Here is a 57,671-nt window from a genome sequence, read left to right as displayed (position 1 = left end):
GCGAACGCCTTTTTCGAGCGAATCTTTAACGAAGCGGTCATGCGTAGCCCGACCTATCAGAGCTATCTAGGTATCAAGAAAGACCAAGACAAGTGGAATGATAACTCCGACGAGAACGCCCAGAAGGAATTAGCGATAACCAAAGCGGCGCTTAAGGAGCTGCGAGAGACCATCGATTACGACGCGCTCGATGAGCAGGCCAAAGTCAGCTATCGGCTGTTCGAAGAACAGTCAGAACGTCAAATTCGCCGCTTTAAATATCGCTTTCATTCCTATCCGGTGAATCAGATGTTCGGTGCCCAGTCGGGTATTCCCTCGTTCTTGATCAACATTCATCGCGTGAGTGAGGTGGCTGACGCGGAAGCGTATATTTCGCGCCTGCACGGTGTGGAGGGCAATGTGGCCCAAGTAATCGAGAGCCTTCAGATTCGAGAGAAAAAGGGCATCATGGCGCCCAAGTTTGTGTATCCCTACACCATCAATGACATCGACAATGTACTGTCTGGGCAACCCTTTGAGGCCGACGCATCCGAAGACAGCGCGCTGTACACCGACTTTAAAGGCAAGGTGAATGGGCTCGACATTGAACAGCCGCAAAAAGACGCGCTCATCGCCCAAGCGCACTCAGCGCTGTTGACCAGCTTCAAGCCCGCGTTTCTTAAGCTTCGGGCGCAACTTGTGGATATGGAAACCCGCGCGACCACGGACGACGGCGCTTGGAAATTGCCCGAGGGCGATGCGTTTTACGCTATGGCGTTACGCGACACGACGACGACCGATATGAGTGCCGAAGACATTCATGATCTGGGATTGGCGGAAGTCGCCCGTATCCATGATGAGATGCGCGCCATCATGCGCAAAGTCGGCTTCGACGGCACATTGCAAGACTTCTTCGAATTCACTCGTACTGATTCGCGGTTTTATTACGATGAAACCGCTGATGGAAAGCAGCGCTATCTCGATGAGGCGACGGCCATGATCGATACGATGAAAGGGGAACTGGATTCGATCTTTATTACCAAGCCCAAAGCGGATCTGGTGGTCAAAGCGGTGGAAGCGTTCCGTGAAAAATCGGCCGGCAAGGCGTTCTATCAGCAGCCGGCGCCCGATGGCTCCCGACCCGGCACCTATTATGCCAACTTGTACAAGATGTCGAGTATGCCCGTTTATCAAATGGAGGCGCTTGCTTACCATGAAGGTATACCCGGTCATCACATGCAGATCGCGATCGCGCAAGAGCTCGAGGGTGTGCCCAAGTTTCGCAAGTACGGTCGCTACACGGCCTACACCGAGGGCTGGGGACTCTATTCAGAGTACATTCCCAAAGAAATGGGTTTTTACCAGGATCCGTATTCCGACTTTGGCCGGCTTGCGATGGAGTTATGGCGCGCCTGCCGCCTGGTGGTGGACACCGGCATTCATGACAAAAAGTGGACACGCGAGGAGGCGATTGAGTACCTGAGCACCAATACGCCAAATCCCACCGAAGACGTGGTGAAGGCCATTGAGCGCTATATCGTTATGCCGTCTCAGGCCACCGCGTACAAAGTGGGCATGATCCGCATTCTCGAATTACGGGCCGATGCGAAAGAGCGGCTGGGTGATCGCTTCGATATCCGGGAGTTTCACGACGTGGTGCTGCGCCAAGGTCCATTGCCGCTGTCGGTGCTCGAGGAGTTTGTTGACGATTATGTCGAACGCAATCTTTAGTCGTCGCCGACACGTCGCGGTTATGTTGGCTTGACGCTTTGCGGTAAATGACGTAAAACAAAGTCATCATGAGAACGACCAATTCAACCCTTCGCAACACAACCTGGTGGTGGAAACCGCTTGCGGGCGCGTTGTAACACGCTGAATTGTAGACAACGTCAAACCCGCCCTTTTTTTCGAGAAGGGCGGGTTTTTTTATGGCAGGCCGAACGGGTGACTTCCCGCTCGAACGCTGAATAAGGGCAAAAACGAGACCACATGCATCCACTTTTCGATATTCCTGCCGATCTCGATACACCGGTTTCGGCGTTTTTGAAACTGGCGGCGTTTCGCCCGCGTTTCTTGCTCGAGAGTGTCGAACACGGCACGGTGCTCGGGCGCTACTCGTTCATTGGTTTCGGCGACGGTTTGGAGGCCAGGCTAACCGCTGACGGGCTGGTGGTGAACGGTACGCGCAAGGATCGTCCCGCGACACGCGATGCCCTACTTGATGAACTTCGCGCGCTTCTAACGCTCTCGCCCAAGCTCGAGCCGGAACTCGATGAGTTGCCTTTTTGCGGCGGTTTGGTCGGCGTGCTGGGCTACGACATTGTGCGCTACTTCGAGCGCCTGCCCGATCAGACGCGCGGTGACACCGATTTGCCTGAAGCCGCCTTTGTCGCGCCCGCCTCTTTATTGGTGTTTGACCATCTTTCTCGACGGGCGGCGCTGCTGCATGCCGGTAGTGACGCAACACGGCAGGCGCTACGCAATAACGTGATTGCGGCGCTACGTGGGCCGGCGGTGCCCAGTCAACCGGCAGACGCTGATTTTTCGGCACCCGAAGCGAGCATGTCGCAGGCGGAATTTGAATCCAAGGTGCGCTGGGCTCAGGAACAGATCGCGGCGGGCGAAGTGTTTCAGTTGGTGCTATCCGTGTGTTTTTCGGGGGCGACGAGCATTGATCCCTTTACCGCCTATCGCGCGCTGCGCCTGCTCAATCCGTCTCCCTATATGTATTTCGTCGATTTGGGCGATGCACAGGTCGTGGGCTCTTCTCCCGAGGCGCTGGTGCGATTGCAGCACGGCACCGCATCACTGCGACCCATCGCCGGAACACGACCGCGCGACGACGATCCGGAGAATGACAAAGCGCTGGAACAGTCGCTTCTCAACGACCCGAAAGAAAATGCCGAACATGTCATGCTGGTAGATCTGGCGCGTAATGACCTAGGGCGCGTGGCGATCCCTGGCAGTATCAAAGTCGAGCCGTATCGGTCAATTGAGCGATACAGCCACGTGATGCACCTTGTGAGCGGTGTGCAGGGTGAGGTGGAAGATGGGCACGATGCGTTTGACTTGTTTGCGGCGGCGTTTCCCGCCGGTACCTTGGTCGGCGCACCCAAAGTGCGAGCCATGGAGCTCATCGAGGAGGCCGAGCCGGTGCGACGCGACTTCTACGCCGGCACCGTGGGGTACTTCGATCACGATGGCAATCTTGATCAGGCCATCGCGATTCGCACTATGGTGTTTCACAATGGTCGCTATCGATTTCAAGCCGGCGCTGGCATTGTGGCCGATAGTGTCCCGCGGCTCGAATACGAAGAGGTGCTCCACAAGTCCAACATTTTGAGGCAAGCGCTTGCCATGGCTCGGGACGGATTATGAGCGCGCATATCCTCATGATCGATAACTATGATTCGTTCACGTTCAATCTCGTGCAGGGCTTTCGAAGTCTCGGCGCCACGGTGGACGTGCATCGCAACGATCAGCTCTCCCTCGACGAGGCGATTACAAAAGACAAAACGCATTTGGTGATTTCACCTGGTCCCGGCAACCCCGACACCGCGGGCATGTCGGTCGACTTGATTAAAGCGCTGGCCGGATCCGTTCCCATTCTCGGCGTCTGCTTAGGACATCAGTCTATTGTGGCGGCGTTTGGTGGTGCGATCGAACGAGCGCCGCGACAAATGCACGGCAAAACTTCGCTCATCCACCACGATCGTCAAGGCGTCTATGCACAACTTCATTCGCCGCTTGAGGTAGGGCGTTATCATTCGCTCACCGCCACTCACGCGTCGATGCCCAGCAGCTTGATCGTCACCGCTCACACCGATCAGGATGAGATTATGGGGGTGAGGCATACAACGCATCCAATCGAAGGCGTACAGTTTCACCCCGAAAGCGTGCTCACTCCGGAGGGCATGACACTTATGAACAACTTTATTCAGCAGGAGCCTCGATGAGCGAAGCCAATCATGTGCTCAAAGCCGCACTCGACAAAGTGTTGGACGCGGTCCATCTCGACGAGTCAGAAGCCGGCGACGTGATGCGCGCCCTGACTGACGATGTGCAGCCTGCCCTTGCCGCCGCGTTTTTGACGGCACTGCGTTGCAAAGGAGAACAACCGCAGGAGATTCGCGGGTTTGCCAATGCGATGCGGGCGCTGGCCATCCGTGCGCCGCTCCCGGCCAATTTGCCGGCGGTCGACATCGTCGGCACCGGTGGAGACGGCTCGGGAAGCGTCAACATTTCCACTGGCAGCGCGTTGCTGGCAGCCGCTAGCGGTCTCACGGTGGTGAAGCACGGTAACCGCTCCGTGTCGAGTAAGAGCGGGAGTGCCGATGTGCTGGAGACGCTTGGCGTCACGCTGCCTGGCACCGCTGACGACGCCGTATCGACGCTCGCCACTTATGGCTTTACCTTTTTGTTTGCGCCGTATTTTCATCCCGCGATGAAGACCGTTGCGCCCATTCGTCAGGCCATGCGCATACGAACGGTATTCAACATTCTCGGACCGCTTACCAACCCCATGCGACCGCCGTTCGGGGTGATCGGGGCGTACAGCAAGCCTATGGCGCATCTTATGGCGCATGCGTTGTCGGGTATGGATATTGAGCGGGTGTTTGTGGTGCATGGCGAACCGGGTTGGGACGAAGCCACTCCGGTAGGCCCCTTTGTGCTGTATGACGTTCGACCAGGCTCGGTGACAGAGGAAATTCGCGATCCACTCGATTACCGCATTACACGCTGCACCGCCGATGACCTTGCCGGTGGCGATGCCCAGTTCAACGCCGAGGCCTTATCCAAAGTGCTTCGTGGTCAGGACGGTGGGCCGCACCTTGATGCATTGGTTCTCGGGGCGGCATTGGCACTGGAGGTGACCGGTACCACGCAATCGTTTAGAGCCTCGATGTCGCATGCACGAGAGGCGATCAACGCCGGTCGGGGCGCCGATTTGCTGGATCGCCTTCTCGCCAGTGGCACCACCGATGTTGGAGCGGACGCCGAATGAACGACTTTCTGGCCGACATGGCGCGCGGTTCTCGCGCCCGTAGCCAAGCGGCGCAGTCGCAATGTTCGCTTGAAGACATGCGAGTGCGTTGTCAGAACTTGCCGCCGCCCACGCCACTGACGTTGGCCCAACGGGGCATGAGCGTGATCGCGGAAATTAAAGTCCGCTCTCCGGCCGAGGGTCAACTCGAAGCTGGTGCGACCATCGACTCAGTGGTGGCGCGCGCGGCGGACTATGTTATGGGTGGCGCACAGGTGCTGTCGGTGCTTACTGAGCCCGACAAGTTTGACGGCCACCTCGATTACCTGGCGGCGGTAAAGGCGCATGTCGGTCGTCAAGCCGCTGTGATGCGTAAAGATTTCTTGGTTGATGAGTACCAGCTGTATGAAGCCCGGGTTCATGGTGCGGATGGTGTCTTGCTCATCGCGCGCATACTGTCCGATGAACGACTCGAGTCCATGCTCGCGACGGCGCGCGCGCTTGGCCTGTTCGTGCTGCTCGAAGGCTTCGATGAGTCCGATTTGGTGCGAATGTCACCCTATGCCAGCGAACACGTATTGCTTGGCGTGAATTGTCGGGATCTGACCACACTGAACATCGATCCGGTCCGCTTCGAACGCTTCATCGGTCATTTTCCGCGCGGTGCGATCACGGTGGCGGAAAGCGGTATTCATTCGGTGGAGCAGGCGGTCGCGCTGCATGCGCTGGGCTACGATGCCGCCCTGATCGGCACGATGCTGATGAAGGCGGATCACGCGGGCGCGGTTATACACGCACTCGGCGAACGCACGCGAGCGGATGTCCATGAGGCAGCGAGACCGACCAAACCATGAGCGCCGATCATGTGGATTAAATTGTGCGGCCTCACAACACACGACGACGTGGCGGTTGCGGTGGCGTGTGGAGTCAGTGCGATCGGATTTGTCTTTGCGGAGTCGCCGCGCGCGGTCTTGCCACAGCGGGCGGCGGAATTGGCCGCCGTTGTGCCGGACAATATTGCGACGGTGGCAGTGATGCTGCGGCCGGGGCAAGCCGAGCTTGGCACGGTGCTCAGGGCGTTTTCACCCGACTATGTGCAGGCTGATTGGCAAGCGCTTCGTACACTCACGCTGCCCAACGGGATCGAGGCGATGCCCGTTCATCGTGAGCGAGATGGCGCGCCGCTGCCGGATGCGCCGCATCCATTTGTTTATGAGGGCATTGGCAGCGGTCAAGGCAAGGCCGTGGACTGGCCGATTGCCGCCGCCTGTGCGAACGGTCGTCACCTTATTTTGGCGGGGGGGCTTGATCCTGACAATGTGGGTGAGGCGGTGCGCGCCGTGGCGCCGTTTGGCGTCGACGTGAGCAGTGGCATTGAGCGTGAGCGCGGGGTAAAGGATCCGGCGCGAATGCGCGCGTTTGTGACGAATGTTAGACGGGCCATGCACACTCCACCATGAGCATGGCCGATAGGCAGTGACTACTTATTAATTAGCACGGTAAGACAAGTAAGGAAGAGTTAACGACTATGAGTGCTCCACAAGATATCGACACATTGAAACAGCGGATGCTGGATAACGAATTTCCCGACGCCCGTGGGCGTTACGGTCCGTTTGGCGGACGATTCGTACCCGAAACCTTGGTGCCACCGCTGGATCGCATCACCGAAGGGATGCGTGATGTGCTGCACCAGGCGGATTTCCAACACGAGTTGGACGAGCAGCTGCGTCATTGGGTAGGGCGACCAACGCCGCTGTCGTATGCCGCGCGCCTGAGTGAGTCTTGGGGCTGCGATGTGTGGTTGAAACGCGAGGACCTGGCGCACACCGGCGCGCATAAGATCAACAACGCCATGGGGCAGGCGTTGCTGGCCAAACGTCTCGGCGTGAAGCGCATTATCGCCGAAACCGGTGCTGGACAGCATGGCGTGGCCAGTGCCGCCGCCTGCGCCCGATTGGGTTTGCCGTGTCGCGTTTACATGGGTCAGGTGGATGTCGAGCGCCAGGCACCTAACGTGGACCGCATGCAGCGGCTGGGTGCGGAAGTGGTGCCCGTGACTACGGGCGACCGCACGTTACGCGCGGCGATCGACGAAGCGCTGCGTGATTGGGTATCTGCACCGCTTGAAACCTACTACCTGCTTGGCTCTGCGGTTGGCCCGCATCCATATCCGGAGCTCGTGTGTCATTTTCAATCGGTAATCGGACGTGAAGCGAAAGAGCAAATGTTACGGCAGGCTGGAAAATTACCGGATGTGGCGGTGGCCTGTGTGGGCGGTGGATCGAACGCGATTGGCTTGTTTCATCCGCTGATTCAGGATGAGAGTATTCACCTGCTGGGTGTCGAAGCGGGTGGTCGTGGTGTTGGCCTGGGTGATAATGCGGCGAGTCTGGTGTCGGGCACGCCCGGTGTGTTGCACGGTTGCTTTTCGATGCTGTTACACGACGAACATGGGCAGGTGTACGAAACGCATTCTGTGTCCGCCGGACTCGATTATCCGGCCGTAGGTCCCGAACACGCGCTATTGCAGCTCACTAAACGCGCCGAATATGTAGCAGTGGATGACGACAAAGCGCTGGAGGCGCTCAACGAGTGTTGCGCGATGGAAGGGATCTTGCCTGCGATCGAAACGGCGCATGCGTTTTATGGAGCGCGTCGTTATGCACAAGACCATCCGGGTAGCACCATTCTCATTGGTGTATCCGGGCGCGGCGACAAAGATCTACCGACGCTTCAACAAGTGAATAAGGTGAGCAACCCATGAACGGTATCGAACGCATTGCGCAGGCGATCGACGCGGCGCGTCAAGATCAGCGGCCGGCGCTGGTTGCCTTTATGACAGGTGGCTTTCCAACGCGTGAGTCGTTTCAAGATCATCTTGAAAGCCTCACGACCCATGCCGACTTGGTTGAAATTGGCGTGCCGTTTACAGACCCCATGGCGGATGGCGTGACGATTCAAAACAGCAGCAAGGTAGCGCTCGAACAAGGCGTTACGCTGGGTTGGATACTCGACGAAATCGGGCAACGCGAATGGCCCGCGCCGATCTTGCTCATGAGCTATCTCAATCCGTTGATCGCGATGGGTGATCAGCTTGCACCGCGCTGCAAGGCGGCAGGTGTTGCGGGCATTATCTGTCCCGATTTGCCGCTCGATGAGAACGATTTGCTTAAGCCTGATCTTGAGGCGAACGCGCTGGCACTCGTTAATCTTGTCACGCCGGTTACAACGCCTGAGCGACTCAAGCAGCTGTGCGACACGGCCACAGGCTTTGTCTATGCCGTGACTGTGACCGGTACGACAGGTGGGGCGAAGTCGGGCGGTCCTGGCAACGCGGCACCGGTAACGGAAACGGTGGTCGACTATCTTAAGACGATTAAACAGGTGTCGAATGTGCCGGTCTGTGCCGGCTTTGGAATACGGACCCCGGAACAGGTAACCGCACTCGGCGCGCATGCCGATGGTGTGATCGTTGGATCGGCGCTCGTTGAACAATTGGCGGAGGGCAACGACCCGGGCGTGTTTCTGCAGTATTTGAAGGGGCAGTGATGGCGGCGCTGTATCGCAATCGAAATCTCTGGATTTTGTTTCTAGGGTCGTTGATTGCGGTAAGCGGATCCTCCCAGGTTGTCACGTTAGGTGGAATCATTGGCGAGCGCTTTGCCGAGAACAAAGCGCTCGCCACCTTGCCCCTCACTGCTCACATTATTGGCATTGCTCTGTTTTCCGTGCCGTCGGCTATGGTCATGCGTCGCTTTGGACGAGCACGTGGTCTGGCGGCATCGGCACTAGTCGGCGCGTCGAGCCAGCTGCTTTTAATCTACGCCATTTTTCTCGAGCACTTTTGGTGGCTGGTGGCTGCCACCACTCTGCTTGGACTCAGCACCGCATTCGCTCGTCAGCTTCGTTTTGCCGCAGCGGAAGCGGTGACACCCGACTACGCCGGACGCGCCATCAGTTTTGTGTTGTCAGGTTCGATCGGTGGCGCGCTGCTCGGGCCGACATTAGCAAGCGGTGGCGTACGTTGGTTTGATGGCGTCGCGCATGCGGGTGGTCTTGCGACACAGGCATTGTTATTTGTGCTGTTGGCGTTTATCTATCTTTTTCTCCGTCCAACACAAACGGTCGAGACGGCGACTAGGTCTGCACCCGCTCGCTCGTTGCGTGCGTTGCTTGCACAGCCCGTTTTCGCGGTTGCCGTCATGTGCGGTGTCGTCAGCTACCTGGTAATGAGCCTGATCATGACCGCGACACCATTGAGTATGCACGTGATCGATGGTTTCACGCTTGAACAAACGGCGGGTGTTGTGCGAACTCACGTGCTGGGAATGTATGTGCCGGCACTCGTAGCGGGTTGGCTTATCGATCGCATGGGCGCAGGAAAGATCGCCTTTGTCGGCGTCTGGATTCTTGGGCTGTGCATCGTCATTGGCATGGCCGGCCATGCCTATCTGCATTATTGGTGGTCAATGTTGTTGCTCGGCGTGGGCTGGAATTTTCTTTACACCAGCGGCACAACGATGCTCACGCGCTGCTATGCGTCTTCCGAGCGTTACTCTGCACAGGCGTTCAATGAGTTCACGATTTTCAGCTTTTCGGCGTTGGCGTCGCTAATGGCCGGCGTGCTGATTAATTTTTTTGGCTGGACAGCGACGGTGGGATCAACGTTACCTGCCGTGCTGTTGGTGCTCGTCGCGCTGATGAGTGTACGCCGTCGTCAAGAACTGCAGGCATTGTCTACCGCGCCCACGTAGCGTCTATTGAAGCGCCAGAGTGTGATAAAAAAACGCCCCGATAAACGGGGCGTTTTTGGTCTTGCTCTGCGCTATTTAGCGCCGATTCGTCACCGCAATCAAGGTGCGAGTGCGCTTGGGCCAGGAGGCTGGTTGAAGAACTGCGTGATGACCGCAAAGTCACCGAAGTTGCAGCCGCCGTCACCATTGATGTCCTGATCAACATCACCGCAGGCGGTGTTAAAGAACGGCACCCAGCCACTGATATCCAAGAAATTGACAACGCCGTTGTTGTCGAAGTCTGGGTCACAGATGTTGCCGTAGCCATCACCGTTGGAGTCGCGCTGGTCAGGGTTGGCCACGAGTGTGCAGTTGTCGAGACTGTCGTCGACGCCGTCGCCATCGGTATCTACCGCCACCATGCCATTATTGAACGTGATGTTGTCGTAGAAGTTGCCTGATCCTTCGAAGTTGGTTGCCGTAGTGGCAAAGCCGATCTGGATGAGCTGACCCAGCAAGCCTGCATCGATCGTGATCTCAAGCGTGAAGGTGTTCCACGTTGGGTCGAGGCTGGTGGTGTCCAACGTAATGTTGTTGGTCAGCGCGAATCCGGCGCCTGGATCAAGTGTCTTGATGAACGCCTGAGCCGTGGAGCCGCCCGTGATGTTGCCGGCCTTCGCGTCGAACTGGAACGTGTAGGTTTCGCCGATACTGTCACCGCCGATCACAAACTCCTGGAAGACATTCGATTCAACCAGGTTGCCGGCGGTGTGCGCGCCGTTGTTGTTGTAATCATTGAAGATGGACAGCTGGTTCATCCCTTGATCGGGACCGCCCTGGTTGAAGTCAACCGCAGAAAAGCCGCCAGCGTTGTTCGGCGCGACGAACGGGCCATAACCAAACAGGAAGCCGCCCATGGGGTCGAATACGTTACCGAACACCAGCCAACCATCGTCCGACAGAGCCGCTGGGTCGGCCGGATCCATGCCTTCGAAATTCTGCGCATAGCTTGTTAGCGTGTTGTCTGCTGTGATGGAGAAAACGAGGTTGTCGTAGAAGTTACCTGAGCCAATGAAGTCGGTCGTGGTGGTGGAGAAACCGAATTGAAGCAGCTGGCCCACTAAGCTGCCGTCGATGGTCAGTTCAACTGAGTAGGTGCCCCATGTCGCGGGTAACGCGGACGTGTCGACAGCAACGAGATTGGTTTGGGCGAAACCCGCACCCGGATCGAGTGTTTTAATGAACCCGATAGCCGCAGTCGGGGCCATGATGTTGCCTTGCTTGCCGTCAAACTGGAACGTAAAGGTCTTGCCCACATCCGCGGCAGAAATGGTTTGTTCTTGAAACACGTTCGCTTCAACAAACTGACTGGCGCCATGCGCCGCATTGGCGTAGTCGTTGTAGATGGTCAGTTGGTTGACGCCCTGTTCGGGGCCGCCCTCGCCGGTCGTAATACCGGAGAAGCCGTCGCCACCATTCGGTGCACCAAACGGGCCGTAACCGAATAGGTAGGTCGTACCGTCTGTGTCAAACACGTTACCAAAGACAAGCCAGTTGTCATCGGTTAGTGCAGAGCCACTGGTTTGATCGAGTGATTCGAAATTCTGAGAATACTCAGAGAGCTGTGCGTTGGCGTTGAGCATAAACATCGCGCAACCGGTCGTGATTACGGATGCGAACAAGCGCATCGCACTCTTGTGGTCAGTAAACATCTCTTTCCCTCTATTTTGTTTTGGCAGCGTAACTGCTCGGTTTGTCGTACCTGTGTTATTGGAGCTTTTTTTGCGTGCAGCGCTGCGGCTTGAAGCCGTTTATGGTTTCTGTTTTGACAGTCGTCTGCGCGTTTAGTCTACAGACAGTACCGTTTCTGGATTTTTCAGTAAATAGAATTAAGTAAAAATCGCGTTAAACACTGCTATTTACTGTGTAAGTTGATTTCAACTAAAACTGTCGTCAAGAAGGCAGAGCAGGTCTATCTGTCATTTATATCTTACACTTCACTCTGTGAACCCGTTGTGAATCGATCAGAGCGATTTGACGTTTGAGCGCGTGGCAATGGGATTCTGAACACCGCTAAGGTCGCGCACAAAAGAAATGGGCCGGCTTAAAGCGGCGCGAAAACCTGCGCGCCGCGGGGCGCGCCGGTCATGCGGTGAGTGGTACTGCGTCGAGGCGAAGGCACAGGCTGTAACGTGCGCCAAGCGCCTACTGAACTTTCCCCTGATGATGGGAGCAGCGTGTGCTGACCGATCAGCGGTTGCCCGTGCGCATATGATCGATGCTATAGCGTCCGGGCCCAACAATGAAAACGAGAATGAGTCCGCCGATCATCGAAATCTCTTTGAAGAACACCGTGTCCGGCAAAGGATGGAAGACAAAGGCGGTCAGCAGCGTAAACACGATCAGTCCAAGGGCACCGAGCCGAGTCATAAAACCCAGCAGCACGGCAAATCCGCCCGCTACCTTCACGATATAGCCGGCCCAAGTTAGCCACGCCGGAAAGCCCTTGCTGGCCGCATAGTCGACCGGCACCGAGCCTTTTATTAATGCTATGGCACCAAGGACGTAGATGAAAACGAGTAACACGCGACCAACAAGCAGCCCGGCATCACGCATGGGTTCACTAATCGTCATAGTTAATCTCCAGATTGATGGTGAGGCGCCCGAGCCCGTCAATGGAGAACAAGTATGTCAGCGTTTCCGCTGAATAGCGACTTCAACGCCAATGGGCGTTGAGACTAGTACTCTCGAATACGTTTCTGCAGTCGTTCAATGAGATTTGCGGCGAGCTTGGGGTTGGCTTCGTTGGCGCGTTCGGCGATCAGCATGGCTTCGTGCAAATCGACATTGCGGACCGTGTACGACTTAAGCAGCATGGACTCGGCTACTTCAAGAAGGGCGAGCGTATGACCGTTATCGGCAGCCTGCTTGAGCCAGTATTGGGATTCCGCTTTCACCTTGGCATTGTATTCGGTCAGAGTCTGTCGCTCCGAAGCGTGCGCTCCCAACGCTTTTTGCCAGGCGTCGAGCGAAATCGTATGCACGGTAGCGTAGAGTTGGCTGTACATGTACTGTGCGTCTTTATCGTGCTGTTCCGCGAGCTGCTTGAGCAACACAAATGCGTCGCTGGGTCGCTCAATTGTGCCGAGATAGTGATCAAAATTTCCTGACATAAGCAGGCGCATTTTCTCCATGCGATTGCGATGCGGTAGGTCAAGGCATACCGTTGGCATGCGTTCAAAATGAGAGTCTCTCACGGCTTCTAAGCATTGGGCTTCGGTGGCGGACGCCGGATTGGTAAACGACAGAGCGAAAAGTGACAAAATCAGTAGTGAACGACTAACCATGCGATTCGATTCGATTGCGGTGATAGATCGCGGAGTATAGCGAAGCTTCCTATTCGGCGAATTGATCAATTCCACAGTTTCAACAATACAACGGATAATTCTGACATGGCGGACTTTACATTAATCATCGGTAACCGGAACTATTCCTCATGGTCACTGCGCGCCTGGCTGGTTGCGCGATTCAGTGGCTTGGCGTTTGACAGTCAACGTGTGTTGCTCGACACACCGCATTTCAAAGAAGAGATCAAGTCGCTGTCTCCCAACGGTATGGTCCCGGCGCTACGTAAGGGCGACTGGGTAATTAGCGACAGTTTAGCCATCGCCGAATATCTCAACGAGTGCGCGCCTGAAGCCAAGCTTTGGCCCGATGAACGGTCTGTGCGCGCACAGGCTCGATCGCTTAGTTGTGAGATGCATTCCGGCTTTGCGGATTTACGCAATGAAATGCCGATGAACATTCGTGCCACCGGACGCGTCGTTGAGCTTTCCGCCGGTGCGCAACGGGACGTGGAGCGGATGATCGCGGTTTGGGCTGCCTGCCTGGCTGACGATAGGACACAACGTGACGGCCCGTGGCTGTTCGGACGGTTTTCCATTTGTGATGCGATGTTTGTGCCCGTAGTGTTTCGGTTTCGCACCTACAGCGTGACACTGCCGTCCGCTTGCCAGGCGTATGCGGATCATTGCATCCAAGACCCGTTCATACGGGAGTGGATCGAGGCGGCGCTTGACGAGACAGAGATATTGGACACCGAAGAGGTCGGCGTCTAACCGATCGCGATGTGCCTGACGGCGACTTAACGTGAGGCCCGTCCGCTCGGGTGGTGGCCGGTCTTGGTAACGATCTGACCGGTTCCTAGACGCGGGGCTACTCGATGTTGTAGAGCATCTGCCCGGTACGTGGCACGACACCTGCACCGCCCGGGCCCTCAAACACGACCGGCAACGACTCAATGCGCATGCCTTTGTTGACCAGCAGTGCAAAATGAAGATGCGGCCCGCTGCTAAACCCGGTGTTACCTGAGTCGGCGATGTATTGGCCACGTCGGACGCGCTGGCCAGGCTTTACACGGATGGCGTTCCACGCCAGATGCGCATAGACCGCAATGGTGCCGTCGTCATGCACGATGCGCACGACATTCGCTTTCGGCAAGTCTCGCGCCCGGTCCGTGCCGCCCGTGTAGTTATCGTAGGCGGTTGCGTAAACCACGCCATCGCGAACGGAGTAGACCGGCGTGCCGACAGGCATCGCGAAATCCACTGCGTATTTGCTCGAAATATCACTGTGCGTGATGGCGGAGGGGTAGGCTTGAGTGACGGTATATTCGGTCCCTTTGGCGAACGGCATAGCGTAAAGATAGTCGTCCGGTGTTTTGGTTGGATCGCCAGGGATATACGCATACTCCATCTCGTAGCCGTATTTTTGCTCTATATCGAGTGGGAAAAAGTCACGCAGTTCAATCGTGCTGTCGGGTTCGAGCACAATGGTGAAGTCTTTGGTCAGTGCCGGATCGAGATTGCGTACTTTTGAGAAGTCGACAAACACTTCCATCGGGCAGTGCCATTCATTGATGGCCACTAATCGCATGCCACCGTCGATGCGTACCTGCTCCAGGGTAACTTGTGGCTCGTAGTTGCGGGTGGTCATGCGCTCGGTCTGCACATCCGCGACATCATCGGGTGCACGATCAGTGAACTGCCAGTTACCGTCTTCGTCTTTATACCGATAAAGCGTTTGGGCAGCGGCACCGGCCACAATCGCGATCGCGGCCAGAATGAGCGCTAGTCGAAGAAGGTTAGGGACCGATTGCATCACGTTCTTACCCAGCTACCGTGGTCGATATGTCGAGACGTCCTCGCGGTCGGCGCCGCGTAATCATCGGTGGATTCACCATAACGGCATCCACGTCACCGGCCAGTTTACGCCCTCTGGCAAGATCGACCGCCTATCGGGTCACACATTGATGACTCGCTAAGCTCAAAGGCGTGCTATCAGGCGCGCGAGCGCCATAGTAGAGCGCCACCGGCAATCAGCGCAGCGAGACTAACCCAATTATGCTCATAGCCGGTACCGACCAGTACGGCGGACGCGATGAGTAGGCCTGCACCGGCAACGGCGGTGGTGTGCCGCCGATCGCTGCGCTGCTGACTCGCGCGCAGGGCGTCCAGGTCGTCGGGTGCCAGCGCGACGTTGAACGAACCGTCTGAGAGCTGCTGCGTTAAGCGGGACAGCAGCTGGGGGGCGTCGTTGAGTGTCGTAACAAGATCTGGCAACGACTCTTTGAACCGCCCGGCTAACTCCTTGCCACTGGTTTTCTCCGCCATCCAGTCTTCAAGGAATGGTTTTGCGGTTTCCCAAAGATCAAGCTCGGGATAGAGCTGTCGTCCCAGGCCCTCAATATTGAGCAGCGTTTTCTGTAGCAACACGAGCTGCGGCTGCACCTCCATGTTGAACCGTCGCGCAGTACTAAATAAGCGGACAAGAAACTGCCCAAACGAAATATCTTTGAGTGGTTTGTCAAAAATCGGTTCGCAGACAGTGCGAATGGCAGACTCGAACTCGTCAACGCGTGTCCCCGCAGGTACCCAGCCCGAATCAACATGCAGCTGTGACACTTTGCGATAGTCCCGATGGAAAAACGCCAAGAGATTGGCCGCGAGGTAGCGCTGATCGCTCAGATCAAGCGTACCCACAATGCCAAAGTCGATGGACACGTATCGGGGGTCTTCCGGATCGGTGACATTGACAAAAATGTTGCCCGGGTGCATGTCGGCATGAAAGAAATTGTGCTTAAACACCTGCGTGAAGAATATTTCGACCCCCCGTGCTGCCAAGGTTTTCATATTGACGCCGGCCGCGTTAAGCGATTCAACGTCACTCACCGGCACGCCGTAGACGCGCTCCATGACCATCACATTTGGGTGGCAGTAATCCCAGTAAATATCGGGCAGTTCAAGAATATGATGATCAGCCCAATTACGCTTGAGCTGAGCGCCATTGGCCGCCTCGCGCATGAAATCGAGCTCGTCACGAATGGTTCGGCTGTAGTCCTCAACCACGTCTCGCGGCTTGAGGCGGCGGATATCGGGCCAATAGCGGTGCGCCAGTTCCGCCAGTGCGGTGAGCACATCCAAATCTTTGTCGATGATCGGTTCAATGCCAGGACGCAGAATTTTCACCACGACCTCGGTGCCATCATGAAGGCGTGCTGCATGAACCTGGGCGATGGAAGCGGATGCCAGCGGCTCCTCGTCGAACGCGCTGAACACGTTGTCGACGGATTCGCCAAACGCCGTTTCGACTGTCTCGCGCGCCAGTTCGTTGGAAAACGGGGGCACCTTGTCCTGAAGCTTGGCCAACTCCCGAGCAATGTCGGGAGGCAATAGATCAGGTCGCGTTGAGAGTGCCTGACCGAATTTGACGAATATGGGCCCGAGGTCTTGCAGCGCCAGGCGAATGCGCTGTCCAAGATCGGGGCGCATGGGCTTTTGGCTGCCGCCAAACAGCCTGCTCAGAGGGTTTTGCGGGCGCAGAGCTCGCACCACATCGTGTAGCCCGTGCCGTTTGAGGATGCGAAAAATTCGCAGCAGTCGAAAAAGATGACGAAGACGCATAATTACGACGATGCTCCTGACGCGGTGCGGTTCAATCGGGCTTCGGCGCGCTCGATATCCGCGCGCAGCCGATCCACCTCTTCGAGAAAGTCATTGAGTTCGTCTTGGGTGGGAACGTCACGGCCACCTTCCGTTAGATGTGCGCTAATGCCCTGGGTGAGTGACTCAACCGCGCGCTTGCCGACGTTCACAAGGTCTTTGATGGCGGTGCTGACTCGATAAGCAGCTTCATCGCCGACCAGTCGCGACAGTTCTTCTTCAAAGTCGGGTGATAGCGCGGCGAATAGCAGCTGAAAATCCTGGGCCACACCCACATCGCCGGTGAATTTGACGCTCCCGCCGCGGATGCCGTCCTGTGGATCAGAGCGTGCAAACGCGAGCATCGCGAAGGGTGTGCCGCTGATAATGACATCGGCGTCGTCACTGAATTCCGACGACAGCTGCACGGCGTCTTCGGCGCAGTGCACATACACATTCATACCGACGCCGGTGAGCTCAAGCGCGAGCGTTTTGCCGGCCAGTTTTGCCAGGCGCGTGCGCGCGGCGGTTGAGGCGGCGAGTTTGCGCGCAAACAGTGATTCAACCGCGCTAAATACACCGCGCAGTGGATTAATGGCCGGACGAATGTCGTCGCTCACAGTTTGTATCCTCGGTGCAAGGCGACAATGCCGCCGCTTAGGTTGTGATAACGGGTGCTGCCAAATCCGGCCTCATTTATCATCGCCAGCAGCGTCTCCTGATCCGGATGCATGCGTATCGATTCGGCTAAGTAGCGATAGCTGTCGGCGTCATTGACCAATGCCTCGCCCATCTTGGGCAGGACGTTAAACGAGTACCAGTCGTACAAGCCGCCCAGTCCAGGTACGACGATTTTCGAGAACTCGAGCACGAGCAACTGGCCGCCCGGTTTAAGCACCCGATGCATGGAGCGCAGCGCCGCGTCTTTGTCAGTGACGTTGCGTAAACCGAAGGCGATGGTGACCACGTCGAACGTATTGTCATCAAACGGCAAGTTTTCGGCATCGGCCTGCACGCACGACACATTGCCCACGATGCCATTATCAATCAGTCGACGTCGACCCTGCTCGAGCATCGCCTCGTTGATATCCGATAACACCACTCGGCCGGTGTCGCCGACCATGCGCGCCATCCGGATCGCCAAGTCACCCGTGCCGCCGGCGACATCGAGCGCATGCTGTCCTGGTTTTAAACGGGTTAAATCGAGCGTATAGCGCTTCCAGATGCGGTGCAGACCGCCCGACATCACGTCGTTCATGAGGTCGTATCGATTAGCGACCGAATCAAACACGCCGCGCACGTGTCGGGCTTTGTCGCTGCGTTTGACGCGTTCGTAACCGAAGTGAGTGGTGTCGTCGCCGTTGTTGGGTGAATCAGCGTGGTTGTCTGAAGAGGTCATGCGTTCTCCGGATCGCGGGACTGACCCGCGCGGGCCAAATCGTCGAGATAGGTTGCCCAATTTTTATCATGATTAACGCCCAGATCGTGCAATACGTCCCAGGAATAAATGCCGCTGCTGTGTCCATCACTGAACACCAAACGCACGGCGTAGCTGCCGACCGGCTCGATGCGTTGGATCGTGACGTGCTGTTTGCCCGTTTGCAGTACCTCCTGGCCTGGCGCGTGACCGCGCACTTCGGCCGACGGGGAGTAAACGCGAAGGTACTCAAACGGCAGCGCGAAACGCTCGTTCTCAAATGCGATCTCGAGCATGCGCGAGGCTTTGCGTACTTTGATTTCGGTGGGGTGATGAATCATGGCACTAGAGAATGTAACGGCTCAGGTCTTCATCCTGCACGAGTTCGCCCAGGTGGTCATCGACGTAGGTGGCGTTGATCACCACTGAGTCGCCACTTTGATCCGACGCACTAAACGATACGGTGTCCAGCAATCGCTCCATAACGGTATGCAGTCGGCGTGCGCCAATGTTCTCCGTTTTGGCATTCACCTCAAACGCCACGCGGGCAATGCGCTCAATGCCATCTTCGGTAAACGAGAGGGCCAGTCCTTCGGTCGCCATGAGTGCGCTGTATTGCTCGGTGAGTGATGCATTCGGCTCGGTGAGAATGCGGGCAAAATCCTCTGCCGAGAGCGCGCCCAGCTCCACTCGAATGGGGAATCGACCCTGCAGCTCAGGGATCAGATCCGATGGTTTCGCCAAATGAAAGGCACCGGAGGCGATAAATAAAATATGATCGGTGCGGATCATGCCAAATTTGGTCGAGACAGTGCTGCCCTCCACGAGAGGCAACAAATCCCGTTGCACGCCCTCGCGCGACACGTCGGCGCCCTGAGCGTCAGAACGACGCGCGACTTTATCGATCTCGTCGACAAACACAATGCCGTGCTGCTCTGCGTTTTCGATCGCACGCAGCTTGAGGTCTTCTTCATTGATCATCTTGGCCGCTTCTTCGTCGAGAAGCAGTTTGTGGGCGTCTTTGATTTTGAGTTTTCGTGAGCGCTTGCGATTGCCAGACATGTTCTCGAACATGCCTTGCAACTGCTGCGTCATCTCTTCCATTCCCGGCGGCGCCATAATCTCAACGCCCATGGGCGAGACGTCGACTTCAATTTCGATTTCTTTGTCGTCAAGCTTGCCTTCGCGCAGCATTTTTCGCATCTTCTGACGCGTTTCGTTGGACGCGGCGTCCTCGTCCCAACTATTCGGTTTCGGTATTAGGGCATCGAGCACGCGGTCTTCGGCAGCGTCTTCGGCGCGGTGTCGAACTTTGCTCATTTCATGCTCGCGCGTCAGTTTGACCGACACATCGACCAAATCGCGAACGATCGAGTCAACCTCGCGACCCACATAGCCGACTTCTGTAAATTTAGTGGCTTCCACTTTGATAAACGGCGCGTTAGCCAAGTTGGCCAAGCGCCGAGCGATCTCCGTCTTACCCACACCGGTGGGGCCGATCATCAGAATGTTCTTGGGCGTGATTTCATCGCGCAGTGGTTCATCAACCTGTACCCGGCGCCAGCGATTGCGAAGGGCGATGGCCACCGCCCGCTTGGCGTCTTGTTGGCCGATGATGTGCTTGTCCAATTCCTGGACAATTTCTCGTGGAGTCATTTGTGACATAGGGCTACTCGGCGTCCAGTTCTTCGATCACCAGATTGTGATTCGTGTATATGCAGATGTCGCCCGCGATCGACAGGCCTTTCGTGACGACCTCGCGCGCGGACAGATCTGTGTTATCGAGCAACGCGCGGGCGGCGGCTTGCGCAAACGGCCCACCTGAGCCGATTGCGACGAGGTTGTCTTCTGGCTCTATGACATCGCCATTGCCTGAGATGAGCAGACTCGTTGTCGCATCCGCCACACAAAGAAGGGCCTCAAGACGGCGCAGCATGCGATCGGTGCGCCAATCTTTGGCCAGTTCAATGGCGGCGCGTGTGAGGTTGCCGTATTGCTCGAGTTTGCCCTCGAAGCGCTCAAATAAGGTAAAGGCATCCGCGGTGCCGCCGGCAAACCCGGCCAGCACTTTGCCACCGTATAAGTGGCGTACTTTACGCACGTTGCCTTTCATCACCGTGTTGCCCAGCGTTGCCTGGCCGTCGCCGCCCACCACCACCTTGCCGTGACGGCGGACCGATAAAATCGTAGTTCCCCGGATTTGCTCCATGGGTGCTCCTGAATAGCCAAGTGAAAATGCGGTCGATTTGTGCCGCAAGAGGATCCCTATTGTACCTTGAGACGCGTCAAAACGGTCTCAACGACCGCTTCGCGTAATGGCCCGATTGCCGCCGCGTCCAGTCGCCGCCCCGTGCCGCGCGCTCAACTCACCTTTTTCGGTGTGGCTTTGCGGCGCGCGCGCGGGTGCGCCTTATCGTAGGTGCGGGCAAGATGTTGAAAATCAAGGTGTGTATAGATCTGAGTGGTGGAGATGTCGGCGTGGCCCAGCAGCTCCTGTACGGCGCGCAGATCGCCTCCTGACTCCAGAAGATGCGTCGCGAAAGAGTGGCGAAAAAGATGCGGGTAGACATTCATGTCCACACCCTGACGTCGTGCCCAGTATTTTATGCGTGCCTGCACCGAGCGGTGGCTGAGTCGACGACCATTGCGCCCGACGAAGACGGCCTGCTCCTGTTCGTTAGCGAGCTGCGCTCGTGCGCCAAGCCACACCTCCAGCGCCTCGATGGCCCGCCGTCCGATCGGCAATACCCGTTCTTTGCCGCCCTTGCCAACCACTCGAAGCTCACGATCACGACGATCCAGGCTATCCAGATCGAGTGAGACCAGCTCCGCAAGTCGCAGTCCCGACGAATACAAAAGCTCCATCATGGTGCGATCGCGAATCGCCAGTGGATCGTCGGCGCCGAGCTCGAGCAGCGCGTTCATCGCGTCGACATCCAAGGCGTTGGGCAGTTTGCGTCGTTTTTTGGGAGCCTGCACATCGACAGCCGGATTGATCGTAAGATCGCCTTGTCCCACCAGAAATTGGAAGAACATCCGGACGGCAGACAAATGCCGTTGAATGCTCGCTGGGGCTTTGCCCAACCGATTGAGGCGCGCCGCAAATTGACGCACATCGAGGGTCTGGGCAGACGTCAAATCGGTGAGCGCTTGGGTTGTGCAAAACTGCGCGAACGCACTGAGGTCGCGACGATACGCCGAGACGGTGTGTGCGCTGAGGCGACGCTCGTAGTGCAAGTGATCCAGGAAACGCGCGATCTGCTCGTGTTTTTCCTGTGTGCCGCTCATGGTGCGCGGTCAGATCAGCTGATGACGAAAACGCTGCAGCGCGGCGGTGACAGACTGGGCCAGGCGCACGAGAAAATCGGTGCTCATCGCAGGATGAAAATGCTGCGCATTGTGATTGCCAATCGCGAGCATGCCCAGGCTGGGTTGATGCGCCAGAGGCAGCAGCGCGGCGGAGCCTACTTCGCTGTTGTCGGGGCCAAACAAAAACTCGCGCTGGGCATCGCGGATCTGCCCGCAGCGCGGTTTGCCGCCGTCGAGGAAGGTGCCGAAGGCGCTGAGCGCCGGATCGTCCGGCGAGATACGGCGCATAAAATTATTCGACTGAAGGTCCGGGCTGGCCTCAGGCTGCATGAACAGGACGAGCGCCGCGCGCTCGGATCCGAAGTCCTCGCGTAGCGACGCCTCGACAAACTGCAGCACGTCGACAATGGTGTCAGCGTTCATCAGCGAGATCGTCAGGTGATGCGTTTTGTCCGATAGCGCCTGGTTTGTGCGCGCTACGTTGATGAGTTCGCGCAGCTTTTTGTCGAGCTTTTCGTTGCGCTCTCGCATGATGGTCGCTTGGCGTTCGACCAGCGACACGGCGGAGCCGCCCGTATCGTGCGGCAGCGCTAGATGCGCCAAAAGATCGCTGTGGCGCTCAAAAAAATCGGGCTGGGCTTTTAGGTAGTCAATGACCTGGTCGTCATCGAGCAGGTCGGAGGTGGTCACGGCAGAGGCTTTACGCGGGATGCTCATAAAGTGATCGTTCCTTCAAAAACGCGGTTGCAAGCACCGGATAGCCACGCATTTTGCCCGTCTCCGGCCCAACTTACCAATAAATCCCCTCCAGGCGCATGCACCATCACTTTGCCACTGGTTTTGCCCAAAGTGTGTGACACCGCCACCGCCGCGCACGCGCCGGTGCCGCACGCGAGCGTTTCACCGACACCTCGCTCGTACACTCTCAGCTTGATGGCCTGTTTACTAAGCACCTGCATGAAGCCGACATTGACCGACTCGGGGAACGATGGGTGAGACTGGAGCGCCTGGCCGATGCCGGCCACATCCGCGTCATCGACCTTGTCGACTGGAATAACCGCATGCGGATTGCCCATCGATACAGCACCAAATTCAACGCTCTGAGGACCCACATCGAGCACATACTCAGTGGCTTGAGCAGGCGCCAAGAACGGCAGTACGGCGGGTTCAAAGCGTGGAGTGCCCATGTTGACGCTCACCGCGCCATCCGGCAGGAGCTGCGCCACAATCACTCCGGACATCGATTCCATATAGATGGGTGTGTCGACCGGGTGCTCGAGACCCACATAGGCACCGAGCGCACGTGCACCATTGCCGCATTGCTGCACTTCTTGGCCGTCTGCGTTGAAAATACGGTAGGCGATTTGATGATCGGATTGTTCGGGTGCCGCAATCACCAGCAGTTGATCGCAGCCGATGCCAATGCGTCGATCAGCGAGGAAGCGGATGTGTTCGGTCGTTAGACTCACCGACTGATGGCGAGTGTCGATAACCACAAAGTCGTTACCGGTGCCTTCCATTTTCGTAAAGCGCAATGACATGGTGTGAGCTTAACTGACCCGCGCGGCGTCGCAACTGTTTTGGGTAAAGCAATTGACTGGACGATGCCCCAACGTTTTTGTACTGTACCGTTGAACATAATTCAGTGACGAGGGTATTTGCATGCGGCACATCATGGTTCTTAACGCCAAAGGCGGTTGCGGTAAAAGCACGCTGGCCACCAATATCGCCGGTTTTTACGCCGACGAAGGGAAAAGCGTCGCCTTGGCCGACTTCGATCCGCAGCGATCTTCTCTCGACTGGCTCGATACTCGACCCAGTCATTTGCCCACGATTGAGGGCGTGAAAGGCTTCGACGGCGGCCTAAAAGGCGTGTCGCGCGGTACCGATATTGTGGTGCTCGACGCGCCAGCGCGCAGTCACGGCAAAGAGCTCACCGCGCTTTTAAACCACGCCGAGACGGTGGTTGTTCCGGTGTTGCCATCGACCATCGACATGCAGGCCACGTCGGAGTTTCTCAAAGAGATCTACGCCAGCGGTCGGTATAAGCGCAAGCAGATTAAAGTGGGTCTGATCGGTAATCGCGTGCGCGAAAACACGCTGATCTTTGACGAACTTGATCAATATTTGAACAAACAGCGAGCGGCGTATATCGCGTCGTTACGCGAGGCACAAAACTATGTGCGCGCGTACTCACGCGGCTACAGTATCTTTGACTTACCTGAATACATCGCCTGGCCTGATTGGGAGCAATGGGATCCAGTTGTGCAGTGGCTCGATAGCAAACGCAGTCAACCCTGATCGGTTGCCGGCCAGCACAGCAGAAAAGACCGCCTTGGGCGGTCTTTTTTTTTGCGCAATGACGCCGCGGCCAGGGTCATGGTTCGGGGAGGCGATGCACTGCTATGGTGCGATCCGTGCCTTATCGTCGCGTGACCGGTGCGGATGGACGTCAACACCTCAATTGAAATCAACGGTTTGCGGATTTGCGAACGCACCATGACGCCTGCGGGCTACGCTCGGGTCCGAAATGGCGCCGGCCTGCGGTACACTTAGGACCGCGTCAGAGGATTGATGCGATACATTACGTCTCGCCGGCGGAGTGGGGGCTCAGGCCGGCGTTATATACATGGGGGATTAGGGCAATGTCAGCACTGCAATATGACGTGCAGCCGCTTTTCGCGACGCCGTTTTTTCGGGCCTCTTTGGCCGACGCGATTACGCAAGATCAGATCGATTTTGTTAAGAATCTCAAAATGATCAAGAATCGGCAGAATCTCATCTCTGAGAATCTGTATATCTTCGAAGAGCCTGAAATGAAAAGCATCAAAGACGCGGTGCAACAGGCGCTCGATGCCTATGCCGGGGAAATTATGGGCATTTCTCAGCGTCTCTATGTTACCCAGTCTTGGGGCTTGGCCAACCCGCCTGGTGTCGGCATGCACTCGCATGCGCACTCAAACTCGCTGGTGTCAGGCTCACTGTACTTTGCGCCGCTCCCGGATCCGCCATCACGTGTGGTGTTTGATAAACACGTGATGTACCAGCGCCTAGAGCTTAATCCGGACCCAAACAAGCAAAACATCTACAACACCCCGGTGAATGTGGTGACGCCTGAGCAAGGTGAGGTGCTGTTGTTTCCATCCGAAATCAACCATCTGGTGGAAACCAATAGCGCCAGCGAAGATCGCTGGGCGATCGCCTTCAATTGCTTTGTGCACGGAAAACTGGGCAATTATCGCGACGTGTCGGAGCTCACGCTGTAAGCCGAACGCGGGTTCGGCGCGCCGTCGTGTCCGCCCCGCGTTGATCAACTCGGTGTGCCTTTTTGGATGACGCCGAGACAGGTGCGCGTCACTTATGACGCGCTGGAACCTATTTCACGTGGTTAAGCCGCCGGGTCGTCTGGCGCCTCGAGCGAGGCGCAAATGCCATCGACCGGGTCGGCATAACGCAAGGGTTTGGTGAGCACGGCCGTCAGGCGTCGACTGTCGAGACGGCGTGATTCCGCCAAGAACGACCATCGAATGGCGCTGGCGGAGGCTTTCATCTGTTCGCGCGATATCTGCGGCGGTGGCGTCAGATCTGCAAGACGAGCGACTTCGAGTGTGAATTGGCTACCGCTCATGTGATGGTTGTCACCGATGTTATAGATGCGATGGATGAGGGCGCCGTCGCGGCCGAGCGTGAGCAAGTCGGCGAGTGAAAACGCCAAATCATCGCGATGTATTCGGTTGCCTGGATTCGCTTCGCTCAACTGAATAATCGGACGACGTTCAGCAATAGACTGAAGTGGCAGCCGGCCGGGTCCGTAAATTCCAGGGACACGGGCGATAAACCAGGCGCGATCATGGGCTTCGCAATGCTGCTGAACGAGACGTTCGGCATTGAGTCGTCGATGGGCGCGACCACTTTGTGGCGCGGGTGGGCAAGTTTCATCGACACGGCGACCCTGCTGGTCGCCGTACACGCCGGTGGTGCTCACATACAAAACGGTGCTCACGCAGTCGGGCAGCGCATCGAGCAACCGGGCGAATCGCGTATCGTCATCACTGTCGCGCCGTGGTGGGACGAGATACACCACACTGTCGAGCAGCGGCAGCTCGAGCGATGCGGATGGGTCATCGAGATCAATGCACAGCGCCTGAATACCGTCTTTCTTAAGGCGTGCAGCACTGCGCTCGCGGGATACCGCGGCGAGTGTGTTCACACCGCGCTGCGATAACTCCGTAATTAGCCGAGTACCAATGTAGCCAGCACCGACGATAAGGGTCGGGTGTCTCATGGTCGGGCGTACCCACTTGGAATGAGGCAGATCAACATAGCCCCGGAGTGTGCGCCTTTTTGTCGAGAATAGCAGCCCGATAAATCGGCGATCGATCGAAGGGCATGACCGGAGGTTGGCGCCGAGGTGCGCGGTTAGGCTAAGCCGCCGGGACACGCCTATGCGTTGTGAGTCTGCGCGATTCGTAGCATGATGCGCAGGGGATGTGTCGCGGTTATCGAAGTGTCTGAAAGTAAAAGCCATTTGGTTAAAATGCGGGCGCAGAAAAAGGCCTTTTTCTGCGCGGCGGACCAGCGTGTGCTCGATGCGGCACTGGATGCCGGTCACGCGCTGCCGCATAGCTGTCGCGGTGGAAACTGCGGACGGTGCGTGGCTCAGGTGTCGGGCCCGTACGATTACGATCGACCGACACCGCCACCTGGCATTACCGCTGAGCAGCGACAGGGCGGTCAGGCCCTCCTGTGCCAGATCGTGCCGCAGGGCCCGTTGGTGATCGATGTGGCGCATCACTCCACTCCAGACGTTGCACCGGTCATTCGAATTCCCAGCCGCATTGTGCGACGCGAGCGCGTGGCGCCCGACGTGATGAAACTGTCGCTGCAGCTGCCGCGTACCCAACCGATTGTGTTTGAGCCTGGGCAGTATCTGGATGTGCTGCTCGATCGAGGGCGACGACGCAGCTACTCAATCGCCAACTGGCCAACTTCGGAAGATCAATCCGATCAAGAGGAGGCCGGCGCCACACTTCGCGCAGCGGCGGGGCTTGAGCTCCATATCCGACGCGTCGAAGGTGGGGTATTTTCACGCATTGCGTTCGATGAGTCGGCCACGAGTCTTTTGCGAATTGAAGGTCCGCTGGGTCGATTTGGTTGGCGGCCCCATGCCGGTCCGGTGGTACTGGTGGCTGGTGGTACCGGGTATGCACCGATCAAATCGATGTTGCTGTCGCGAATTGCGCGAGGCGAAACGCATCCCACCCATCTATTTTGGGGGGCGCGCAATCAGGCCGACCTGTACGAACACGATGCGGTGCGCGCGTGGCAGCAAGCGCACGATTGGTTCACCTATACGCCCGTGCTGCGCGATTCGGCGGAGAATCCCAGGCGCTTGTATGAGCATGCGGTGGAGCGCTTTGTCGAGCTCGACAATGCGATGATGTATGTCGCGGGTCCGCCGGGTCTTATTCAGCGCATCGAATCGGTGGCGCGCGATCTGCAAATTGATCCGGACCGGGTCATCACCGATTCGTTCGACTACGCGGTGACGTAAATCAGGCGGCGGCCGCCATGGCGACCGCCGCTTGATACCGCTGGTTGTCTAGGCACTAAGTCGTTTAGCACGCAGAGCATCCAGCTTCAGTTTGAGCGCGGCGCCGTATCGATCCAGCAGTGAGGCCATGATGATGGCACCCGCACCCAAAATGGACAGCAGCACCCAGTTACTGACATGGAACCACTGCAAGAAATGGCCGAGGTTAACAATCAAAATGATCCCGGCGGTGACCACACCGATACTCATGGTCAACGTGCGCTTTAGCCAATAGCCGGTCGCGACGACGAGCAACGCAGCGAACAGACTCATCGTGCCGACCGCGATGCCACTGAAGACTTGCACGTTAATCAGTAGCGCCAGACACACCGCGGTTGCTCCGACAAGTCCAAACACAACCGACCGGGTGGTGTTTGGACGGCGCAGTACGAGTTCGCCCATCATCGGCATTAAAAACAACGCAAACGACGGCAGCAATAAGCTGCTTGGAATGGAAGGCACACCGGCGGTCAGTGCGACGGCTGCGATAAACGGCAGCGGCAGTGCGCTGCAGTCGAGCCATTGTTGGACGCCGCGTTCTTGGGCTCGCAGCGACATATGGCGCAGCAAGACAAACCCCGCGATCGCCATCGCCGCAATCGCCAGCTCTTCGACTTGATAGAAGTAAAAACTGCGAACACACAGAATCACCGCGGGCGCAAACAACATCAGCACACTAAAGCGACTCTCTGCCGTGCCCGGCGAACGATCATCGTTGCGTGAACGGGTGAGACGGAAAATCACAAAAGCGATCAGCCCCACCGCGAGTAAGCTCGACCAAACGGAACCGCGTACCGGAAGCAGCAGTGCGGCACAGCCGATCAGATAAGTGGTGGTGAGCCAGGACGCCGCCGGACGCGCAAGCACGGTAAACGCCAGGCGTGTGACCGGCACCAAAATCGCCAGCGCCAGGGTGGTGATGCCCATCACGTGGAACGGTGACTGACTGACCCAGGCGGCATAGGCGGGATAACTGCCCAGTAAACCATCGAATTGAACGATGGAGTAAATCAGCGCGCCCAGGATGGTGAAGTTGGCGGCCACCGAGGCGAGGCTCAAGCTGAAAAACAGTCGCGCCCCTTTTTGCTCTTTGAGCCAAACGCTCAGTCCGAAGCCACCGGCGGTGAGCAGAACGGTTTGGGCGAGCAGCTTGAGATAGCGTTGAATATCGTTACCTTCCAACCACCCCTGCAGCATGAATAATGACAGCGACCCCACCATGATGGCGGCCCCGATGATGCGCAACAATTCCGAAAAGGTGGCGAAGCGCCGCAACGTGTCCAGCACGCTGCGGGCTTTTGAAGCGGAAACGTTCGCCTCTTTCATGGTCCGTTCAACATCCTGCTCAACACGCAGGGTGTGTGCGGTGGTGTCTTGGGATTCGCGCGATAGGGTGTCGCGAAAATCTTGATGGGTGCGGTTGGGGCCGTTATTGTGGTGCATCGTCGCCCCCTTTCTCGGTCAGCAGGCGTTCGAGGCCGGCCTCGAGTTCTGTGCGATCCTCTTCTTGGATAAAACTCGCTTCAAGATCATCAATCGAGGCGGGCAGCGTGCCGTCAAATTCGGATTCGGCAATCATGACTTCCCATCGCTCAAACGTATCGTCGATATCCAGGCTGCCGTTTCCGTCAAGCTCATTAATGATGCGCTTGGCGTCGGCCACCGATTCACGCGACCGAAACATGTTTCGCTGTTGATTCATGTGCGCAATGCGCTCATGCAAATCATGCAGTGTGAGCGTGACCTGTTTTTCGAGCGCGGCATGCTGGGTGAGCGATTCGGCCAGTTTGTCGAGCTGGTCATTGGCAAGGCGATGCCGACGCACACACTCCAATGCGGTCGATCGATCGTCATCGGCTCGATCGCGAGCCCGTCGTGCCCAATCGGCGGCCGCTTGCTGGGCCGCCTCGTGTTTTTTGCGCAGCAGTTCGCCGTCTTTTTGCACGCGCGCCAGGCGCACGCGTGCGGTGGCCGCGTTGTGTTGAGTGCGTTTGATCGCGGCTTGAATGATGGCGTCGTGATTTTCAACGCGTGTGATGGCCTGATCCATTTTGGCCGTGATGGTGGACGTAATTCGATGTAATAGCCTCACTGTTCTCTCCTTCCCGTCGTAAAGTGATACGGTGAGGCCATGCTCTCAAAAGTCTATTTTATAGCAACTATTTTAAAAAAAGAGGCAATAATCTGGTCGTTAAGTATAAAAATACTGTACTATTTTGAGTCAATGACTCAACGAAGCTCCCTCATCAGCGCGCTCAAACGACTCCTCAAGGAGCGCCACATTACCTATCGCATGCTGGCCGACGATCTCGAGCTGTCGGAGTCGGCGGTTAAACGGATGTTCGCCACTGGCAACATGTCGCTGGTGCGACTCGAAGAGGTGTGTGAGCGGGTGGGCTGCGAGCTGGCCGATCTTGTCGCTCACATGGCGCGCGATGCGCGCCTGGAAGAACTCCCCATCGACGATGAACAGGCCTTGGTCGATGATCCGATGCTACTGCTCGTGGCGTACTGCATGGTGAACCACTGGACGCTGGATACCGTGCGCGAACGTTATCGTGTTAGTGAATCAGATCTCGTGCGTTGTCTGGCTCGACTCGATCGCATGAAGCTCATCGAACTGTTGCCCGACAACCGGGTGCGAACGCTGGTGGGCAATAGCTTTCGTTGGCAGCCCAATGGACCGATCGAGCGTTTCTTCCGATCTCAGGTTCAAGATCAGTTTTTCGCCAGCGCCTTTGCGGGCGTCACCGATCTGCATCTGGTCAAGATGGCCGATTTGTCGCGCGCTGCCCAGGATCGTATCCGGCAGCGTGTGCGGGCCATCGGTCAGCTATTTGACGAGATTGCCGAAGAAGAGCGGCGCGTTTCGTCAACCGAACGACACGGTATGACCCTTGTGTTAGCAATGCGAGAGTGGCGCTACGAGGCCTTTGCGCGCTTCGAGCGCCATTCCGACTAGTCGTGCGATGACAGCGGTGAGGTTGCTTATTCTGACGCGGGCGCGTCGTCTTCTTGGTCGGGGCCGGTCAGCACGGGTGTGAGATTGACGCCGCCCGTCATGAGCGCAAGACCCTGACGAAAGGCCGCAGTGGCATTGTCGGTTTCACCGAGTTGGGTGAGCAGTTCGCCATAGAGCTGATAGGCATGCGGTTTCGGGTCGATGGATAGGGATGACTCCAAATAGCTACGCGCTTTGCCCCACAGTTCGCTTCGCATGGCCAGCCGTGCCGCCGCAATCAGCAGCGTGCTGTCGTCACCGCGCGACTGCAACCAGCTTTCGGCGACCGCGAGTTGTTTTTTCGGCGCGTCCGTTTCGATGTTGCCGTAGAGGCTGGCAAGTTCCGCACTCCATTGCACACCCATCGCTTTATTCACCACTTTTTCGGCCTGGCCGTGGTCGTCACATTCGCACAACGCCCGCGCGTAACACGCGACTAACTCAGGCTCTTTGCGCGCTGCCAGGGTGAGGCCCTGCCAGGTTTTGTTCACGAGCGCCTTGTCGCCTTGCGCACCGGCCGCGACCAGTTGATGTCGACTGGCGGCGTCGATCAGCCGTGTGATGTCCGCCATCGCGGGCGACTTTTTAATTTTGCGTAACGTGGGTACTAACGCGTAGAGGCTTTCCCAATCCCCCAGTTTTTCGTAGATCGTGCCCATGAGCACTTTGGCGTGCGTATGCTTGGGGTTGCTGTCTTCCACTTTGCGTAGTGTCGCCAGCGCTTCTTCGTACTGTTCGTGTGCGATCTGTAGCTCTGCTTGGGTTAACAATACGGCGGTGCTTGCATCGGGCTCGTGTTCGTAGGCCAGCATGAGCCAGTTGTCGCGTCGTTCATGCTCGCCTTGGAGCTGTGCGGCTTTGGCGGCATTGAGATAATTGAGCAGCGGCATGTCGCCGGACTTTGCGCCCTGCGCGAGCATAGCTTCGCCTTTTTTCCAGTTGCCCTCAGCCATTTCGATGAGGCCGCGATTGAGTTTGCGACGGGCGCGTTGTTGTCGTTGCGCGGACACCGCCTGGCCGAACTTACGCGGCGCACGAAACAGATAGATCAGGCCGCGTATCAACAGATAAATCAGGGCCAGCATGAGAATAAGCCCCGGCACCGAGGATTCGAATGCCAAGCCGCGAAAATTGATCAGCACATAGCCGCGATCTTGCATGAGAAAATGCGTCAGACCGCTGACCAGGATCGCTAGGAGTAATAGCAGCAGGCTCTTTCTCATAATTCAGGGCCTTCCGTAACCCCTTCTGCTGGGGCGGCTTCGCCGGAACTGCGCGCGGTGGGTACCACCGCGCGAATCAGGTTGAGCGATTGCGAGATGTCCGGCAGATCGAGAGATACTGACTGGGACTGCATTTGCACCAGTCGGTTGAGCACGGTCGAAACGCCGCTGTCTTCCAGGTCGTAATACTGTTCAAGCCAGCGTTTCGCGGAGGACAGGCTGTCGTCGTATAAAGTTTGATTTCCCTGGAGCGCGGATATGCGTGCCGCCTGCAGCTGAAGCTCCAGGTTTCGATACAAGAAATACGCCTGCTCGGGCGCCAACAGCGCTGCGCCGGCGTCGTCGGTCGGGCTCACCCGCACGAAACCGCCGACGGTATCACCCAGCGCGCCTTTAATTTTGTCCCACGCGCCGTCGTCTGGCGAGGTGCTCGCCGATTGTGTGTCGCGTTCGAAATTGCGGGCGGCTTCATTGCGAAGCGGCAGATTCGTCACGCGAGACGCCAGCGCGTTGAGCGCTAATGCCAATCCTTCAATGTCGAGCTCCGGCAGGCTTTCGAGTGCGAGGAGTTCTTCGCTGAGTTGGGCGCGAACGGGCGTCAGTGACGGATCACCCAGCGCGACGATGCGCTCATCGGCGGCCTTTAACGCCTGAACGGCGCTGTTGACGTCTCCCGCAAGCTGCAGACGCGTGTTGGCGGTCTGCAAAAAGTACTCGGCTTCCGCGCGCACCCAGGTGTTGCGCACGCTGGCGGAGACACCGCGCATGGCGCTCAGGGAATCAGACATGTCGGTGAGTTCATCGGTCAGATTGTCAACGCTGCGCTTCTGCGCGCGAAGCTGCGACGCGAGCTGCGATTGCTCATCTCTCACCGCCTCTAGCGTCTCGTCCTGCTGCGCGACTTGTCGCGTGATACGACTATTTTGCGACTGACTGGCCTGCTGAATCTGTGCACGAATATCGTCTTCACTTGGGATATTAAGAGAGGCGACGTCGAGCGTTTCGGCCACTGGCGCGTCGTCGCGCTGTAACCAGCTCCAGGCGCTCGCAGCCGCGGCGGCCAATGCCGTGAGCAACGCTAGCCAGGCGATGCCAGTGCCCGCGCGCGAGGGTTTGGGTGACGGTTCGACGCGTTGAGCCGGTGCGGGTTCATCGCGATCGGGTACCACCGAATCAACCTCGCCGAGGGGGACATCATGTGGCGTGTCGGGGGTCTCTGCGTCGTGCTCGAGAGCATCGTTGGATGGGGTGTTAGACATAGAATCGATTTCGTCGTGAGAATGTTCAGAGCCCGAAACGTGTACTTCGGGGGCGGTGGTTGCGCCGTGCGTAAGCTCGGTATCATCGGTTGCATCGGTTGCATCGGTTGCATCGGTTGCATCAGTCGTTTCGTCCACACGGTCGGCGGGTGTCCACGTCGCTATCGCGCGCATCAGGGCGCGATCATCGGGCGTATCGGCCACAAGCGGCGGCGCCTTGAAGCCGGCGGCCGTGGCCGCTTGGCTGACGCGGGCGCTCCCGGTGACAACCTGCAAATGGTAGAGCGCCTGCTCGTTCTCAGGCTGCACCATGCTCAGTATGTTGCTCAACGTCTCGCCGCTGTTGGCAATAATAATGTCGGCGCCCTGCGTCGATAGCAGCGCGTTGAGTGCGGTCGCACTCTCTTCCGGCACGATGCGCTGATACACCTCGGCATACGTGATGTGCGCACCACGCTGAGTAAGCGATTTGCCAAGCAGCGCTCGACCCCCATCGCCGCGAATGATGACGATGTTTCGGTTATCGACGTCTTGCAGGGCCGGCAACTCCAAGAGGGCTTCGCTCGTAAACTGGCGCTCTGGGTGAGCATCGCAGCGTATGTTGGCTTGCTTCATCGCCTGTGCCGTACTGCCACCAATCGCAATCGTTTGAAGCGAGTTGAGTTGGTCGGCGGACACAAATTGCAGGCAGTGGCGCACCGCGTTGGGGCTGATGAAAATGACGGTGTGAAATTCGTCGATACGCTCGAACACCGCTTTGGCGGCCTCGGGGGTGGCGGTGCTGCGAATTTCGAGCGCGGGGATGCGCAGCGCGGTGCCTCCCGCGTCATTGATCAATGCCGACAATCGATCGCTTTGCGCGACGGGTCGCGTCACGATAACGCGTGCGAGCGTGTTGTCCGATGGATCCATTCAGCCGTCCTATATCAGGTAGCGCGCTGCACCCATATTGGTGAGTGATGTCGCTGCGCGTTTGCCCAATGAAGCGGCCTCGGCAGCGTCGCCGCGGGCGATTGTCTCCAGCATTTCACTGCCATCCGGATCCGCCACGCGTGCCCCCAACTGGATTATGCCACTTTTGTGCGTCGCATAAACAGCGATCGGAGAGGTGCAAGAGCCCCCTAGAGCATGGGTGACCGCGCGTTCAGCCGTGACGCGCGCCGTGGTGTCAGCGTGCGCCAGTGCGCTCACGAGTTCTTGCGTAGCGGTGTCGTCCACGCGGCATTCGATGCCGACCGCACCTTGTCCCGCCGCAGGCATACAGACGCGCACGTCCAGTTCGTTGGCTATGCGTTCTGCCAGCTCGAGACGAATAAGGCCAGCCGACGCCAATACGATCGCGTCGAATTCACCCGCATCAAGCTTGGCCAATCGCGTGCCCACGTTGCCGCGCAACGGCCGCACTACCAGGTCGGGTCGTTTGTTCAACAGCTGCGCTTGACGGCGCAAACTCGAGGTGCCCACGACCGCGCCGGCTTGGAGCTCATCTAATGACGACACGGTGTTGCTCACGAGGGCGTCGGTGGGGTTTTCGCGCTCGAGTATGGCCGCGAGCGTCATGCCGTCGGGGAGTTCGACCGGCACGTCCTTCATGGAATGCACCGCCAAGTCTGCGCGACCCTCGAGCATGGCCACTTCCAGTTCTTTAATAAAGAGACCTTTGCCGCCAATCTTAGCCAGACTCTTGTCGAGAATTTCATCGCCGCGCGTGGACAACGGCAACAACTCCACAGATAGGGTTGGATGAGCGCGTAGGAGTGCGTCACGTACATGTTCAGCCTGCCATAAAGCCAGCGGACTTTGACGTGTGGCAATACGAAGTGTGGTCATCGTTGGTTACTCTTGATGAGTTTGCGCAGGCTGGATACGTGGCGTCGACTCACCGCAAGCGGTTTGCGTGCGTCTCCCACCAATGCCATCTGCGAGCCATCCGGCTGTTTTTCCAAGGCCCGAAGATAGCGCACGACAACCAGCGCGTTGCGGTGTACTCGAAACACCAGATCGCCAAACTCTTCTTCTAGGCTCTTGAGCGAATCGTCGATCAAAATTTCTTCGTCGGCAAGCCCCACCATGACGTATTTCTGATCGGCTTGAAAGTAGTGAATGTCCTCCCAGGGGATCAGGCGCAGTCGATCACCCATGCGCGCCGACAGATGCGTGCGCGGTGCGCGGGTATTGGCCTCGGTTGCGAGTGTATCAATTTGTCGTGTAGTCAGACGCGTCGCGTGGGATAAGGCCCGCGCCAGTTTCTCACGTCGAATCGGCTTCATCAGATACGCGATCGCCTGTGCGTCGAACGCGTCGACGGCATACTCGTTATACGCCGTCGCAAAAATGACCGCCGGCGGTTCGTCGAGCTCAGACAAGTGACGGGCCGCCTCGATACCGTCCATGCCGGGCATGCGGATATCGAGCAATACGATGTGGGGTTGATGCGCCTCCACTTGCTCGAGCGCCTGAAGCCCATGACTCGCCTCGCCCACGCACGTGTAGTGATCAAAGTCTTCGATGAGTCGTTTGAGTCGACCGCGCGCAGGCGCTTCATCGTCGACGACAATGACTTTATAGGATCGGTCGCTCATTCGTGCTCTCGTAGAGGAAATCGCAAATACACGCTGAATCGGTCGTCGATGAGGCTGGTTTTGACATTGGCTTGCCCATCATACGCAAGATCAAAGCGCTGACGAATGTTGTCCAGCGCAATGTGGTTGCCGCCTTTGCGGCCGCCGCGGTTGTCCGGTGCGACCGGGTTGCTGATCATGATCGTGACAAAGTCACCTTTTGTTTCGCCTTCGACCAATATCGTGCCACCTTGGGCCATTGGTTCGATGCCATGATAGATGGCGTTTTCGAGCAGCGGCTGAATGCTGATGCCTGGAATAAGCGCGCGCATCGGCAGTGTTTCGACGGCCCATTCCACGGTCAGTCGATCGCCCAGGCGTAGTTGTTCGATACGCTGATACATGCGCGCCATTTCCAGCTCGTCCTTAATGCGCACTTTTTGCATGGAATCGGCGAGGGTTGCACGAAACAAATCCGCGAGATCTTCAACGGCCTGTTCGGCCATCAGCGGGTCGGAGCGCGTGAGTTCGGCGATCGTGTTCATGCTGTTAAACAGGAAGTGTGGTCGAATGCGCGCTTGCAGTGCGCGCACACGAGAGCGCGCTTCAAGCTGTACGTTTTTTCGCCATTGTTGAGTCACGTAAAAATAGCGCAACATCAGCGCACCGGTGATAAAGCTGATGCCCAATGTCCGCGCAATGAATGGGCCTCGCTCGCGCGGAAACAGCGACTGGGTGCTGGGATCCGGAAAGGCAAACTGACCGAGCTGAAACGTGAGTTCGGATATGATGGCGCACACCAGCAAAATTAGCGTCATGCTGACCGCGGTGACTTTCGTGACGCTGGCACCCACCAAAAATCGACGAGCCACACACAATACAGCGGCATTCGCCAAACCTACCCATAGCAGCAGCATCGACAGACGTGCCAGATCGGTCCAGAAGTTCTCGGCGGATGCGGTGCCGGCGAGCGCGAGAGTAATGGCAACAAGCTCGGCGATCAGCACGATGGCGAGGGCCGTTTTGCCGGAGCAAAAATCGGGGAGATAGGAGTCCTGCGCGATGGCGTTAGACGCGCCGGGGCTCAGAACGCCCGGCGCGTGTGCGCCGGGCTTAGAAGGGGTGTCGATGCCAGTGTCTGGCATACGCAGCGTCTCCGTCAGGTGCGGGGCGTTTACGCCATCCAGCGCGCATTATGCCAAGAACCCCCCTGTCGCGCTTGCGGGTTAGCGCTCAGCGCACCAGTCGGCTTTGTCTTTTTCGGCTTGCTTCAATCGCTCGGCGATCTCATCGTCGCTCAAGTAACGTCGTTCGCCGTTTTCGCCCGGTAAATACAGGCGAGTGGCGTTGCGAAGACTGGTAACCGCCTCGGTGGCGCGTCGACAGTTTTCTTCACGCACATCTTCATTCTGTTGACGTTCCGCGTCCATCATCGCCTTGGCAGCCGCATCGGCCAGAGCTGACTGCTGATCGTCGATACGCACCTGTACGGCGCGGGCAATCGCGGCTTTGTCGGTGCGGCGCGACTTGATGTTGAGCACTTCATGATCGACGTTGTCGGGTTTGTCAGAGTAGTGCACGCGACCGTTTGCGTCGGTCCATTTGTACACTTCCGACTCGTCATTGGCCGAGGCGCCAATGCTCAGCGCGAGCACGGCCACACAGATAAAGGAGGTGATCTGATTTTTCATGATGTTCAGTCTCGGTATTCGTGAAAGGGCATTATCACAAAATACCGATGAGAACACCCCTGGTGGGGTCACAAAACGACGAAAAACCCCTGATTTGTCAGGAATTGTGTCGAAAAATCGGATTAGACGGCGGAATCGCCTGTTTCGCCTGTGCGAATGCGGATCGCCTGCTCCAGCGGGGTGACAAACACCTTGCCGTCGCCGATTTTCCCGGTGCGCGCCGCGGCCACGAGTGCTTCGGTGACCGTCTCGACCAGATCGTCGGGAACCGCGACTTCTAGCTTCATTTTTGGAAGAAAATCAACAACATATTCGGCGCCGCGATAGAGCTCGGTGTGGCCCTTCTGGCGGCCAAAGCCTTTCACTTCTGTCACGGTGATGCCGTGTACACCGGCCTCGCCCAGCGCTTCGCGAACATCGTCGAGTCGAAACGGCTTAATTATGGCGGTGATCATTTTCATGGTGAGGCCCTCTTTATTCTCGTCGGCATCCGATTGGGGCGTCGAAGAATACCGCATTTGTCGGGCGGCTGACCACCACCAGCGGCACCGGTCTGTCGCGAGCGCGGCAAACCGCGTGTTGCCGCGGGATTGGCCGGTTCGCCGGCCGCCGAATGGGTGATTGCCGGCTCAGTTAGGCCGGTCGATTATCGACTGGACAGAAGGCCATTAATCGACGTCCTCGCCCACCCTGGTGGCCGATGGGGTATGCTGAGGGCGATGGCTGGAAAGGGTTTCCAGTGCACAGAGATTTGTGATCTCACGTCAACAAGGAGAGTGGACATGAATGTTCGCCATTTCACGCCCGTTGCGTTCGCGTCGGTGCTTGCTTTCGTATTTGCCCCGCCGGCTGTCAGCGACACGCTGATCGGTCCCAATCCGTATTTCGGTGTTGCGGACAGCCCGTTTGATGGTCAGGGGTTCAACTACTTTCATCTGGAGGATTTCGAGGACCAGGTGCTTGATGTGCCGGGTGTGACGGTCAACGAGCCGGTGCAGATCACCAGCCTAACGTTTCCAACCATTGTCGATTCGGTCGACGCCGACGACGGCGTGATCGATGGTTCGGGCAGTGACGGCGAATCGCTGTTTTTCTCATCGGGCAGTACCGGCATCACGTTTGAGTTTGATGCGATGCTGTTAGGTTCGCTGCCCACTCACGCCGGCATTGTCTGGACCGACGGTGCGGGCAATACCGTATTTGAGGCCTTCGATGCGGCCGGCTCAATGGTGGGCAGTATCGGCCCGATTGCGATCTCGGGCCCAACCTTTAATGGGCAAACTAACGAAGATCGGTTTTTTGGTATTGAGCATGCGGCGGGTATCGCGAGTATTCGCATCAGTAATTCGAGTGGCGGCATTGAGGTGGATCATCTGCAATACGGTTTGTCTGCTGGCGCGGACACCGATGGCGATGGTATTGATGATGCGACGGATAACTGTACGACCACCGCCAACGCCAATCAGATCGATATCGATGGTGATGGCTATGGCAACGCCTGCGACGCTGACTTTAATAACGACTGCCTAATTAACTTTGTGGATCTGTCGTTGTTTTCGGGTGCATTTCTGGGGGCGGATTTGTTGTTCGATATCAATGGCGACGGAGCCATCAACTTTTTGGATTTGAGTTTCGTAACGCAGCAGTTTTTGGGCGCGCCGGGTCCGGGGCTGGGTGCCTGCTAAACGCTGGACCCGACGGCGCGTCCCCCGTGGATCGCTGTGGTTCTCGTCGGAGCGGCGTCGGGCCTGGTGTGCCGGTCGCGGTATACTCAGCGCTCGATAACGGAGGAACAGTCGATGAGTCGTAGCACACGTCATGGCGTACGCAGGCAATTGATCAATGCGTGGGTGGTGTGGATGAGCAGCGCACTGCTTGTTAGTGGTTGTGCGCACGTTGAGCCGCCAACCGGGGACGCGGAGGATCGGCTTAACGAACTCGGCGCACTGATGATCGGTTCGTTCAGCAGTGCAAAGCAGGCCGCCACGGACAGTCAATATTTTGATATCCGACTTGAGATGGTGCGTATCTGGGCCGACCGCACTGACGGCATTTGGCTGTATGTTGAGCAGGCTGCCGCCTCGGCGCTCGATCGACCGTATCGCCAGCGTGTGTATCAGGTCACCGGCGATGATAACGATTGGCAAAGCGCCGTATTCGAGTTGCCCGAACCCCTGCAGTACGCCGGCGCCTGGAAAAACGTGGCCGCGTTTGAGCGCCTGTCGCCCGACGCGTTGTCGTTGCGCACTGGTTGTGCGGTGTTTCTTACCCGCCCCGCGCGCGACCATTTCGAAGGCAGCACGCGAGCGAATGACTGTTTGAGCTCGCTGCGCGGCGCGAGTTATGCCACCTCCGAAGTGGTCATCACCCCGGAGGGCATCACCAGCTGGGATCGGGGCTACGATGCCGAGGGCGTTCAGGTTTGGGGAGCGGTGGTTGGACCGTATCGGTTTGATCGGCTGTGATCGTGGCGATTGTGTGAGTCGAACACCGCACGATCGCTCGTCTTTATCGCGTTCATCTATTGCGATGTAAAGCCTGGGGTTTCGTGCCGCGACTTAACGTTAAACGCCCGTCGCGGCCGCGTATTGGCTATAAATTTAATGCATCTCATCAGAAATTGAGCGAATAAACCCGATTCTCGGGTCGCGACCAGCTGGTGCTGCGGTACACTAGAGAGACTGGTGGCGGCGCAGTCCTGCCACTGCGACGTGTCATGACAAAAGGAATCAACGTGGACCCGCAGCTGATCGATGACTTAGCAAGACGCCTTATGGGGCGACTGCCTGAGAATGTTAAGGCGATGCAAAGCGACCTTGAGAGTAATTTCAAGAGCACACTGCATTCGGTGCTTGGTAAGATGAACCTCGTGTCGCGCGAAGAGTTTGATGTGCAGGCTGCCGTCCTGCAAAAAACGCGTGCCAAGCTTGAGCAGATGCTCGAGCGTCTCGCGGAACTCGAAGCCGACGTTAAAGGTAAAAGCGAATAGGGTGGCCGATCCTCTTCGGTTGCGCCCGATTTTCAGGCGCCGCTGACATCGTCGGCGAGCGTTGACCGTTTGGTCGCGTGATGCGACCTATCTGAACCTGCCATCGCGTCGGCGTTCGTTTTCATCGAATCCGACTTAATCACCGCTACGGATAGCGGCCACTGTTACGACGCAAGGAGTGCGATCGTGTCGTTTGCCACCGTTAACTGCCGCGCTCGTGTGGGCATCGAAGCGCCGCGCGTGCAGGTGGAAGTGCACATCTCGGGCGGACTACCTGGCTTTTACATGGTGGGTGTACCCGAAGCGGCAGTGCGAGAGAGCAAAGATCGAGTGCGGTCGGCGTTGATTAACTCAGGCTTCGATTTTCCCGCTCGCCGTATCACCGTGAACCTGGCTCCGGCGAATGTGCCCAAAGCCGGGGGTAATTTCGACTTGTCGATTGCGGTTGGCATTCTCTTGGCGTCGCGCCAGCTACGGGATGTGGAGATGGCGGGTTTTGAGCTCTATGGTGAACTGTCGTTAAACGGTGAGCTACGACACATGCGAGGCGCGTTGTCCATCGCGATCGCCACGCTCGAAGCGAAGGTTGAAGTCATTATGCCGGTGTCGAGTTTGCCGGCCACCGTCGGTGCGGGTAACAGGCACTTGCTGGGCGCACACACGCTCGTCGAGGTGGCGGCGTTCCTGCAAGGCACTCACAGTCTCTTGAGGTCGTCGGGTGAGGAGTCCGAGGCAACGCAAGATGAGAAACTGGATTTCTCGGACGTGCGCGGTCAACCGCGCGCCTGCCGGGCGCTCGAGATTGCGGCAGCGGGTGGACACCATGCGCTCATGGTCGGACCGCCAGGCAGCGGCAAAAGCATGCTCGCCCGTCGACTGCCCACCATTCTTCCTGATCTTGAACGTGCGCAGTTTTTAGAAAGCGCGATGTTGCACGATGTGGCGGGCGTGAAACGGACGCCGTCGCGCTGGTGCTTGCCGTCTTTTCGTGCCCCGCACCACACGCTCTCCGCGATTGCCTTGGTCGGTGGAGGACGCGTACCGATGCCCGGCGAAATATCCCTGGCGCATCACGGCGTGTTGTTCTTGGATGAGCTGCCGGAGTTTTCGAGACGCTCGCTTGAGGTGTTGCGACAACCGCTCGAAGATCGAGAAGTGTTGATCGCTCGTTCTGCCGGTCGTGTTCGCTTTCCCTGCCATTTCCAGCTGATCGCGGCGATGAATCCTTGATCGTTCGTTGCCATTTTCTCCGTGTTCATGATGTTAGGGACGAAGTGGAGATTTATCTCCACTTCGTCCTTATGAACAATTATTGAATCAGTCAGTAATTCAATAACTTGTCTCTTTCTCTCTTCTTCGAACGTTTCCCATGAGGAGAAGAGATTCTTCGTCTCTTCTGCGAAATAATCGGTTGAGTTATACGTGACCCGTATCTGGTCAATTTCTGACTCTAGAATGGGTATGCGATCGAGGATCGAAAGATACTGCTCCTCCAGCGGCTTGTACTTTAGCGTAAATCCGTCCTTTGAAATCTTGTCATCGATGTAGAGGTCATAGATTTTGTCAATCTGCTTCTTGAGCTTTCCCGATTGCGTCTTGAGGGCTTTGAGCTCTCGGGTTCGCTTTTCGATTTCCTCGTCGGCCTGGACCAAATACTGTTTGAGATCGGCTGGTGTGAGCAGGAATTTTTTCAGTCGATGGAAGTAGATTTTCTCTAAATCGGCAACAGCTATACGTCGCTTGCAGGGTTTGCAGATGTACTTTGGAGAGTTGGAGAAGACGTACATGTTCTTTCCGCACTCGCACCGCACAATTCCTGCAAAGAGGTGTTTTGCTTTTTTAGGGACGGGCTTCCTCTTCTGACTCTCGAAAATCTGCTGGACCTCATCAAAAAGCTGCTTTGTGACGATTGGAGGAACGCTTACTACGACCCAGTCCTCTTCCGATTTTTTCTCCCAGTGCTTTCCATCGCCGGTGGATTTCGTGTGATTGACGATTCTGTCTCCGACGACAATTGTGTCTTTGAGGAGTCTGCCAACAGAAGTGTCTGAGAATGGTCTGTTTCTTCGTGTACGTATGCCGCGCTTCGTAAGTTCTCTTGCAACAGTTTTCTTTCGTTTCAGTTCGACAAATAGCTCGAACATCAGGCGTCGGATTGGGGCTTCGTCAGGGTCAAGCTCCAGCTTCTTATCCACCCATCGGTAACCATATGGAGCTTGTCCTCCGAGTGACTTTCCTTCTTTTGCTCGAATCGGGATCGAAGCAGCAACTCGGCTGGCAATTTCTTCCCGCTCCCATTCAGCGAGCGCACCAATGATGGTGTAGAAGAGTTTGCCAACGGCAGTTGAGGTATCAATAGCTTCGTGCAATGAAACAAGCGCTGCATCATGCTTTCTGAAAATATCTGCAAACTCGAGTAGTTCTTTCGTGTTTCTTCCGAATCTGGCGAGTTTTGAGAATATGAGAGCTTCGATCTTACCCTCTCTGACATCCTTGAGCATTCTCTTGGTCTCAGGATGATCCATAACAGACTTGCCGCTGAATCCGGCGAGATCGTACACCGTGTGCACGCTCCATTCCTGGGCTTCTGCATAGAGTTTAGCGCGCTTGAGGTGGTGCTCTGGGGAATCGCCTTCCGCTTGATCTTGCGTTGAGACACGAATCCATATCCCAACATTTTTCTTAGTCATCCAACGTCCTTGTACTATTTAATCTTCTGCATCCTTTGAAACAAATTTTTTCGTTATGTGGGAGATGCTCTCTTGGAGATCTTCTGGTAGCTCCAAATAGTTTTTGAGAAATACAAATTGCGCTTCATCAAGAAACAGCGACCTTCCTTGATGCTTGAAATCATCCTGTAGCTTGATGATGTGGTCGTTAATGTTTTGAATCCCTCGACCTGTCGCGAGCCACTCAAACGATACGTCTAAGTAGACGGCCAGTAGGCCAAGATTGGCGGTTGAAGGCTCGTTCATATCAAGTTCCCACTGACTCACTGCGCCTTTGGAGACTGAAAGGTGATTGGCGACGTCAGCCTGTCGCAATTCCTTGTCTTTGCGAGCCTTTTGAATGCGTTTACCTATGGTTTTCATGTCCATAAGTATAGCTAAACTAATATTATTCAAAGGATCAGTATTACTAACAAAATTATTATATAGATAGCAATAATAGACCAACAGCGCCGATATCGCTATACTAATCAAAAATAGTTAGCATATCTGTCCGATTCGGGCAGGATCTCACTCGGAAGGCTTCCATGACTCGATTTGCCCAGTATTTACTGATTCTGACATTGGTCTTTTTTATCTCCTCTTGTGGTGGAGGAGGAGGCTCAACGCCTCCGCCACCTGCCAACTCAGCCCCGAACGCACAGGTTGTAGCGATTGACACGGCTCAAGAGGGAGCGGTTGTTTCCTTGGATGGGACTGGGTCTAATGATCCTGATGGAGACTCCATCGCATATTCCTGGACCTGTAATAACAGTTCCGTGATGCTAGACGGCCAAACTACCTCCATATCGTCTTTTATAGCTCCTGAGGTAGAGAGCGATACCAGTGTTACCTGCACTCTAACGGTGACTGATGCCCGTGGAGCGATTGATTCCACAGTTGTTTCAATACTCATCGAAAACGTTCCGGAGTTTAGCCTCAATGTTCATACATTGAAGTCAGTGCTTGGCTATTCAGATCGCACAGGCTCAGCTGAAGACCTAATGGATCAGATTGCCTCTGAGGCTGGTGACCACTACCGGTTTGCTAGCAGGTGTTGGATTAATGGCATTGATGATCCCATGCCATGTGATGGCTACTTCACAGCAAACGCTGAAGGTGACCCTATAGCTGTGCATCCCGATCTAAGTTATGGCGTCATTATCAACGACGGCTCCCAAGGTGATTGTCTGGGCGAGTCAACCTATGGGTCTGGGATAAACAGGATTGATCCTGAGCAGTGTGCAATTGTTCTCACTCAGCGAGCTGTCAGATATTTCTTGGTAGCAGAACATGCATCAAGTGAAGACGGGACTCGTTCGCCTTACGTCACACAGTGGGTGTATCTACGCCTCGCAGATGATAGAACTGTTGGTGATATAGAGATCTACGCACCTGTCGGCGATTGCGTAGATGGACAAGAGTACGTACTGAATCCAGGCCGCTTACGTTGCCATAACACGGATCTAATGTATGAATTCGATGATGGGAGCATCGTGAATCGTTGTCTAGAGATTCACCGATTTAATGGAGGCGGAGAATTCTTCGAGCGATCGATATATTGTCCTGGCAGAGAGGTGGTGAATGAGCCTCAGTAGTCAGTGTTATTGCTTGGACTTGAGCTGTCAGACAGTGTCATATGTGGTCGAAACTGCTTCTCGAAGCGGATATTGACTTCCTCCTTTGCTCGGGGGCTGAAGCTGACTGAGATTGGCGAATAGCTGTCGCTGAAGCCATCGTAGGATGCACTCCGAAGCCCGAATAGAAAACATAGGCGAGCCCTATCACTAGCGCAATTGACGGAATTGCTACTGCCGTTACTTTAAGTGCACCAAACCGGTGAATCCGTTTCAATGATATAGGTAGGTATACTGCCAGCGCGATTGCCTGAAACAAAAAGAAGCTTAAGAATGGATTAACAGTCAATTGAATTGGATACCAAGTAAAAGATTCATACAACCAATCCCCGATTAGTTCGGATGAAAGAAGCAATGCGAATATGCTGCCTAATACACTTATCGCAGCAAATAACTGTACACATACAGAAATCGTTTCGGGGTACGTGCCTCTCCCGTGGAGCACCTTGGAAAACAAATGAATAAACGATCCGTAAATAAGCCATGCAACGAGCCCAACGATTACATTGACTATCAAAGTCGGTGCTTCGTCCAGATTATAAAATGGACTAGCAGAAGAGATAGAGATACTGAAACAAAGGCTTAAGGTAGCAAATAGAAAAAGCTTTGGATCGCTTTTTAGGGTCATCTCAGAAGTGTTGCTTACTACAATCAATTCCTCATCTGAATCTGCGACGGGTACAGGTGCAAATCGAGTGTCGGGTCGCGTCAAAATGGCGACAAAATCGTGGAAATACTCAGCCGCTAGCGCTGGTATCGTGGTTACTATTTTCTGAATGTCCATTAAATTACTCGATCAGCTACACGATTTTCTTGGTCGTTTTTCGGCCTAACTACTAATTACTCTAAATCTCACAATGTGGGACACATATATGAGTAAAGCTTACTTTAATATATGCGAAATGTTCAAAATGCTGCGACTGTTTAGACTGGATCGGAGTAAGTATTCTAGTCTCGTTGGCCCTAACGACTGCTTTTTGCCTTTCTGGCACTAACTCTCAGCTCAGATACCGATTCTTTCAAGTTGGGCCAGTGATCGCGCCTGCGTACTATCTAGACTTTATCCCAAACACTAGCAATCAAGGACATTTCTGCGTCGAGCACTATTGATGCATCTTTGATTTCAACGGTGGGTTCGATCAGCTTGGCTCGTCGAATATCGAGCACTGAGAAAACATAGTCATCTGGTACCGAGGACCTAAGAGTTTCCTCCATTAATTGCAGGATCATGTTTACTCGTGCTTTGGCAAGTTTCTCCCTCTTGAAGTACAGCTTCACGATGTAATTTTTATTATTGAACGAGATTCCAATTTCAGGGTTCACGGATACACTAATATTGTGGGAAACCATTTGCTCTTTTGGAGGTTCAATCCATGAGATCTTTTTGGAACCCCAGAATTTCTTGTAACCTGCGATAACATTCGGGTAATTTGTGATCTTTTTCTTGTCGGTCTGGTTAGTGAGAATTTTATTCAACGCCCTTTTATTATCGCTAGATTTGTGCGCTGAAACTATGCCATCACGGAGTCTTTTGTAGAAATCAAACGCCGGATTATACGGTTCCTTGTTCTTTGCGTTTCGTATCTTTGCGACCTTTCTGTCCGTGGTTACAGTCGCAATGTCCACGAACTCAGTTAATGACAGATCACTCATAAGCTATATCCTCTAACTATCTGTGTTGACGTGACTTGCCGCGTTAAACCCTAAAAGGGCCTTGGCGATAGCCACTTTCTTGCGCTCTGCGTCCTCGTTTGATATTGATACGTAGTTGACTCGTGTTTTATACCCAGCAATTCTCTCAGCATCAATTTGAGAATTGGGAACGAGCCCGGAGATGTAGGTTTCGAATTGGTAGGCCAATAGCGGCACTATATTTCCCGCCTCTCTAAGTTCGTCCGCGTCATTGATCAGGGAGGCCAGGTTTCTTTTTTGTGCTCCGTTCTTGCAAATCACGACAACCTTGTCGAATCCAGCGTTAACGCATTTGATTATGTTTCCAATTTCATGAGACGCGCTTGTCGTGACAGAAGTCTCGATAGCGATTCTATGCGTTTCATTGTCTAGTACTACGTCGACGGATTTGCCATCTGGGAGCGGATGCTCAATTTCGGCCTGGAAGCCATGTGCTTGACCTATTTTGCGAACAATGCCCTGAATATGCTTATGTTGCGGGCCGCCTTTTCCGCTCTTAGTTTTCTCGATATATGGTCGTGTCTCAGGGGGCTCTATGTTCGTTGAGGGCGTCTCTTCAGATCTCTCAACAATACGATCCGCTGGCAGGTTTGACAATGCTGTCGGAGGGTTAAGTTTTAGTTCGCTCTCATTTGGTGTGGGGCTTCCAGCGATATCAGTAGATTGATCGATGGACGGCTCAATCTTGGCGATTCTGGCGATTTTTGCTCGATTGATGTCTAGTGTTTCTTCGAGCCTGCTTGGTGAGATAGTGGTGCGAGACTCTAAAACGCCAAAAGGTATGCTCACTCGAACTCCACTGTCTGTTAGGTGCCTAACATGCAACAAGAATTCTGAATGAGATCGTGTTTTATTGAGGACTTGAATCTTCTCTGGCTTACACTGTAACTCATCAGCAAGCGCACGACTGTCCCTATTCGATAGTGATCCAATCAGTTTTGTGGACGTATTGGTGGCGAGCGATGAGCGAATACGATCAGGAATTTGAGAGAGGAACTGATGAGCAACCGTTACTCCAACGTTGTACTTTCTGGCTTGAGTTGTCAGCGCCTCCAAAGAATCATCGGCATATTCCTGTACCTCATCGATATAGACATTGAATAGGTCTCTATCTGACGGATTCTGTGTTGCTCGCAACAGAGTAGCTTGAGAGAGAAGGGCGATAAAGAACCTGCCTAGAATAGCTGAGCCTTCTTCTCTCAGCAGCGATTTCGCTGTATTGATCAGAACGATTTTCCCTTGTGTAATCGCCTCGAAGAGGTCCACTTTGTTCTCGGTGGCGGAGAACAAGCGTTCAAGCGTCGTGTTTGATCGTATGGCCCAGAGTCTCGTAAGGACTTGTTTCTTGGTTGAAGAGAATTGACTAGAGAAGTATTGAGTTCTAAAGAAATCACCGGCGGCTCCAGGTAACCGCTCCATGTATTTGGAGAATTCTTTTCCGTCTTGTAACAGCTTCATAAACGTCGAAATGTTCGCGTCTGGGATTTCCATCATGAGCGTTGCTATGTAGACGAATATGATGTCCTGCCTCGCGGTTAACTCAGCTCCAAAGATCGAACCAAACAAGAATGAGTACATCTCAACCGTAGCGTTGAATACTGTTTCTTTTTGATGGGCAGTAAGGTTTGATTCATCGTAGTTATTTAGTGAAAACAGGTTGAGTGCCACTGGATAGTCAATATCGTTTGGATCAACGAGTATTAGCTTTTCAGCAAGACTACGTTCGTGGTCAGGACCAAATTCGGCAAGCGTCAGGATGTTTCGAATAAGGTCGCCTTGGCTGTCGATCACCATGAAACCCGTACCGCTATCTATGTCCTTACAGATGAGTTGTTGGAGCAGTTGCGTTTTACCGTGACCTGAACCAGCAACAATCCATGTGTGTTCATTGCGAACTCTCTTGGGAATCTGTACCGGGAGTTGTGCCTCAAACAGCTGTTGGAAGGCGGTTCCTCTTAAATAAGTATCTATCAGTTGCTCGCCGACGAATGGACTGTCGGAGGGAAACACAAATTCATTAGTATGTGTTCTGGGTTGGTGGTCGACTATGCCCGAAGCTCTAGCGATATTCTCATGGAAGGCGTTCATGTATTGCTGGAATACACCAACGGAGGAGAGTTCGTCGTCGAAAAAATTGAGAATGAAATATTCTAGGTGAGTCCCAAGATCTTTGTAGAGGTCAGTAATATCAATTGAAAGATCCTCATCGTATCCATTACTGAGTAGATCTGATTGAACACCAGAGATTAAACCTATCAGTGCCTTCCGCAAGAGTCCGACAAGGTACTCTAGTTTTTCGTCAGAATTCTCGTATAGGTTCTTCCTTTTTCGTAGGTCAATGCGAGCCTCAGCTCGTGATACGGGGTCGTCAGAGAGGAATTCTTCGCGTTCAGGCAGAAACCAAAAGCCCTCGGATCTGAGGGCTTCTGATATTACGTCGTAGAATGGGCTGAGAAATCCCTCCGTTACGGGGACTCCCGTTTCATCGGCGACAGAAGAGACGATCTCGACTGCAAGCAGGTGTGGCTGTACCCGTCCTAACGATGAATTCTCAAACGCGAGCTTGGTCTCATCATACAGTTCGTGTAGTTTCTGGGTCTCGCCCGCAAAGTCGAATTTCTTTTCTCGTTGGTTGGACGTAAACAGCGAGGCAGTGGACTTAAAGACGCGACTAAGTAGTGCAACTACTCGCTGGCCAAACCGATAGCCGTCGAGAAGATCAGTCCAGAACGACACTAGTATTCGATGACGGTTTCGCCTTCAAACCCTGACGCAGCATCGAGCATTAACTTGAACTGTTCGCAGGCTCCTCGTATTTGGTTCTCGATCCCCATCATCTCGAGAATGTCCTTGCAAGTAACGGATTTTCCATGGACGAGGTCGTTGACGCGAAGTTCAACCCCGCTCATCGCCCTAGAAATGGCTCCTAAGGCTCCTGAGCCGCGATCTTCGAGGTTTGTGTAGAGAAGTAGATCCCCCATCTTGTATCGATCAATTTTCGACTTCTCATCGTCTGAGAGCGATGCTCGGGCTGTGAGTTTGAATTCGATTTTTTTTGAAACGAGGCCCTTAGACGCTTGCTCTCTGGTCAGCAGTAATTTCATGGCGTGTCTCCTTGGCGGAATTCTTATTTATTTTTCCAGCTTTAATGCTAGCTAGAGAGTGTAATCAGATTCTTATGAAATGCTTCTCTGTTACGACTCTTCCCGAGACGCTACCACAAAGGGGTTGGGGCGCGTATCGGCAATTAGCTTAGATGCTTTGATGGTCGTTGCACTGAATGGTTTGCTCGGTACACCGTCAATCATTAGTTTCAGATAGATGCGATAGTTTGGAAGACTGATTAGGTCGTTGACGCAAAATCTGGGATGAAACTCAGTTGATAGGAACTTGGCGTCGATAGTTCCGATTCTAAATGCAATGATTGTTCCAACGTTTCCTATTATCGAATCGCGAATGGTTGGAGTGAGTTGGCCGATATACTGATGTGCTAATACCAGTCCGAGCTTATACTTTCGTAACTCAGAGAGCATGTCGGCGACTGAATCGGTTGTAAAGTTCTGGAATTCATCGACATGAATGAAAAAGGGTATTCGTCTGTCCTCTGAGAGTCTTGCTCTAAAGTATGCGGCCAGGCTAATAGATGTCAGAAACAGCGAGCCGAGAAGGTGGGCGGCTTCTGAACCAATGAGTCCGCGAGAGAGATTGATGATGAGTATTTTCCGGGAGTCCATGATCTCACTAAAGGAGAGCTCTTTGGCCGGGTCAATCACAACACGACGTACACTAGGGTTTGTGATGTAGCCCCCGAGTTTGTTTAGGATCGGTGCAATGGCAATCTGACGTTGTACGAAGCTGTATTTGTCGTACTCAAAACGCCAGAAATCGAGTAAATCCTGATTTCTTACTCGTTTGAGAATGGACTGTCGATAGTCTCGATCGTTTAAGAGTCTTGGAATATCTGAAAGCTTCGCTCCACCAGATTCGAGCAGTGTGAGTACGCTGTTCCTGAGAATGTGTTCAAGTCGTGCTCCCCAACTCTTGTTGTCAAACGATTTCTTAAAAACATCAATGATTCCGGATGCTACGAGCGGAATGTAGTGGGGCGGCGTACGTTTGAGTGGATTGTAGCCCCATGGGCTATCTGTATCTGATGGATTGACGTAGACGACGTTGTCCGATGCTTTTATTGACCGATTAACCTTTTCAGCCAGGTCTCCGTGGGGATCAATGAGGCAGCAACCGTTGCCGTTATTTATATGACCAATTAGTAGGCTCTCTAGTAGATTTGTCTTACCTGTTCCAGTCTTTCCAACAACATACGTGTGTGAAAGCAAATCATTTTCCTTGATTCCGAAGACAGTGGAGCGCTTTCGGTAATTTTCCTCTGCAAAATAAATGACAGTATCCATATATGTCATTCTCTCGTAAAAACTTACAGCAAAAAGGGGGTAGAATATTTGCACGCTGGAGAAGGGGCAAGAGCCTAATGGATTTCTGCATAAAAACTGCCAGCGAATAACATGCTGGCAGTTTGGTCTACAGCAAGCCTCGGCTTGCGAAGCTTGTGGTGCCATCGGCACCAACGACTATGTGATCAAGTAGGCGTATGTTCAGAAGAGTGCATGCCTTGTTGATTTTGCGAGTGATCTGCTCATCCGCTTGTGAAGGTGCTGATACTCCTGAGGGGTGGTTGTGGGCAATAATCAATGCCGCCGCATTGTGTGAGAGGGCCGTCTTAATAATCTCTCTCGGATGTACTGACGCCCCGTCTATCGTCCCCACAAACAGCACCTCTTCGTGGACTAATCGATTCCGACAATCTAGGAATAGGCAGAGAAATTCTTCCCGTTCCTTGTGCGCCAGTGCTGCATAGACATAGTTCGATACGATAGTAGGGGAAGTGAATGGCTCTCGGTCTGAGTATTGTTCTGAGACAATACTCTTTGTGATGGAGAGAAGTTCAGTTAGGGTGATTGAATCAGCGATTGCGTATCGACCATCTGGTTCGGTGCGGTATAATGTGTCTGTCATTGCGTAGTCCTCTGTAGACAGTTGAAAGATCATTGGCCAGAGGAGTTGTCTTACGAACTAACTGCCTTAGGCCGAGTAAAACAGCGTCTATGTCAGTCCCGTATGTAGTAATACGAGAGTGCAAGTGCTATTGCGTAGAAGAGATAAATTCTTGGATGAGTGGTTTCCCAGGATTTCGTCTTCTTAGGTAGGTAGTGGACAAAGTATCCAGGGAGCCAATCGGCGATAAGTTCTGCAATATTTTGCTGCGTTACTGCGCCGAATACCGAGAAGACCCCTTTTACTTCGTGCCTGTCGAATTGCTTTGACTCGAGCGATTGTTCCTTTGCAAACAGTGGAATTTCCTTCGAAAGTTCTTTGGAAAGTTCTGATCTATGTGCATCGTCTGGTATTCGTTCAGATACTAGTACCGTCGGCGAGTAGTAGTCGCAGAGGGCATGTAGTTTCATGACGAGGCTATCCAATGAGTTTTCTTTCTCGGTCTTCTGTAGGCACCCCCAGTCAAGCGGTGAATCCGGTCCTTCGAACACAGCAAAACTGAATCCTTTTTCTGTGGGGCGGACTGCCAGAATTCGATTTGATCCAGTGAATGAATCAGGGACGTATGTAGGCGTAGTGCTGCTTCGACTAATTGTTTCAGTCATACTGAATTTTGTTACGTTGCCTCATGCGAAACTCTTCGAGAAACTCATCACGAACCCTGTCAAGTACTTTTTCTGGATTGTCCGAAGAGGCCTCCTGCATTGCGGCAACTCTGCTAATAATGTGGAGCCTAATCTCTGTGTAGAGCCCGGGCACGATGTTCTCAATCGGGATCCCGAATAATATATGGTAGGCAATCAAGGTTCTCGCGTTAATCTCTGTTCTACGATGCTCAAGGTGAGATATCGTCGATTCGTTTGCGCAGCCTAGAACCGCTCCAAGTTCTATCTGCGAGAGTCCAGAGCGCTTTCGTAATGCCTTTAAGTTGTCCTGTACAGATGTATCCATATGGCGTTCCCTGCTGGGGTTATTGACCAGCAGGCTATTCACTGTAGCGCCCAAGCGAAGAATTCGTAACCCCGCATAATCGGGAGAATCTGACAGTTATGTGGGGTTTTTGGTTTGTGGGGCAGCGGGTCGTTTGAATGAAGTCCCTAAAGTCCCTACGTCCTAAAACGTAACTGGCGAACGATTGTGGACGTAGGGACTTTAGGGACTTTGTTATTGAGTCAAAGCAGGCTAGATATTGAAGCGTTCGTAAAGTGTGGATAACCGATCCGCTTCAGAATCGCATATAGTGTAAAGCCCATTGGTTTTTCGTGTTCTGATACCGAGCACTTTCCGTACGATGCTGCCGATCCATCGGTAGGTGATCCTTCTTCGGTATTCCTGTGAGTACTTAGTCTGAAAGTGGCTTGTGACTTCCTTGATAGTCACCACTCCCTTTTTCTTATCCCACAGGCTTCTGATAATTGTGAGAACTCGCGCCTCAACCTGAGTCGAGCGATCCTGGCTGATTTCCTCCTGCATTGATTGCGCATACCGAGTGAGAGCGTTAGTTGCTTTAGGATCCTCTTGCATGAGGCAGAAAAGTGGTTGCAAGATCTGCTTGATCCGCGGCTCAACTTCGAGGTCAACCTCGTATTGCATGTCGCGGTACTTCTCGTAGTTCCTGAATCGAAACATAAGCAACTTATTTCTCAGTTCAGCGGCTTCCGCCTCGAAACTAGGAGGCAGAGTGATTGGTATGTCAGGACGGAGTTTTCCCAGCTTAGGATGAAAAGATATAAAGCGTGACTCAAGTGCGTTGTCGCTAAAAAATGATCGCGTGGCTAAGATTTTACAGCCGAAAACATGGAATGCCCTCGGTGTAAAAGCACCATTCTTGTCTGGCATAGACCTGAGGACAGGGAAGCCTTTCATAAATCCGTTGTTTAAAATCTTTGTAATTTGCGATTTGCAATCGCTCTCGGAGAAGTCCGCTTCGTCTAAGATAAGTGTGCCTCGAATCGTGTCCAGTAGGTGAAAAATTGGGCTGATTGTTGACGCTCCCGATGCGAATGTGCCTTTGTATGAGATACTGCCGAGAACTCTGAGAAAGCGAGATTTACCTGTACCATAGTCACCGGTTTTACGGAGATATGGAATCTGCTGGAATGAGTCCTGGACCCAGGTCAGAACGATGTAGTACGAGGCAATCAACAACTCATCGTTCAATAAGTCAACATAGTATTCGATGAACTGACTAATCGACGCGACTAAAACTCGAAATTCTCCGTACAGCTTGATTTCATCGGGGGTTTTAAGGATGCCCACTGACTGAAACTCGCTCAGCTCCGAGAATCCTTCGCGAGCGATAAACTCTGCATGGTTAGACGCTGTATCTTTATCCGTGTTGATTGAAACGGCTCTGTTAGTTATAGAGCCACCGACGTCGCAACTGAGTTTTAAGCTTTGTAGGGTCTTTGCATTGAAACTTCGATTTAAATTGTACATAAGATAATGCTACCGAATGTAAGAATTGCAACAACTCGTAACAATCCTCAGAAAGTAGAGCGAGAAGTAAAGCCGAGAAATTCTGGCTGAATCGACAGCGGGAGGGTGGCGTTCGACAATTCAATCTAAATTTTCGCCGCCTAATGAACCCCACCCTGCCGGAAAAGATCGTCCTGTAACTTGAGATTTTCGGTTTCGCTGAAAAATTGGGCATGGAATTTGGCAGAGAATAAGCCGGATCGAATCTTGTGAATGATGCTAAGATTATTTGTAGCAAGCGATATTTTCATAGAATCCGGCTTACTCTGTCTTTGTGTGCTTCATTGTATTGTCTGTTAAGGGTCATATTCCGAGCCTTTTCCATTTTTTCTATTGCCATTGTTCTCAGAAAACAATGGTCTTACTACCATCCTGTAGTCTCTCGAATACGATCGCAGATTTGATTTGTACTCTGGGAAACATTGAGTCTTTGTTCTTCAGCTGATAGGCCAAACGAAACGCTGCGCTGGATGATCAGGACGGAGTCTATTGAGTAGCGACTCGGTAACTCCAATCGGCAATTAGCGTGCTAAATTGCGCAGCTAGAGTGCAGTACAGTGTTCGCGTTTGCTCTCAAGAAAGGGTCAGAAACAATGAACGTAGTGGCGCATTCATAAGAAACCTTGCATTTTCTCCTGGTTTCCTAGAGCATATTCAAGGGCGAGTCGCATGCAATGTGTGGGCTCGCGGGTTCAGTTATCTAATGTAGAGATGTGACGGAGTTTCGTTACACAATGGACCCATATTAATGAAAAACACTGGAATTCGTTACCTTCAAACAGGATTACCAGAATCACTTGCTTATGTTGAAAGAATGTGTTCGATAGGGGCTACTGTCTTCAACACACTGCAAATACTATGAGATTGTTTACAGATATTGGCGTGGATTTTGTACCTCACTTCGCCCCACTGCATTATCTTCCTTTTATTGCACGCTCGAAATCTTTGTTGAGCAAGCGAGCGCTGTCTAAGCTCGGATACGCAGATTCACACTTTCGTTCACGATCAAAGAATACAGATATCGCGCGAGGATTCGGTGGCTACGCTTTTCTAACACTTAGCCATGATCCTGAGATAATTCAGGCCAAACTCAAAGGAGGATTTCCGCATATATCGATTCGGGTCCCTGTAAGTGCGTTCGACTCCATGCGATTTGATCTTTGTAGATATAACGTGGCGATGGCTAGGCGAACAACTGATAGCCCTACAGGCGGATTTAAAGAAAGCGATACCAATGGCCGATACTACGGGGATAGGAAAATACCAATTGCGAGAAGCGATGGCGACAAAATAAGAATGCTTAGGAAGCACTATCCGATTGGCACCATGATTGAAGTATTGGTTCACGAAAAGCTTCCTCTGCCAAATGGTACAGAAGTTCACTGTTTTTCAGAGGAAGATCACGATATAGCGAAGAGAATCATCAACGGTTACGGATTAACTTGGGGCGTGTATGAAGTTACTCCGCCGGGTGTATACAATCGCAATCAAGATTACGCTGAAAAGGTTCTAAGGTTCATAGAAAGGACTAAGGATGATGAGCACTGGCGTGGCGACGGCCTGGAATTCGATCGGGTATAGGGCTCAAATAGACATATGATTTTTTTGTTTAGTGGTGAGATTGCTTCCGGCAAGACAACTGTCTCGAAAATACTTGAGGAAGAATACAGTTATCGACGAATTCGAACAGGGGACTATTTGAAAGAAAGAGCGATAGAACGAAAAATCTCATGCGATCGAGTTGGATTGCAGGAAATGGGAGGTTTGCTAGATGAGGAAACGCGGGGAGCATGGGTTTCTAATCTGGCTCGATCGCAAATCACAGAATCAAATGCTGATAGCCGTTGGGTTTTAGATAGTGTTCGAAGAGACTTCCAGATTGATCGATTCAAAGAGGAGTTTTCTCGCCGAGTCATGCATGTTCATTTTTTATGCCCACCGGAGATATTAAAGTCTCGATTTGACAGTCGAGCCATAAGCGATGAGCGCGATCTAACAGTCAGTTACGATTTGGCAAAATCTAGCAGCACTGAGAGATACGCAAGAGATCTAGTGGAATTGGCAGATATATGCTTTAACTCTGATTCGATGGCAGCGACGTCAATTGCTAAGATCATAAACACTATATCGCTTGATACAGTGGGTCAAGTATGAGGCCGGTGGTGATAATCAGTGGGCATACTTCAGTCGGGAAGTCCGTGTTAGCCAAAAACCTCAAGGGCAACTTTGAGTTCTCTATATTTAAATCTTCAGATTATCTTAAGGAGATTGCTAGAAAGCGATCTTTGGAAACTGATAGGCGAAGTTTGATGCGTTTAGGGGACCAGTTAGACAGCGAGACAGGGTGTCGATGGTTGCTTACAGCAGTAGAGAAATTTGCCGCGACTAAAAATAGCGGCGTTCCAGTAGTTGTCGACAGTGTAAGAAACGCGTGTCAATTAAAGCGTTTTCGGCAGCAAACCGAACTTGAAGTTACTCACGTCCATCTCTACACAACTCGCCGAGTGCTATATAGGAGACTCGCCAAGCGACGGGAAGATCAAGCGTCACTACTGGAGTTTTCAAACCCACAGAGGATTGATTTCGTTGAGTCTGAGGAAGATATCGACTCATTCAAGAAAGACGCCGATATCCGAATATTTACAGAACGAACTGATGCTGATGATACTTTGACTCGCGTCGCCGCTTACTTGGGCCTTTACCCCGCGCCGGATCTAAAGTGTGTGGATGTGCTGATTGGTGGACAGTACGGAAGTGAAGGTAAAGGACAGATCGCGGCGTATCTTTCTCAGGAGTATGACTTGCTTATGAGAGTCGGTGGACCTAACGCTGGTCACAAAGCGGCACGCGAGTTAGGTAAGTATACGTACCACTCCCTTCCTTCTGGTTGCCGAGAGAGTAGCGGTGACGTTCTTATTGGTCCTGGAGCTACTATTCACATTGAGGAGTTCTTGAAAGAAGTTGAGGAGTGCGGGCTCGACTCAGATCGTGTTTTTCTAGCCGAAAACGTAATGGTCATTACAGAAGAAGACAGAGAGGAGGAAGAGCGCTTAGTAAGAGCTATCGGTTCAACTGGAAGAGGAGGCGGAAGTGCAGCGGCTCGTAGAATCATGCAGAGATTCGATTGTCCAGATGGAGCTCGTCTTGCGTCGAGCTATAAAGAGCTTGAGCCATACGTGAAGTCAACCCATAAGAGACTGCAACAAGCATACGCGCGCGGTGAAAAAATTCTACTTGAAGGAACTCAGGGAAGTTTACTAAGTCTCTACCACGGTCCTTATCCGCACGTCACTTCACGCGACACAAATGTTGCTGGTTGTCTTGCGGAAGCAGGAATTCCGCCTCGCCGAGTAAATCGAGTCCTTATGGTGGTTAGATTTACGCCGATCAGGGTTCAGTCTCCGGAGAAAAGCACTTCCGGAAAGTTAAAACACGAGACTACATTTGAGAAAGTTGCTGACCAGGCTGGGATTACAGAGGACCTGACCGCGTATGAGAAAACTTCTACTACAAATTTAGACAGACGTGTTGGTTGGTTTGAGTGGGATAGTTTTCGCATAGCATGCGAGTTGAATTCACCTACCGACATAGTTCTTACTTTTGCGGACTACCATCATGCTGACAATCGCAAGGCTCGGCGCTTTGAGTTGATGAACGCGGACACTATCAAGTTTATCGAAGAGCTCGAGAGGGTTGCGCAGGCTCCTGTATCTCTGGTCAATACTAGATTTCCGCATGATGAGGATGATCCATTGGATCTAAGAACTGCCATTGATAGGCGTCGTTGGAGAACACGAGTTAGAAGAACGGACGATTAGTTGCTGTGCTTTGGCGTTAGAGCTCTTCAGTCTGAATATCACGCATTCTTCTTTGAACCAGAGCTGTAATGTCGTAGTTTCATCATATTTGGCCCGGGTCCAAAAAAACTTGCTTTGCGTACTTAGTGACTGTTACAGAAATGAGCAGTTTTTTAGGTAGGGAAAAATGAGGTGTCCAATATCAATACCTAGCTAGATTACTCTCTGAGTAGACAGGGTGCTTTTTGGCAGCTGCGGGAATCGCCCTGATTGTTGGCCAAAAAAGGAAGAATCGTCTCAACTCGCGGAACGAGTTGGGCAAAAAAGCCTAGAATTTGTACACTAAAGCTCCGTAAATACGGATATTGGCTGCTGATTGGGGGATGCCTAAAGCGGAACATGGTTTGATGGCTCAGAGTGGCTACCTCTTTTGTACGACAATTTGATTACACTATACAGGAGATAGTGCCTTAGTAACCTCTAAACTTTACTGCTACGCGCAATTCTCCGTCCCTAAACGCATCGTTCAAAGCGCCGGTTAGGGAGACAGGCAATCAGAATTCGAAG

The 57,671-nt window shown here is 54.2% G+C and carries 54 protein-coding genes and 1 pseudogene (1 of these 55 running past the window's edge); 21 read left to right on the top strand and 34 right to left on the bottom strand.

What is annotated here, in order from left to right; translation table 11 throughout:
* The 9 genes from AAF465_10275 to AAF465_10235 form a co-directional block, all read left to right on the top strand.
* On the top strand, positions 1–1,710 hold the 3' portion of the coding sequence (locus AAF465_10275; GenBank protein MEM7083109.1) for a DUF885 domain-containing protein. The gene continues 99 nt to the left of window position 1, outside the view; the window shows 1,710 of its 1,809 coding nt (coding positions 100–1,809); its start codon lies off the left edge, out of view; its stop codon occupies positions 1,708–1,710.
* A 258-nt stretch (positions 1,711–1,968) separates the two neighbouring features.
* Complete coding sequence (locus AAF465_10270; GenBank protein ID MEM7083108.1) at positions 1,969–3,357, top strand: anthranilate synthase component I family protein; 1,389 nt, start codon at positions 1,969–1,971, stop codon at positions 3,355–3,357.
* Entirely contained in the window at positions 3,354–3,935 is a 582-nt protein-coding gene (locus tag AAF465_10265) for an aminodeoxychorismate/anthranilate synthase component II (GenBank protein ID MEM7083107.1), read from the top strand. The genes AAF465_10270 and AAF465_10265 overlap by 4 nt, the downstream gene beginning before the upstream one ends.
* Entirely contained in the window at positions 3,932–4,984 is a 1,053-nt protein-coding gene (gene trpD / locus AAF465_10260; protein MEM7083106.1) for an anthranilate phosphoribosyltransferase, read from the top strand. The genes AAF465_10265 and trpD overlap by 4 nt, the downstream gene beginning before the upstream one ends.
* Positions 4,981–5,817, top strand: coding sequence for an indole-3-glycerol-phosphate synthase (locus tag AAF465_10255; GenBank protein ID MEM7083105.1), 837 nt, complete (start codon positions 4,981–4,983; stop codon positions 5,815–5,817). The genes trpD and AAF465_10255 overlap by 4 nt, the downstream gene beginning before the upstream one ends.
* A gap of 9 nt (positions 5,818–5,826) precedes the next feature.
* Complete coding sequence (locus AAF465_10250; GenBank protein MEM7083104.1) at positions 5,827–6,423, top strand: phosphoribosylanthranilate isomerase; 597 nt, start codon at positions 5,827–5,829, stop codon at positions 6,421–6,423.
* Positions 6,424–6,491: 68 nt separating this feature from the next.
* Positions 6,492–7,727: a tryptophan synthase subunit beta gene (gene trpB / locus AAF465_10245; protein MEM7083103.1), complete on the top strand. Its 1,236-nt coding sequence runs from the start codon at positions 6,492–6,494 to the stop codon at positions 7,725–7,727.
* On the top strand, positions 7,724–8,512 hold the full coding sequence (gene trpA / locus AAF465_10240; protein MEM7083102.1) for a tryptophan synthase subunit alpha: 789 nt from the start codon (positions 7,724–7,726) through the stop codon (positions 8,510–8,512). Before trpB ends, trpA begins: the two co-directional genes overlap by 4 nt.
* Positions 8,512–9,717, top strand: a complete 1,206-nt coding sequence (locus AAF465_10235) for an MFS transporter (GenBank protein ID MEM7083101.1) — start codon at positions 8,512–8,514, stop codon at positions 9,715–9,717. Before trpA ends, AAF465_10235 begins: the two co-directional genes overlap by 1 nt.
* Before the next feature lie 98 nt (positions 9,718–9,815).
* Here AAF465_10235 and AAF465_10230 read toward each other — a convergent pair whose 3' ends face one another.
* The 3 genes from AAF465_10230 to AAF465_10220 all read right to left on the bottom strand — a co-directional run bounded on the left by AAF465_10230 (position 9,816) and on the right by AAF465_10220 (position 12,869).
* On the bottom strand, positions 9,816–11,408 hold the full coding sequence (locus AAF465_10230; protein ID MEM7083100.1) for a thrombospondin type 3 repeat-containing protein: 1,593 nt from the start codon (positions 11,406–11,408) through the stop codon (positions 9,816–9,818).
* 538 nt (positions 11,409–11,946) lie between these two features.
* Positions 11,947–12,330, bottom strand: a complete 384-nt coding sequence (locus AAF465_10225; protein MEM7083099.1) for a DoxX family protein — start codon at positions 12,328–12,330, stop codon at positions 11,947–11,949.
* Positions 12,331–12,434: 104 nt separating this feature from the next.
* The gene (locus tag AAF465_10220) at positions 12,435–12,869 is read right to left on the bottom strand and encodes a hypothetical protein (protein MEM7083098.1); all 435 of its coding nucleotides are present in this window, start codon (positions 12,867–12,869) and stop codon (positions 12,435–12,437) included.
* A 279-nt stretch (positions 12,870–13,148) separates the two neighbouring features.
* On the opposite strand from AAF465_10220, the gene AAF465_10215 reads away from it, so the two are divergent.
* Positions 13,149–13,814, top strand: a complete 666-nt coding sequence (locus AAF465_10215) for a glutathione S-transferase family protein (GenBank protein ID MEM7083097.1) — start codon at positions 13,149–13,151, stop codon at positions 13,812–13,814.
* Positions 13,815–13,911: 97 nt separating this feature from the next.
* Here the strand turns inward: AAF465_10215 and AAF465_10210 are convergent, their stop codons facing one another.
* The 10 genes from AAF465_10210 to dapF form a co-directional block, all read right to left on the bottom strand.
* Positions 13,912–14,856 carry a M23 family metallopeptidase gene (locus AAF465_10210; GenBank protein MEM7083096.1) on the bottom strand — a complete coding sequence of 315 codons (945 nt, stop codon included), beginning with the start codon at positions 14,854–14,856 and terminating at the stop codon, positions 13,912–13,914.
* Positions 14,857–15,035: 179 nt separating this feature from the next.
* Positions 15,036–16,658 carry a ubiquinone biosynthesis regulatory protein kinase UbiB gene (ubiB, locus tag AAF465_10205; protein MEM7083095.1) on the bottom strand — a complete coding sequence of 541 codons (1,623 nt, stop codon included), beginning with the start codon at positions 16,656–16,658 and terminating at the stop codon, positions 15,036–15,038.
* A gap of 2 nt (positions 16,659–16,660) precedes the next feature.
* Positions 16,661–17,296, bottom strand: a complete 636-nt coding sequence (locus tag AAF465_10200; protein MEM7083094.1) for an SCP2 sterol-binding domain-containing protein — start codon at positions 17,294–17,296, stop codon at positions 16,661–16,663.
* On the bottom strand, positions 17,293–18,075 hold the full coding sequence (ubiE, locus tag AAF465_10195) for a bifunctional demethylmenaquinone methyltransferase/2-methoxy-6-polyprenyl-1,4-benzoquinol methylase UbiE (protein ID MEM7083093.1): 783 nt from the start codon (positions 18,073–18,075) through the stop codon (positions 17,293–17,295). The genes AAF465_10200 and ubiE overlap by 4 nt, the downstream gene beginning before the upstream one ends.
* On the bottom strand, positions 18,072–18,434 hold the full coding sequence (locus AAF465_10190) for a DUF971 domain-containing protein (protein ID MEM7083092.1): 363 nt from the start codon (positions 18,432–18,434) through the stop codon (positions 18,072–18,074). Before AAF465_10190 ends, ubiE begins: the two co-directional genes overlap by 4 nt.
* 4 nt (positions 18,435–18,438) lie before the next feature.
* Positions 18,439–19,758, bottom strand: coding sequence for an ATP-dependent protease ATPase subunit HslU (hslU, locus tag AAF465_10185; protein ID MEM7083091.1), 1,320 nt, complete (start codon positions 19,756–19,758; stop codon positions 18,439–18,441).
* Positions 19,759–19,762: 4 nt separating this feature from the next.
* Entirely contained in the window at positions 19,763–20,302 is a 540-nt protein-coding gene (gene hslV, locus AAF465_10180; GenBank protein ID MEM7083090.1) for an ATP-dependent protease subunit HslV, read from the bottom strand.
* A 152-nt stretch (positions 20,303–20,454) separates the two neighbouring features.
* Positions 20,455–21,381 (bottom strand): tyrosine recombinase XerC, encoded by a 927-nt coding sequence (xerC, locus tag AAF465_10175; protein ID MEM7083089.1) that lies wholly within the window; start codon positions 21,379–21,381, stop codon positions 20,455–20,457.
* A 9-nt stretch (positions 21,382–21,390) separates the two neighbouring features.
* Entirely contained in the window at positions 21,391–22,119 is a 729-nt protein-coding gene (locus AAF465_10170) for a DUF484 family protein (protein ID MEM7083088.1), read from the bottom strand.
* Entirely contained in the window at positions 22,116–22,943 is an 828-nt protein-coding gene (gene dapF, locus AAF465_10165; protein MEM7083087.1) for a diaminopimelate epimerase, read from the bottom strand. Before dapF ends, AAF465_10170 begins: the two co-directional genes overlap by 4 nt.
* A gap of 121 nt (positions 22,944–23,064) precedes the next feature.
* Between dapF and AAF465_10160 the strand changes: the two genes are divergently transcribed.
* Positions 23,065–23,703 (top strand): ParA family protein, encoded by a 639-nt coding sequence (locus AAF465_10160; protein ID MEM7083086.1) that lies wholly within the window; start codon positions 23,065–23,067, stop codon positions 23,701–23,703.
* A gap of 344 nt (positions 23,704–24,047) precedes the next feature.
* A complete protein-coding gene (locus AAF465_10155; protein ID MEM7083085.1) occupies positions 24,048–24,668 on the top strand; it encodes a putative 2OG-Fe(II) oxygenase in 621 nt (206 codons plus the stop codon).
* A 122-nt stretch (positions 24,669–24,790) separates the two neighbouring features.
* On the opposite strand, the gene AAF465_10150 is transcribed toward AAF465_10155, so the two are convergent.
* Positions 24,791–25,687, bottom strand: a complete 897-nt coding sequence (locus AAF465_10150; GenBank protein ID MEM7083084.1) for an NAD-dependent epimerase/dehydratase family protein — start codon at positions 25,685–25,687, stop codon at positions 24,791–24,793.
* 222 nt (positions 25,688–25,909) lie between these two features.
* Between AAF465_10150 and AAF465_10145 the strand changes: the two genes are divergently transcribed.
* Positions 25,910–26,956, top strand: a complete 1,047-nt coding sequence (locus tag AAF465_10145) for a 2Fe-2S iron-sulfur cluster-binding protein (GenBank protein ID MEM7083083.1) — start codon at positions 25,910–25,912, stop codon at positions 26,954–26,956.
* 48 nt (positions 26,957–27,004) lie between these two features.
* On the opposite strand, the gene AAF465_10140 is transcribed toward AAF465_10145, so the two are convergent.
* Together AAF465_10140 and AAF465_10135 are read right to left on the bottom strand one after the other, a co-directional pair.
* A complete protein-coding gene (locus tag AAF465_10140) occupies positions 27,005–28,438 on the bottom strand; it encodes a hypothetical protein (protein MEM7083082.1) in 1,434 nt (477 codons plus the stop codon).
* On the bottom strand, positions 28,425–29,087 hold the full coding sequence (locus tag AAF465_10135) for a PspA/IM30 family protein (GenBank protein ID MEM7083081.1): 663 nt from the start codon (positions 29,085–29,087) through the stop codon (positions 28,425–28,427). Before AAF465_10135 ends, AAF465_10140 begins: the two co-directional genes overlap by 14 nt.
* A gap of 132 nt (positions 29,088–29,219) precedes the next feature.
* Between AAF465_10135 and AAF465_10130 the strand changes: the two genes are divergently transcribed.
* Positions 29,220–29,957, top strand: coding sequence for a helix-turn-helix transcriptional regulator (locus tag AAF465_10130; protein MEM7083080.1), 738 nt, complete (start codon positions 29,220–29,222; stop codon positions 29,955–29,957).
* 26 nt (positions 29,958–29,983) lie between these two features.
* Here AAF465_10130 and AAF465_10125 read toward each other — a convergent pair whose 3' ends face one another.
* From AAF465_10125 to AAF465_10095, 7 genes are all read right to left on the bottom strand, one after another.
* A complete protein-coding gene (locus tag AAF465_10125; protein MEM7083079.1) occupies positions 29,984–31,219 on the bottom strand; it encodes a heme biosynthesis HemY N-terminal domain-containing protein in 1,236 nt (411 codons plus the stop codon).
* Positions 31,216–33,390, bottom strand: a complete 2,175-nt coding sequence (locus AAF465_10120) for a uroporphyrinogen-III C-methyltransferase (protein ID MEM7083078.1) — start codon at positions 33,388–33,390, stop codon at positions 31,216–31,218. The genes AAF465_10125 and AAF465_10120 overlap by 4 nt, the downstream gene beginning before the upstream one ends.
* 9 nt (positions 33,391–33,399) lie before the next feature.
* Positions 33,400–34,308: a hydroxymethylbilane synthase gene (gene hemC / locus AAF465_10115; protein ID MEM7083077.1), complete on the bottom strand. Its 909-nt coding sequence runs from the start codon at positions 34,306–34,308 to the stop codon at positions 33,400–33,402.
* The gene (locus tag AAF465_10110) at positions 34,305–35,060 is read right to left on the bottom strand and encodes a LytTR family DNA-binding domain-containing protein (GenBank protein ID MEM7083076.1); all 756 of its coding nucleotides are present in this window, start codon (positions 35,058–35,060) and stop codon (positions 34,305–34,307) included. The genes hemC and AAF465_10110 overlap by 4 nt, the downstream gene beginning before the upstream one ends.
* Positions 35,057–36,184 (bottom strand): histidine kinase, encoded by a 1,128-nt coding sequence (locus AAF465_10105; protein ID MEM7083075.1) that lies wholly within the window; start codon positions 36,182–36,184, stop codon positions 35,057–35,059. The genes AAF465_10110 and AAF465_10105 overlap by 4 nt, the downstream gene beginning before the upstream one ends.
* An 81-nt stretch (positions 36,185–36,265) precedes the next feature.
* Positions 36,266–36,730 carry a DUF4124 domain-containing protein gene (locus AAF465_10100; GenBank protein MEM7083074.1) on the bottom strand — a complete coding sequence of 155 codons (465 nt, stop codon included), beginning with the start codon at positions 36,728–36,730 and terminating at the stop codon, positions 36,266–36,268.
* A 122-nt stretch (positions 36,731–36,852) separates the two neighbouring features.
* Entirely contained in the window at positions 36,853–37,191 is a 339-nt protein-coding gene (locus AAF465_10095) for a P-II family nitrogen regulator (GenBank protein ID MEM7083073.1), read from the bottom strand.
* A gap of 321 nt (positions 37,192–37,512) precedes the next feature.
* On the opposite strand from AAF465_10095, the gene AAF465_10090 reads away from it, so the two are divergent.
* The 4 genes from AAF465_10090 to AAF465_10075 all read left to right on the top strand — a co-directional run bounded on the left by AAF465_10090 (position 37,513) and on the right by AAF465_10075 (position 40,949).
* Complete coding sequence (locus AAF465_10090) at positions 37,513–38,415, top strand: thrombospondin type 3 repeat-containing protein (protein MEM7083072.1); 903 nt, start codon at positions 37,513–37,515, stop codon at positions 38,413–38,415.
* A gap of 114 nt (positions 38,416–38,529) precedes the next feature.
* The gene (locus AAF465_10085; protein ID MEM7083071.1) at positions 38,530–39,195 is read left to right on the top strand and encodes a chromophore lyase CpcT/CpeT; all 666 of its coding nucleotides are present in this window, start codon (positions 38,530–38,532) and stop codon (positions 39,193–39,195) included.
* Positions 39,196–39,446: 251 nt separating this feature from the next.
* Positions 39,447–39,719, top strand: a complete 273-nt coding sequence (locus AAF465_10080) for an accessory factor UbiK family protein (protein ID MEM7083070.1) — start codon at positions 39,447–39,449, stop codon at positions 39,717–39,719.
* A gap of 186 nt (positions 39,720–39,905) precedes the next feature.
* Positions 39,906–40,949: a YifB family Mg chelatase-like AAA ATPase gene (locus AAF465_10075; GenBank protein ID MEM7083069.1), complete on the top strand. Its 1,044-nt coding sequence runs from the start codon at positions 39,906–39,908 to the stop codon at positions 40,947–40,949.
* A gap of 647 nt (positions 40,950–41,596) precedes the next feature.
* Here AAF465_10075 and AAF465_10070 read toward each other — a convergent pair.
* Both AAF465_10070 and AAF465_10065 read right to left on the bottom strand, forming a co-directional pair.
* Positions 41,597–42,409, bottom strand: a pseudogene (locus tag AAF465_10070) (recombinase family protein).
* 18 nt (positions 42,410–42,427) lie between these two features.
* A complete protein-coding gene (locus AAF465_10065) occupies positions 42,428–42,817 on the bottom strand; it encodes a helix-turn-helix transcriptional regulator (GenBank protein ID MEM7083068.1) in 390 nt (129 codons plus the stop codon).
* A 158-nt stretch (positions 42,818–42,975) separates the two neighbouring features.
* On the opposite strand from AAF465_10065, the gene AAF465_10060 reads away from it, so the two are divergent.
* On the top strand, positions 42,976–44,025 hold the full coding sequence (locus tag AAF465_10060; GenBank protein ID MEM7083067.1) for a hypothetical protein: 1,050 nt from the start codon (positions 42,976–42,978) through the stop codon (positions 44,023–44,025).
* Between the two features lie 37 nt (positions 44,026–44,062).
* Here the strand turns inward: AAF465_10060 and AAF465_10055 are convergent, their stop codons facing one another.
* From AAF465_10055 to AAF465_10015, 9 genes are all read right to left on the bottom strand, one after another.
* Positions 44,063–44,848: a YIP1 family protein gene (locus AAF465_10055; GenBank protein MEM7083066.1), complete on the bottom strand. Its 786-nt coding sequence runs from the start codon at positions 44,846–44,848 to the stop codon at positions 44,063–44,065.
* A 269-nt stretch (positions 44,849–45,117) separates the two neighbouring features.
* Positions 45,118–45,717, bottom strand: a complete 600-nt coding sequence (locus tag AAF465_10050; protein MEM7083065.1) for a hypothetical protein — start codon at positions 45,715–45,717, stop codon at positions 45,118–45,120.
* 12 nt (positions 45,718–45,729) lie between these two features.
* Positions 45,730–48,492 (bottom strand): hypothetical protein, encoded by a 2,763-nt coding sequence (locus tag AAF465_10045; GenBank protein ID MEM7083064.1) that lies wholly within the window; start codon positions 48,490–48,492, stop codon positions 45,730–45,732.
* On the bottom strand, positions 48,492–48,860 hold the full coding sequence (locus AAF465_10040) for a hypothetical protein (protein ID MEM7083063.1): 369 nt from the start codon (positions 48,858–48,860) through the stop codon (positions 48,492–48,494). Before AAF465_10040 ends, AAF465_10045 begins: the two co-directional genes overlap by 1 nt.
* A 90-nt stretch (positions 48,861–48,950) precedes the next feature.
* Entirely contained in the window at positions 48,951–50,168 is a 1,218-nt protein-coding gene (locus tag AAF465_10035) for a type IV secretion system DNA-binding domain-containing protein (GenBank protein ID MEM7083062.1), read from the bottom strand.
* A 127-nt stretch (positions 50,169–50,295) separates the two neighbouring features.
* On the bottom strand, positions 50,296–50,790 hold the full coding sequence (gene radC, locus AAF465_10030; GenBank protein MEM7083061.1) for a DNA repair protein RadC: 495 nt from the start codon (positions 50,788–50,790) through the stop codon (positions 50,296–50,298).
* A gap of 92 nt (positions 50,791–50,882) precedes the next feature.
* Positions 50,883–51,434: a hypothetical protein gene (locus AAF465_10025; GenBank protein ID MEM7083060.1), complete on the bottom strand. Its 552-nt coding sequence runs from the start codon at positions 51,432–51,434 to the stop codon at positions 50,883–50,885.
* Complete coding sequence (locus tag AAF465_10020; protein MEM7083059.1) at positions 51,427–51,780, bottom strand: helix-turn-helix transcriptional regulator; 354 nt, start codon at positions 51,778–51,780, stop codon at positions 51,427–51,429. Before AAF465_10020 ends, AAF465_10025 begins: the two co-directional genes overlap by 8 nt.
* 231 nt (positions 51,781–52,011) lie before the next feature.
* A complete protein-coding gene (locus AAF465_10015) occupies positions 52,012–53,268 on the bottom strand; it encodes a hypothetical protein (protein MEM7083058.1) in 1,257 nt (418 codons plus the stop codon).
* Between the two features lie 897 nt (positions 53,269–54,165).
* Here AAF465_10015 and AAF465_10010 point away from each other — a divergent pair.
* Together AAF465_10010 and AAF465_10005 are read left to right on the top strand one after the other, a co-directional pair.
* Positions 54,166–54,888, top strand: a complete 723-nt coding sequence (locus AAF465_10010) for a hypothetical protein (GenBank protein MEM7083057.1) — start codon at positions 54,166–54,168, stop codon at positions 54,886–54,888.
* Between the two features lie 569 nt (positions 54,889–55,457).
* Positions 55,458–57,125, top strand: a complete 1,668-nt coding sequence (locus AAF465_10005) for an adenylosuccinate synthetase (GenBank protein MEM7083056.1) — start codon at positions 55,458–55,460, stop codon at positions 57,123–57,125.
* Positions 57,126–57,671: the final 546 nt, after the last annotated feature.

The organism is Pseudomonadota bacterium (assembly GCA_039028935.1).
In the GTDB taxonomy this organism is placed as follows: domain Bacteria; phylum Pseudomonadota; class Gammaproteobacteria; order Steroidobacterales; family SZUA-146; genus SZUA-146.
This window is presented reverse-complemented; position numbering and strand designations above follow the sequence as displayed.

Bases quoted from the DNA above. Each gene is read 5' to 3' on its own strand.
- AAF465_10270 (MEM7083108.1), top strand. From the start codon at position 1,969: ATGCATCCACTTTTCGATATTCCTGCCGATCTCGATACACCGGTTTCG.
- AAF465_10265 (MEM7083107.1), top strand. From the start codon at position 3,354: ATGAGCGCGCATATCCTCATGATCGATAACTATGATTCGTTCACGTTC.
- trpD (MEM7083106.1), top strand. From the start codon at position 3,932: ATGAGCGAAGCCAATCATGTGCTCAAAGCCGCACTCGACAAAGTGTTG.
- AAF465_10255 (MEM7083105.1), top strand. From the start codon at position 4,981: ATGAACGACTTTCTGGCCGACATGGCGCGCGGTTCTCGCGCCCGTAGC.
- AAF465_10250 (MEM7083104.1), top strand. From the start codon at position 5,827: ATGTGGATTAAATTGTGCGGCCTCACAACACACGACGACGTGGCGGTT.
- trpB (MEM7083103.1), top strand. From the start codon at position 6,492: ATGAGTGCTCCACAAGATATCGACACATTGAAACAGCGGATGCTGGAT.
- trpA (MEM7083102.1), top strand. From the start codon at position 7,724: ATGAACGGTATCGAACGCATTGCGCAGGCGATCGACGCGGCGCGTCAA.
- AAF465_10235 (MEM7083101.1), top strand. From the start codon at position 8,512: ATGGCGGCGCTGTATCGCAATCGAAATCTCTGGATTTTGTTTCTAGGG.
- AAF465_10230 (MEM7083100.1), bottom strand. From the start codon at position 11,408: ATGTTTACTGACCACAAGAGTGCGATGCGCTTGTTCGCATCCGTAATC.
- AAF465_10225 (MEM7083099.1), bottom strand. From the start codon at position 12,330: ATGACGATTAGTGAACCCATGCGTGATGCCGGGCTGCTTGTTGGTCGC.
- AAF465_10220 (MEM7083098.1), bottom strand. From the start codon at position 12,869: ATGTCAGGAAATTTTGATCACTATCTCGGCACAATTGAGCGACCCAGC.
- AAF465_10215 (MEM7083097.1), top strand. From the start codon at position 13,149: ATGGCGGACTTTACATTAATCATCGGTAACCGGAACTATTCCTCATGG.
- AAF465_10210 (MEM7083096.1), bottom strand. From the start codon at position 14,856: ATGCAATCGGTCCCTAACCTTCTTCGACTAGCGCTCATTCTGGCCGCG.
- ubiB (MEM7083095.1), bottom strand. From the start codon at position 16,658: ATGCGTCTTCGTCATCTTTTTCGACTGCTGCGAATTTTTCGCATCCTC.
- ubiE (MEM7083093.1), bottom strand. From the start codon at position 18,075: ATGACCTCTTCAGACAACCACGCTGATTCACCCAACAACGGCGACGAC.
- AAF465_10190 (MEM7083092.1), bottom strand. From the start codon at position 18,434: ATGATTCATCACCCCACCGAAATCAAAGTACGCAAAGCCTCGCGCATG.
- hslU (MEM7083091.1), bottom strand. From the start codon at position 19,758: ATGTCACAAATGACTCCACGAGAAATTGTCCAGGAATTGGACAAGCAC.
- hslV (MEM7083090.1), bottom strand. From the start codon at position 20,302: ATGGAGCAAATCCGGGGAACTACGATTTTATCGGTCCGCCGTCACGGC.
- xerC (MEM7083089.1), bottom strand. From the start codon at position 21,381: ATGAGCGGCACACAGGAAAAACACGAGCAGATCGCGCGTTTCCTGGAT.
- AAF465_10170 (MEM7083088.1), bottom strand. From the start codon at position 22,119: ATGAGCATCCCGCGTAAAGCCTCTGCCGTGACCACCTCCGACCTGCTC.
- dapF (MEM7083087.1), bottom strand. From the start codon at position 22,943: ATGTCATTGCGCTTTACGAAAATGGAAGGCACCGGTAACGACTTTGTG.
- AAF465_10160 (MEM7083086.1), top strand. From the start codon at position 23,065: ATGCGGCACATCATGGTTCTTAACGCCAAAGGCGGTTGCGGTAAAAGC.
- AAF465_10155 (MEM7083085.1), top strand. From the start codon at position 24,048: ATGTCAGCACTGCAATATGACGTGCAGCCGCTTTTCGCGACGCCGTTT.
- AAF465_10150 (MEM7083084.1), bottom strand. From the start codon at position 25,687: ATGAGACACCCGACCCTTATCGTCGGTGCTGGCTACATTGGTACTCGG.
- AAF465_10140 (MEM7083082.1), bottom strand. From the start codon at position 28,438: ATGCACCACAATAACGGCCCCAACCGCACCCATCAAGATTTTCGCGAC.
- AAF465_10130 (MEM7083080.1), top strand. From the start codon at position 29,220: ATGACTCAACGAAGCTCCCTCATCAGCGCGCTCAAACGACTCCTCAAG.
- AAF465_10125 (MEM7083079.1), bottom strand. From the start codon at position 31,219: ATGAGAAAGAGCCTGCTGCTATTACTCCTAGCGATCCTGGTCAGCGGT.
- AAF465_10120 (MEM7083078.1), bottom strand. From the start codon at position 33,390: ATGGATCCATCGGACAACACGCTCGCACGCGTTATCGTGACGCGACCC.
- hemC (MEM7083077.1), bottom strand. From the start codon at position 34,308: ATGACCACACTTCGTATTGCCACACGTCAAAGTCCGCTGGCTTTATGG.
- AAF465_10110 (MEM7083076.1), bottom strand. From the start codon at position 35,060: ATGAGCGACCGATCCTATAAAGTCATTGTCGTCGACGATGAAGCGCCT.
- AAF465_10105 (MEM7083075.1), bottom strand. From the start codon at position 36,184: ATGCCAGACACTGGCATCGACACCCCTTCTAAGCCCGGCGCACACGCG.
- AAF465_10100 (MEM7083074.1), bottom strand. From the start codon at position 36,730: ATGAAAAATCAGATCACCTCCTTTATCTGTGTGGCCGTGCTCGCGCTG.
- AAF465_10095 (MEM7083073.1), bottom strand. From the start codon at position 37,191: ATGAAAATGATCACCGCCATAATTAAGCCGTTTCGACTCGACGATGTT.
- AAF465_10090 (MEM7083072.1), top strand. From the start codon at position 37,513: ATGAATGTTCGCCATTTCACGCCCGTTGCGTTCGCGTCGGTGCTTGCT.
- AAF465_10085 (MEM7083071.1), top strand. From the start codon at position 38,530: ATGAGTCGTAGCACACGTCATGGCGTACGCAGGCAATTGATCAATGCG.
- AAF465_10080 (MEM7083070.1), top strand. From the start codon at position 39,447: ATGACAAAAGGAATCAACGTGGACCCGCAGCTGATCGATGACTTAGCA.
- AAF465_10065 (MEM7083068.1), bottom strand. From the start codon at position 42,817: ATGGACATGAAAACCATAGGTAAACGCATTCAAAAGGCTCGCAAAGAC.
- AAF465_10060 (MEM7083067.1), top strand. From the start codon at position 42,976: ATGACTCGATTTGCCCAGTATTTACTGATTCTGACATTGGTCTTTTTT.
- AAF465_10055 (MEM7083066.1), bottom strand. From the start codon at position 44,848: ATGGACATTCAGAAAATAGTAACCACGATACCAGCGCTAGCGGCTGAG.
- AAF465_10050 (MEM7083065.1), bottom strand. From the start codon at position 45,717: ATGAGTGATCTGTCATTAACTGAGTTCGTGGACATTGCGACTGTAACC.
- AAF465_10040 (MEM7083063.1), bottom strand. From the start codon at position 48,860: ATGAAATTACTGCTGACCAGAGAGCAAGCGTCTAAGGGCCTCGTTTCA.
- AAF465_10035 (MEM7083062.1), bottom strand. From the start codon at position 50,168: ATGGATACTGTCATTTATTTTGCAGAGGAAAATTACCGAAAGCGCTCC.
- radC (MEM7083061.1), bottom strand. From the start codon at position 50,790: ATGACAGACACATTATACCGCACCGAACCAGATGGTCGATACGCAATC.
- AAF465_10025 (MEM7083060.1), bottom strand. From the start codon at position 51,434: ATGACTGAAACAATTAGTCGAAGCAGCACTACGCCTACATACGTCCCT.
- AAF465_10020 (MEM7083059.1), bottom strand. From the start codon at position 51,780: ATGGATACATCTGTACAGGACAACTTAAAGGCATTACGAAAGCGCTCT.
- AAF465_10015 (MEM7083058.1), bottom strand. From the start codon at position 53,268: ATGTACAATTTAAATCGAAGTTTCAATGCAAAGACCCTACAAAGCTTA.
- AAF465_10010 (MEM7083057.1), top strand. From the start codon at position 54,166: ATGAGATTGTTTACAGATATTGGCGTGGATTTTGTACCTCACTTCGCC.
- AAF465_10005 (MEM7083056.1), top strand. From the start codon at position 55,458: ATGAGGCCGGTGGTGATAATCAGTGGGCATACTTCAGTCGGGAAGTCC.